Source organism: Rathayibacter sp. VKM Ac-2805 (genome assembly GCF_009834265.1).
In the GTDB taxonomy this organism is placed as follows: Bacteria; Actinomycetota; Actinomycetes; order Actinomycetales; family Microbacteriaceae; genus Rathayibacter.
The window spans coordinates 1,131,746-1,187,676 of record NZ_CP047185.1; the positions used below are offsets into that span (position 1 = coordinate 1,131,746).

Below are 55,931 nucleotides of genomic sequence, written 5' to 3' on the forward strand. Positions count from 1 at the left end.
TGGAGCGGAACAGGAGGCGGCCGATCACGATCACCAGCGCGACGGCGAGGATCCCCACGACGGCGGTCGCGACGCGCCAGCCGACGCTGTCGTCCGCGCCGAACACGCCCATCCCGAGCCCGATGATCCACTTGCCCAGCGGCGGATGCACCACGAAGGACGGCGCCCCCGTGAAGGTGTCCACGTCGCCGGCCGCGAAGCCGGGGTCCGGGTTCTCGGGCCAGGCGCCCTCGAACCCGAGGTTCCAGAGGGTCCAGGCGTCCTTCACGTAGAAGGTCTCGTCGAACACGAGCGAGCGCGGGTGGCCGAGGTTCCACAGCCGCAGCACCGCGGCCAGGGCGACCACCAGCAGCGGCAGTCCGAGCTCGTACAGCCGGCGGCGCGCGGGGGAGGCGGCGAGCCGGGCGTGCAGGTCGTCGAACCAGGAGCCGCGCGGCACGTCCGGGAGCGGGGGGCGCTCGCGCGGTGCGGACGCCTCGGCGGGCTCCACCGGGACCGAGCGCGCCGATCCCGCCGCGTCCAGGAGCAGGTCGTCGAAGTCGCGCTGCGGTCGGTCCGTCACCCGGCCATGCTAACGGGGCGCCTCCTCCCGGGACGGCGGCGATCCGCGGCGGGAGGCCCCGGACCCGGCCTGGGAGACTGGCGGCATGATCATCCTCGCCGGCACTCCCATCGGAAACCTCGGCGACGCCTCCCGCCGGCTCGTGGAGGCGCTGGGCTCCGCCCGCCACGTCGCCGCCGAGGACACGCGCGTGACCATCCAGCTGATGCGCGCCCTGGGCGTCGAGAACCGGCCCGCCCTCTACGCCCTGCACGACCACAACGAGCGCGAGCGCGCCGCCGAGCTGGTGGAGCTGGCCCGCGAGGAGGACCTGCTCGTGCTGAGCGACGCGGGCATGCCCACGGTCTCGGACCCGGGCTACCACCTGGTCGAGGCGGCGGTGGCGGCGGGAGTCGCGGTCACCGCGCTGCCCGGTCCCTCGGCGGTGCTCATGGCGCTCGCCGTGTCCGGGCTCCCGACAAACCGCTTCAGCTTCGAGGGGTTCCTGCCCCGCCGGCACGGCGAGCGGGTCTCGACCTTCCGGGCGCTCGTCGACGACCGGCGCACCATGGTCTTCTTCGAGTCCCCGCACCGGATCGGCGACGCGCTCGCCGACCTGGTCGAGGCGATGGGCCCGGAGCGGCGCGTCGTCGTCTGCCGCGAGCTCACCAAGATGTTCGAGGAGGTCCGTCGCGGCACGGCGGCCGAGCTGGCCGAGTGGGCGGCCGACGGCCTGCGCGGCGAGATCTGCCTGGTCGTCGAGGGAGCCCCCGCGAGGGAGGCGTCGCTCGAGGACGCGCTGGCCGACGTGCTGGCCCGCGTCGAGGCCGGATCGCGGCTCAAGGAGGCGTCGGCCGAGGTCGCCGAGATCACCGGGCTCTCCCGCCGCGCGCTCTACGAGGCGGCGCTGGCCTCCCGCCGCGGCTGAGGGCTCCCTCCCCGGCGGCGACCGCGGCCGGTCGTCCACAGCGTCCGTCACACGCCGGGAGCGGTGCCGCACGGTGAATAGGATGGTCGCCATGTCCGACGGCGCCTCCTTCTACCTCACGACCCCGATCTTCTACGTGAACGACGTCCCGCACATCGGGCACGCGTACACCGAGGTCGCCGCCGACGTGCTCACCCGCTGGCACCGCCAGGCGGGCGACGACACCTGGCTGCTGACCGGCACCGACGAGCACGGCCAGAAGATCCTCCGCACCGCCACCGCCAACGGCACGACCCCCCAGGAGTGGGCCGACCGCCTCGTGAGGACCGCCTGGCAGCCGCTGCTCGAGACCATCGACATCGCCAACGACGACTTCATCCGCACCACGGACGCGCGGCACGAGGTCAACGTCCAGAAGTTCCTGCAGAAGCTGTACGACGAGGACGCGATCTACACCGGCGAGTACGAGGGCTACTACTGCGTGGGCTGCGAGGAGTACAAGCAGCTGTCCGACCTCGAGGAGGGCACCGGCGACTACGCCGGCCAGTACGTCTGCAAGATCCACTCGAAGCCGGTCGAGCTGCTGAAGGAGAAGAACTACTTCTTCAAGATGAGCGAGTACACCGAGCGGCTGCTCGCGCTCTACGAGGAGCGTCCCGACTTCGTCCAGCCCGAGTCGGCGCGCAACGAGGTCGTCAGCTTCGTCCGCCAGGGCCTGGCCGACCTGTCGATCTCCCGCTCCAGCTTCGACTGGGGCGTGAAGGTCCCGTGGGACGACTCGCACGTGGTCTACGTCTGGTTCGACGCGCTGCTCAACTACATCACCGCGGTCGGCTACGGCCAGGACGAGGCGGAGTTCGAGCGCCGCTGGCCCGCGACCCACATCGTCGGCAAGGACATCCTGCGCTTCCACGCCGTGATCTGGCCCGCCATGCTCATGGCCGCGGGCCTCGAGGTCCCCCGGCAGGTGTTCGGCCACGGCTGGCTGCTGGTCGGCGGCGAGAAGATGTCGAAGTCGAAGCTCACCGGCATCGCGCCCGAGCAGATCACCGACACCTTCGGCTCCGACGCCTTCCGCTACTACTTCCTCCGGGCCATCACCTTCGGCCAGGACGGCTCGTTCTCATGGGAGGACCTGTCGGCGCGCTACCAGTCCGAGCTCGCGAACGGCTTCGGCAACCTCGCCTCGCGGGTCGTCGCGATGCTGCACCGCTACTACGACGGCGTCGTGCCTGCGCCGGGCGAGCCGACCGAGGCGGAGGAGCGCGTGCAGCGCATCGTCGCCGAGGCCGCCGCGTCGGCCGACCGGTCGATCGACGCGCTCGCGATCCACGATGCGATCACCGCCGTGTGGAGCATCGTCGAGGAGCTCAACGGCTACATCACCGAGCAGGAGCCGTGGGCACTCGCCAAGCGCGAGGAGCGCGAGCGCCTCGGCACGGTGCTCTACACCGCGACGGAGGGGCTCCGCGCCCTGGCCGTGCTGCTCTCGCCGGTCGTGCCGCGCGCGACGGCGTCCCTCTGGGAGGCGCTCGGCGTGACGGAGTCGCTGGGCGCCCTCACCGCGCAGCCGATCCGCGAGGCGGGCCGGTGGGGAGTCCTCCCCGTCGGCACCACCGTCGGCACGCTCGTCGCGCTCTTCCCGCGCATCGAGGCTCCCGCGTCCTGACGGCCGCGCCTCGAATTGTGGACCGAGCAGCCGAGCGGTGCGGAGTCGCCGGCGGAGGATCCGCAGGGGAGTGCACGATGACCGCGATCCGAACGCGAGGGGCCGGGTGCGAACGGCCCGCCGCTCCGTGGGGGCGCAGATGACGCGCGAGGTCCTCGACGCTCTCGAGCAGGCGGCCGAGCTCACCCGGCGCCACGTCGGGCACCCCGAGCGCGCCGCCGCGCTCGCCCTGCGCCTGCACCGGGTGACCGCTCCGACCGAGCTCGTCTACACCCGGTTCCCGCCGACCCTCAGCCTGGTGCTGGCCGGCCGGAAGCGCTCGGTGGTCGGCGACTCCGACGAGCGGTGGGGCGCCGGCCGCTTCCTGATCACCCCCGTCGATCTGCCGGTGGTCGCGGCCGTCGTGGAGACCGGCGACCGCGGCGACTTCCTGTCGGCCAACTGGCGTCTCGACCCGCTCGTGGTGGCCGAGATCGCGGCGCTCGCCCCCCGGACGGCCCCGCGGGCTCCCGCCCCGCGGATCGGCACGGTCACGGAGGAGATGGCCGACTCGCTGCGCCGACTCTTCCGTCTGCTCGACGCCCCCGCCGACATCCCGGTGCTGGCCCCCGCGATCACGCGCGAGCTCGTGCTGCGGCTGCTGCAGACGGACCAGGCGCCCCGGCTGCTGGCCGCGTCCAGCACCGTCCGCTCGGAGGCCGTCTCCCGTGCGGTCGAGGCGATGAGCGCGTCGCTCTCGCGCGGCTGGACCCTCGGCGCGCTCGCCGCGGAGGCGGGCACCAGCGTGCCCACGCTCACCCGCCGCTTCCGCGAGCTGACCGGGATGTCGCCGTTGGGCTACCTGCGGCGGCTCCGCCTGGGGGAGGCCAGGAGACTGCTCCTGGTCCGGGGCGACACCGCCGCGCAGGCCGCGGCCGCGGTCGGCTACGCGAGCGCGTCGCACTTCGGGCGCGACTACCGCCGCGCCTACGAGACGACCCCCGCGGCCGACGCTGCGCTCCACCCCGGGCCGCTCGTCCAGATCCACTGAGCGGCGGGCGCTGTCGCGGGGACTCCGAGCGGCGCGTGACGCGGCGTCAGACGCGGGCGCCGACGATGCCTCCGTCGACGTCGAGCGTCGTGCCGTGGACGTACGAGGCCTCGTCCGAGACGAGCCAGCGCACGGCCAGGGCGATCTCGTCCGGACGTCCGGGCCGGCCGGCGGGGGCGGACGCGGTCATCTGCTCCAGGATCGCCGCGGCGTGCTCGTTGCCGGGCGTGAGGGTCGCGCCGGGCGCGACGGCGACCACGCGCACGCCGCTCGGGCCGTACTCGGCCGCCCACGCCCGCGTGAGGTGCTCCAGCGCCGCCTTGGTCGCGGGGTAGAGCGCGGTCCCCGGCGTTCCCACCCGTCCCATCCACGAGGTGATGTTGACGACCACTCCGCTCCTGCGCTCGGCCATGCCCGGGGCGATCGCCGCGACGAGCTGGTGCGGCACGCGGATGTTCGTGGTGAGGAGGGATTCGACATCGGCGTCGCTGAGGTCGGCGGTCGGCCCCACCGGGAACACTCCGGCGTTGTTGACGAGGACGTCGATCCGCCCGTCGAGGAGGGTCAGCGCCCGGGCGGCGACGGCGCGGGTCTCCTCCGGCGTGCCCGCGAGGTCGGCGACGAGCGCGGAGGCGGTGCCCCCGTCGGCGCGGATGCCGCCGACGACGGACCCGGTCCGCTCGGGGTCGCGTCCGTGCACGAGGACGTGAGCGCCGGCCCCGGCGAGCCGGCGGGCGATGGCTGCGCCGATCCCGCTCGAGGATCCGGTGACGAGGGCGTGGCGCCCGGCGAGGGAGCCGGGTGCGGAGTGGGCGAGGAGCTCGGTGTCTGTCATGGCTCCAGCCTCCCGGCGGCGCGGGAGGCGGGCTGTCCCGATCCGATCGGGTGCTGACCCGATCCGCTCAGGGCGCCTCAGCGGCCGCCTCTCGGCTCTCGTCCACCCGGGACTCCGGCCCACGCGAGCCCTCCCGGTAGCCTGGAGCGCATGACCGACAGCCAGCACGTCCGCTCCCGCGAGGCCTCGTCCGGCCGCGACCTGACGTACCCGCCGCTGCCCGAGGCGCTCGTCGTCCCCGTCTACGACAACCACACGCACCTCGAGATCGCCGACGGCCTCGAGCCGCTCGACCACCGCGAGCAGCTCGACCGGGCCTCCACCGTCGGGGTCCGCGGCGTCGTCCAGGTCGGCACGGACGTCGAGACGAGCCGCTGGTCGGCCGAGCAGGCGGCGAGCGAGCCGCGCATGCTGGCCGCCGTCGCGATCCACCCCAACGAGGCGCCCGAGCTGGAGCAGCGCGGCGAGCTCGACGCCGCCCTCGCCGTGATCGCCGAGCTGGCGGAGCAGCCGCGGGTGCGCGCCATCGGCGAGACCGGGCTCGACTTCTTCCGCACCGGCGAGAGCGGCCGCGCCGCGCAGTTCCGCTCCTTCGAGGAGCACATCCGCATCGCGAAGGAGCACGACCTCGCGCTGCAGATCCACGACCGCGACGCGCACCGCGAGGTCATCGACACCCTGCGCCGCGTCGGCGCCCCCGAGCGCACCGTCTTCCACTGCTTCTCCGGGGACGCGGAGATGGCGCGGATGTGCACGGACGAGGGCTGGTACCTCTCCTTCGCCGGCACCGTGACGTTCAAGAACGCCGAGCCGCTGCGGGAGGCGCTCGTCGCGACTCCGCGGCACCTCATCCTGGTCGAGACCGACGCGCCTTACCTCACTCCGTCGCCCTTCCGGGGCCGCCCGAACGCGCCCTACCTCCTCCCGCACACCCTGCGCTCGATGGCCGCGACCCTCGAGACCGACGTCGGCCACCTGGCCGCGACGATCGCCTCGAACACGGAGGCCGTGTACGGCGAGTGGGGCGGCGAGGTCGGCTCCGAGCCGACGGAGCCGGTCGGACCCCTCGCATGAGCGGCCGCCACGCCGCCGAGCCGACGGCCGCCGCGATCCCGCGCCTGCTGGGCCCGGCCGAGATCCGCGACCTCGCCGGCCTCCTCGACGTCACGCCGACCAAGAAGCTCGGCCAGAACTTCGTGCACGACGCCAACACGGTCCGCCGCATCGTCAAGCTCGCTCGGGTGCGCCCGGGGGAGACCGTCGTCGAGATCGGCCCCGGCCTCGGATCGCTGACCCTCGGCCTGCTCGAGGCGGGCGCGCAGGTCGTGGCCGTCGAGATCGACGGGCGCCTCGCCGAGCAGCTGCCGCGCACCGTCGAGCTGATGGCGCCGGGCGCCGATCTCGCGGTCGTGCACGCCGACGCGATGAAGGTGCTCGACCTGCCGGGGGAGCCGGTCCGGCTCGTCGCCAACCTCCCGTACAACATCTCGGTGCCGGTGCTCCTGCACTTCCTCGAGCACTTCGCCAGCATCCGGTCCGGAGTGGTGATGGTGCAGTCCGAGGTCGGGCACCGGCTCGCCGCCGGTCCCGGCTCCAAGGTCTACGGCGGCCCGAGCGTCAAGGCGGCGTGGTTCGGCTCCTGGACGACGGGCGGCGCGGTCTCGCGTCAGATCTTCTGGCCGGTGCCGAACGTCGACAGCGTGCTCGTCGCGTTCGACCGCGGCGAGGAGCCGGGCGACGAGACCCTGCGCCGCGCCGTCTTCGCGGTCGTCGACGCGGCGTTCGCGCAGCGGAGGAAGATGCTCCGCCAGTCGCTCGCGACCCTCTTCGGCGACAGCGCCGCGGCGATCGTCGCGCTCGAGCGGGCCGGCGTCCCGCAGACCGCGCGCGGCGAGGAACTGGACGTCGCCGCCTTCGTCCGCCTGGGCCGCGAGCTCGATCCGGCGCGGGTCCCCGTGCGCGGCGCGGCGGTGCCCGACGGGTCGCTGGCGGAGACCGACGGGGACGACGCGGACGGCGACGGGGAGCCCGCCCCGGGTGCGGACGAGGGCGCCTCCGCCACCCTGTAGCGTGGATGCATGGCCCACCGCGCGACGTCGAACCGGGTCCACGCGCGGGCGCCCGGCAAGATCAACGTGTTCCTCAAGGTCGGCGCCGTGCGCGACGACGGGTACCACGAGCTGGCCACCGCGTTCCAGTCGCTCTCCCTCTACGAGGACGTGTTCGCGGAGGAGGCGGCCGACTTCTCGGTCTCCTTCTCGGGCTCGATCGACACCTCCCGCTTGGCCGTCGACGGCTCCAACCTCGCGATCAAGGCGGCTCGGGCGCTCGCCCGGGCGACCGGCTACCGCGGCGGCGTGCACCTCGAGATCGAGAAGAACGTCCCCATCGCCGGCGGCATGGGCGGCGGCTCGGCCGACGCTGCCGCGACCCTCCTCGCCTGCGACGCGCTCTGGGGCACGGCGTGCACGAGGGAGCAGCTGCTCGGCATCGCCGCGAGCCTCGGCGCCGACGTCCCCTTCTCCTTCACCGGCGGCACCGCGATCGGAGTCGGCCGAGGCGACGAGCTGAGCCCGGCGCTCGCCAAGGGCCGCTTCGAGTGGGTGCTGGTCCTCTCGGAGGAGGGCCTGTCGACCCCCGAGGTCTACAGCGAGCTCGACCGGCACCGCGAGCGCCACCTGCACGACTTCCGCCCGATCTCGGCGACCCCCGCCATCGATCCCAACGTGCTGCAGGCCCTCCGCGCCGGCGACGCCGCCATGCTCGCCGACGCGATGCACAACGACCTCCAGGCGCCGGCGCTGCACCTGCAGCCCGGGCTCGCCCGCATCCTCGAGCTCGGCGAGGGCCGCGGGGCGCTCGGCGGCCTCGTCTCGGGGTCCGGCCCGACCGTCGCGTTCCTCGCTCCGGACGCCGATGCGGCGGCCGACCTGCAGCGCGAGCTGAGCTCCGCGCGGCTGAGCGCCGTGCGGGTGTCCGGCCCGGTCCACGGGGCTCGCCTGCTGTCGACCTAGTCGCGGAGGCGGTGCCTCCGGAGCGGGGCCCGCGAGCGTCGCGCCCGGCGCCCTCCACAGACGGTCCGCAGAGAAGTTCCGACCTCGTGGCTTAGAGTGCCGCTCATGTCCCGCCGAGCCACCCTCTTCGCGATCCTCTCCGGGATCGTGGCCGCCGTCGTCGCCCTCGCGGCCGCCGAGGTCGTCGCGGTCTTCACCGGAGCGGGCGGCAGTCCGCTGGTCGCGGTCGGCGGCTTCGTCATCGACATCGTGCCCCCGGGCGTGAAGGACACGGTCATCGCGCTCTTCGGCACCGGCGACAAGCTCGTGCTGCTGGTCTCGATCGGCCTCGCGATCGCGCTGCTGGCCGTCGGCGCCGGGGTCCTCGAGTACCGCCGCCCGCCGTTCGGCGTGCTGCTGCTGGCCGTCGTCGCGGGCGCCGGTGCGCTCGCCGCCGTCAGCCGCGAGGGCGCGTCCGGGATCGACGCGGCGCCGAGCGTCGTGGGCATGGTGGCCGGTGCCGCGGTGCTCCGCTCGGCCTCCGTCCGCCTCCGCGGCTGGCAGGAGGAGCGCGAGAGCGACTCCCCGGACCGCCGGTCGTTCCTCCGCCTGGTCGGGATCGCCGGAGTCGCCGCGGTCGCCGCCGGCATCGGCGCCCGCTTCCTCACGTCCGCCTCCGCCGCCGTCACCGCCGTGCGCGAGGCCGTGTCCCTGCCGGCTCCCGCCTCGGCCGCCGCGCCCGTCCCGGCCGGCGCCGTGCTCGACGACATCGACGGCATCAGCTCCTACGTCACTCCCAACTCCTCGTTCTACCGGATCGACACCGCGCTCTCGGTGCCGTCGGTCGAGCCCGCCGACTGGTCGCTGAAGATCACCGGCATGGTGGAGGAGGAGATCGAGATCACCTGGGACGAGCTGCTCGCGCTGCCGCTCGAGGAGCACCTGGTCACCCTGTCCTGCGTGTCCAACGAGGTCGGCGGCGACCTGATCGGCACCGCCCTCTGGCTGGGCTACCCGATCCGCGAGCTGCTGGCCCGGGCCCGGCCGACCGCCGGCGCCGACATGGTGCTCTCGCGGAGCATCGACGGCTTCACCGCCTCCAGCCCGCTCGACGTGCTGCAGGACGAGGACCGCGCGAGCCTGCTCGCCGTCGGGATGAACGGCGAGCCGCTCCCGGTCGAGCACGGCTTCCCCGTCCGGATGGTCGTCCCCGGCCTCTACGGCTACGTCTCGGCGACGAAGTGGGTCGTCGAGCTGAAGGTCACGACCTTCGCGGAGGACCTGGCCTACTGGTCGACGCGCGGCTGGACCGAGCGCGGTCCGATCAAGATCGAGTCGCGGATCGATGTGCCGCGCCAGGGCCAGCCCGTCGAGGCGGGGACGGTCGCCGTGGCGGGAGTCGCCTGGGCGCCGCACACCGGCATCGCGAAGGTGGAGGTGCAGATCGACGGCGGCGCCTGGCAGGAGGCGCGCCTCGCCGAGCAGGTCACCGCGGACACGTGGATCCAGTGGGTCCTCGAGTGGGACGCGACGGTCGGCGACCACGTCGTGACCGTGCGCGCCACCGACGCGGACGGCACGGTGCAGACCACGGTCGAGCGGCCGCCCGCCCCCGACGGCGCCACGGGACTGCACCGCCGCTCGGTGTCCGTCTCGCAGCCGGCACCCGCGGGTTGAGGTCCGGGGGCCGCGACCCGGCCGCACTGTGATCGACCCGCGGCGGACCGCTCGGGCGGCACCGCCTAGGCTGGATCCCTATGGCACATCTGCTGGGCGCCGAGGCGCTGCGACTCGAGTACCCCACACGCGTGATCTTCGACGACGTCTCCCTGGGGATCGAGGAGGGCGACCGCATCGGGATCGTCGGACGCAACGGCGACGGCAAGTCGACCCTCCTGCGCCTGCTCGCGCAGCGCATCGAGCCGGACAGCGGCCGCGTCACGCACCGCCGCGGCGTCACGCTCGGGATGCTCGACCAGGCCGACACGGTCGACGAGGACCTCACCGTCGCCCAGGCCGTCGTCGGCGGGCTCCAGGAGCACGAGTGGGCGGGCGATGCGCGCACCCGAGACGTGATCGCGGGCCTGCTGCGCGACGTCCCCTGGGACGGAGTGGTCGGCTCCCTCTCGGGCGGCCAGCGGCGCCGGGTCGCCCTCGCGAAGCTGCTCGTCGGCGACTGGGACGTCGTCTTCCTCGACGAGCCCACCAACCACCTCGACGTCGAGGGCATCGCCTGGCTCGCCGAGCACCTCAAGCGCCGCTGGGCGGCGTCGTCGGGCGGGCTCGCGGTCGTCACCCACGACCGGTGGTTCCTCGACGAGATCTGCACCGCCACCTGGGAGGTGCACGACCGCCTCGTCGAGCCGTTCGAGGGCGGGTACGCGGCGTACATCCTGCAGCGCGTCGAGCGCGACCGGATGGCCTCGACCATGGAGGCCAAGCGCCAGAATTTGATGAAGAAGGAGCTCGCCTGGCTCCGCCGCGGCGCCCCCGCCCGCACGGCCAAGCCCAAGTTCCGGATCGACGCCGCGAACCAGCTGATCGAGGACGAGCCCCCGGTGCGCGACTCGGTCTCGCTCTCGCAGCTCGCCGTCTCCCGCCTGGGCAAGGACGTCGTCGACCTGCTGGACGTCACCGTCCGCTACGGCGAGCGGACCGTCCTCAACCGCATCGAGTGGCGGATCGCGCCCGGCGAGCGCACCGGCATCCTCGGCGTGAACGGCGCCGGCAAGTCGACCCTCCTCGGCCTGGTCGCGGGCAGCGTGGAGCCGACGAGCGGCCGGGTGAAGCGCGGCACCACCGTGCGCGTCGCGATCCTCGACCAGCAGCTGCGCGAGCTGACCGGGGTCCAGCACCGGCCCGTCCGCGAGATCATCGCGGAGCAGCGCACCAGCTACTCCATCGGCGGCAAGGAGATGACCCCGGGCCAGCTGCTCGAGCGGCTCGGCTTCTCGAGCGCGCAGCTCTCGACGCCGGTGAAGGACCTCTCGGGCGGTCAGCGCCGGAGGCTCCAGCTCCTGCTCATCCTGCTCAGCGAGCCCAACGTGCTGATCCTCGACGAGCCGACCAACGACCTCGACACCGACATGCTCGCCGCGATCGAGGACCTGCTCGACTCCTGGCCGGGCACCCTCCTCGTCGTCTCGCACGACCGGTACCTGCTCGAGCGCGTCACCGACCAGCAGTACGCCGTGATGGACGGCGCGTTCCGCCACCTGCCCGGCGGCGTCGAGCAGTACCTCGACCTGCGCCGCGCGCTCGAGAAGGGCGCGCCCGCGGCGGCGTCGTCGGGCTCCTCCGCCGCGTCGGCGTCGAGCGGACTCGCGGGGGCCGAGCGCCGCACCGCCGAGAAGGAGGTGTCGGCGATCGACCGGCGCCTGCACAAGCTCACGCAGCTGACGAAGACCGTGCACGAGAAGATGGCGACGCACGATCAGGACGACTACGACGGCATCCTGGCGCTCAACGCCTCGCTCCGCGCCTACGAGGACGAGGCGGCCGAGCTCGAGCTGCGCTGGCTGGAGCTCTCGGAGCAGCTCGAGGGCTGACGCCGGTCTCCTCCGCGGCACCGGCAGCTGTCCCGTACCGCGTGGGCGGGCCGCCGTCGCGGGCCCGGGGCGACCGGCTCAGCCGAAGTCGAGGGAGAGCTTGCGGAGGAGCTGCGCCAGCCGCTCCTGCTGCGCGTGGGTGAGCGCGCCGAGCAGCTCCTGCTCCGCGTCGACCAGGCGGGTGATCGCCGCGTCGACCCGGGCGAGTCCCGACGGCGTCATCTGCACCAGCACGCCGCGCCCGTCGTTCGGGTCGTCGAGGCGCTCGACCAGGTCGCGCTCGACCAGCCGGTCGATGCGGTTGGTCATGGTGCCGCTGGTGACCATGGTCGCCTGGAGGAGCTGCTTGGGGCTCATCCGGTAGGGCGCGCCCGCGCGCCGCAGGGCCGAGAGCACGTCGAACTCCCACGTCTCGAGCTCCGACCGGCCGAAGGCGCTGCCGCGCGCGCGCTCGAGCTGCTTGGCCAGCCGGCGCATCCGCGAGAAGACCTGGAGCGGCGTGAAGTCGAGATCGGGCCGCTCCCGGACCCAGGCGTCGACGATCCCGTCGACCTCGTCATTCGCACTCACCCGTCCATTGTGGCGGCTGGGCGGCTCGGGGGACGCCGGGAGGCGGACGGGCCGGGAGGCGGAGGGGCCGGGAGGCGGGGACCTCCCGGGCCGCCGTCGTCCGCCCGAGCGACGGCCGCCCGCGCCCGAGGCGGGGCCGGGGGCGCGGGGGTGGCAGGATGGACGGCGCGCGATCGCGCGGTCCGCCATGGTGTAACGGCAGCACGGCAGCCTTTGGAGCTGTCCGGTCCAGGTTCGAATCCTGGTGGCGGAGCGGCACCAGGACGGTGCGCTCACGGAGGAGAACGCGAAGAACATGGCAGACAGCACGCTCGCCGTCGTGATCCTGGCGGCAGGCCAGGGCACCCGCATGAAGTCCCGCACCCCGAAGGTCCTGCACCGCCTCGCCGGGAGGCCGCTGCTCGGGCACGTGCTCGACACGGCCGCCTCGCTCGACGCGGCGCACGTCGTCACCGTGGTGCGCCACGAGCGCGACCGGGTCGCCGAGGCCGTCCTCGAGCACACCCCCTCCGCGCTGGTGGTGGACCAGGACGAGACGCCCGGCACCGGCCGCGCGGTCGAGCAGGGCCTCGCGGCGCTCCCGGCGTCCTTCGCCGGCACGGTCGTCGTGCTGAGCGCCGACGTCCCGCTGCTGGACGCGCCGACCCTCCGCCGCCTGCTCGACGAGCACCTCGCCGCGGCGAACGCGCTCACCATGCTCTCCTGCGTGCTCGAGGACCCGACCGGCTTCGGCCGGATCGTCCGCGGCGGCGACGGCGCCTTCGCCTCCATCGTGGAGCAGAAGGACGCCAGCCCCGACGAGCTCGACCTCACCGAGATCAACGCCGGCGTCTACGCCTTCGACGCCGCCGCGCTCCGCTCGGTCATCGGCGCGATCGGCACCGAGAACGCCCAGCGGGAGAAGTACCTCACCGACGCCGCCGCCGCGCTCAAGGCCGCCGGCCGCGCGATCGAGGCCGTCCCCGTGCAGGACCGCTGGCTCGTGGCCGGGATCAACGACCGCGCCCAGCTCGCCGACGCGGCGCTCGAGCTCAACGCGCGCATCGTGCGCCGCTGGCAGCTCGAGGGCGTCACGATCCAGGACCCGGCGACCACCTGGATCGACGTGGACGCGGTCCTCGCCCCGGACGTCGAGATCCTCCCGGGCACGCAGATCAAGGGCCCGACCGTCATCGCCACCGGTGCGGTCATCGGCCCGGACACCACGCTCGACTCCTGCGAGGTCGGCGAGGACGCGGTCGTGAAGCGCTCCGACGCGACGCTCGCCGTGATCGGCGCGAAGGCCCAGGTCGGCCCGTTCTCGTTCCTCCGCCCCGGCACCGTGCTCGGCACCCGCGGCAAGATCGGCACCTACGTCGAGACCAAGAACGCCGTGATCGGCGAGGGATCGAAGGTCCCGCACCTCTCCTACGTCGGCGACGCGGTCATCGGCGAGGAGTCGAACATCGGCGCCGGCTCGATCTTCGCCAACTACGACGGGGTGAGCAAGGCGTCCTCCGTGGTGGGCTCGCACGTGCGTGCGGGGTCGCACAACGTCTTCGTCGCCCCCGTTAGAATCGGTGACGGAGCGTACACGGGCGCCGGCACGGTCATCCGCAAGGACATCCCCGCCGGAGCCCTCGGGATCACCGTCGCTCCGCAGCGCAACATGGCCGGGTGGGTGCAGACCCACCGTCCGGGCACCGCAGCGGCCGACGCCGCCGAGGCGGCCCTGGCGTCGGATCCCACCGGATCCGACCAGGCGCCCACCGGAGGAAGCGGAGCACAGTGACCGGCATCACCGCCAGCAACAAGAAGAGCCTGGTCCTCGTCTCGGGGAGGGCGCATCCGGCACTGGCCGAGGCGGTCGCCGCCGAGCTCGGGACCGAGCTCGTCACGACCGAGGGGCGCACCTTCGCCAACGGCGAGCTCTACGTCCGCTACGGCGAGTCGGTCCGCGGAGGCGACGTGTTCGTCCTCCAGTCGCACACGTCCCCGATCAACGAGTGGCTGATGGAGCAGCTGATCATGGTCGACGCGCTCAAGCGCGCCTCCGCCAAGCGGATCACCGTGGTCGCCCCGTTCTACCCCTACGCGCGCCAGGACAAGAAGGGCCGCGGCCGCGAGCCGATCTCGGCCCGCCTCGTCGCCGACCTCTTCAAGGCGGCGGGAGCCGACCGGATCATGTCGGTCGACCTCCACGCGGCGCAGATCCAGGGCTTCTTCGACGGCCCCGTCGACCACCTCTTCGCGATGCCGGTGCTGCTCGAGCACTTCCGCGAGAAGCTCGACCCCTCGACCCTCACCATCGTCTCGCCCGACATGGGCCGCGTCCGCGTCGCCGACATCTGGAGCGACAAGCTCGGCGTCCCGCTGGCGATCATCCACAAGCGCCGCGACCCGAAGGTCGCCAACCAGGTCTCCGTCCACGAGATCGTCGGCGAGGTGAAGGGCCGCGTCTGCCTCCTCGTCGACGACCTCATCGACACCGGGCGCACCATCGCGAAGGCGGCCGAGGCGCTGAAGAAGGCGGGCGCGATCGGCGTGGTCGTCGCGGCCACCCACGCCGTCTTCTCGGACCCGGCGGTCGAGCTCCTGAGCTCCGGGTTCATCGACTCGGTCGTCGTCACCGACACCCTGCCGCTGCCGGCGGAGAAGACGTGGGACCGCCTGACGATCCTGCCCATCGCTCCGCTGCTGGCCCGCGCCATCCACGAGGTCTTCGACGACGGCTCCGTGACGTCGATGTTCGACGGCGACGCGTAGGACCCCGCGCCCCGGGTGCGTCCTGCACCGCGCACCCGGGTCCCGCCCCGGCTCCACCGCCTAGGGTGAGGCCGTGCCCCAGCGTTCGGATGCGACCCTCGCCCTGGCGGCGGTCTTCCTGGTCTGGTCGCCGGCCGCCGCCGCGGCGGGCTGGTGGCTGCTCCTCGGGCTCGCTGTCGCTGCGGCCGCCGCGGCCCTGAGCGCCGTCGCCGATGCCGGGCGCACCGTCCACGACGGCCCCTCCTCCGAGTGGCTCGGGATCGTCGGGCGCGCCTTCGCCTCGGCCGCGCTGGCCCTGACCGCGGCCCAGTCGGTCCTCGGGGGAGCGGCCCGGCCCCTGGCCGTCCTGCTGCTCGTGGCCGTCGCGCTCTTCGGTCTGAGCGGCGGGCGCCTCCCCGCCCGCCCGGTCCTGCTCCTCGTCGGTGCGGTCGTCGTTCTGCTGGCCGCCGCCGCCGTGCTCGTGCTGGTATCCCCTCCCGACCCCGCGCCGCTCGACCCGCTGCGCGACGGAGGGCCGCTGGGAGCCGGCACCGCCGCGGCGCTGCTCCTGATCCTCCTGCCGACGTCCCGCTCCGGCGCGGTGACGGCTCTCCGCCCCGCCCTGCTGCGCATCGGGATCGCCACGGCGGCCGCCGCCGCGCTCGGCACCGGTCTGCTCCTGGCGGCCGGTCCCGAGGTCCTCGCGTCCTCGGAGGCCCCCCTGAGCGCTGTCACCTTAGGCTCGCCAGCGTCCGGGCTCGTCGGGGCCGCCGCGGTGATCGCGGTCCTGCTCGCGCTCCTCGACCTCGGGAGGAGGGATGCGCGCGCCCTCGTGCGTCTCGCCGACGCGGGGGAGATCCCGGCGGTGCTCGCCGCCAGGAACCGCAGGACCGGCGTGCCCGCGGCGGCCCAGCTCGTCCTCTGCCTGGTCGCCGTGCTCGCGGTCGTGATTCTCGACGCCGACGCGCTGCTCGCCTTCGCCGTGGCCGCCCTGCTGGTGGCGACCATCGTGCGGCGCCTCGACCACGGAGCGGCCGGGGCGAGCGGGCCCGCCCTCGCGTCGGCCGCGGTCTCGCTGCTGCTCCTGCTCGCCCTCCCGGCGGCCACGGCGGCCGCCGCAGCGGTGCTCCTGGCGGCGCTCCTGATCGCGCGGGCGTTCCGGACCTGAGGGGTCAGCCGGCCCGGGCGTCGAGCGCCCGCTCGGGGAGCCGGACGCCACCGCCCGACTCCGCTGACGACGGGGGAGCTCCCTCCGCGACGAGGAAGGCGCCCCCGCCCGAGGATCCGTGGATCCTGCGGGCGGGGGCGCCTTCCCGTGCGACGCGGGTCAGTGCGTGGAGGGGTCCTGCTCGACCTCGGTGCGGTCACCCGACCACAGCGTGTGGAAGGTGCCCTCCCTGTCGACGCGCTTGTAGGTGTGCGCTCCGAAGAAGTCGCGCTGGCCCTGCACGAGAGCGGCCGGGAGGCGCTTGGAGGCGAGCGAGTCGTAGTACGACAGCGCGGCGCCGAAGCCGGGGATCGGCACGCCCGAGAGCGCAGCGGTCGAGACGATGCGGCGCCAGGCGGCCTCGCCATTGGCGACGGCCTCGGCGAAGTACGGGTCCTCGAGGAGGGTCGTGATGCCGGCGTTCTCGTCGTAGGCGTCGACGATGCGGTTGAGGAACTGGGCGCGGATGATGCAGCCCGCGCGCCAGATCTTGGCGACCGCACCCTTGTCGATCTCCCAGCCGTACTTCTCGGCTCCGGCGATGATCGCGTCGAAGCCCTGCGAGTAGGCGACGACCTTGGAGGCGTAGAGCGCGGCGCGCACGTCGTCCTCGAAGCCCTCGTACTTCTCGACCGGGGTCGGGCGCGAGGTGACGCGGGCCTGCACGGCCTCGCGCTGCTCGGGGTGGGAGGACACGGCACGGGCGAAGACGGCCTCGGCGATGCCGCCGACGGGGACGCCGAGGTCGAGCGCGTTCTGCACGGTCCAGACGCCGGTGCCCTTCGAGCCGGCCTGGTCGAGGACGACGTCGATGAAGGGGTTGCCGGTGTCGGCGTCGACCTGGCGGAGCACCTCGGCGGTGATCTCGATGAGGTACGACTCGAGGTCGCCCTTGTTCCAGGCGTCGAAGACCTCGGCGATGGCGGCGGGCTCGTGTCCGCCGACGGTGCGGAGCAGGTCGTACGCCTCGGCGATGAGCTGCATGTCGGCGTACTCGATGCCGTTGTGGATCATCTTGACGAAGTGGCCGGCGCCGTCGGTGCCGATGTGGGTGACGCAGGGCTCGCCCTCGGCGACCGCGGCGATCGACGAGAGGATCGGGCCGAGGGTCCTGTAGGACTCGACCGAGCCGCCGGGCATGATCGACGGGCCCTTGAGCGCGCCCTCCTCGCCGCCGGAGATGCCGGTGCCGACGAAGTGGATGCCGGTCTCGCGGACGGCCTTCTCGCGGCGGATGGTGTCGGTGAAGAGCGCGTTGCCGCCGTCGACGATGATGTCGCCGGGCTCGAAGACCTTCGTCAGCTGCTCGATCACGGCGTCGGTGCCGCGGCCGGCCTGGACCATGATGATCGCGGTGCGCGGGGTGGCGAGCGAGGCGGCGAAGTCCTCGATGGTCTCGGAGGCGACGAAGCCCGCCTCCGGGTGCTCCGTGATGAGGGTCTCGGTGCGGCCGTAGGAGCGGTTGAACACCGCGACCGTGTTGCCCTCGCGGCTGGCGAGGTTGCGGGCGAGGTTCGAGCCCATCACCGCCAGACCGACGACTCCGATGTTGGCTGTGGCGGTGGGCTTGTCAGACACGGTTCTCCTCGACGTTCGCGTTCAGGGGCGAGCCCAGGCTAGCCCCGGGTCGCTCCGGGGAGCCCGGGTCCGAGCCGTCTCCCGGCTGCACATCGGTCGTGCGGCGCGCGCACGGTCTTGCGCGCGCCGCGACGACCGCGACCGGAACCGGTCAGGCGCCGTGGCCGAGGGGGACGCGCTCCGACGGGATCGGCGGCGGCGGGGGAGTGCCGTCGCCGAACGGGCGGCCGCCGAGCTCCTCGCGGCGCGAGGGGACGAGCCAGCCGGAGAGGTCCGGGCCCTTGGGGACGACGCCGGTCGGATTGATGTCCCGCTGCACCTCGTAGTAGTGCGACTTGATGTGGGTGAAGTCGATCGTGTCGCCGAACCCGGGAGTGGCGAACAGGTCGCGCGCGTAGCCCCAGAGCGCGGGCATCGCCGACAGCAGGTTCCGGTTGGCCTTGAAGTGGCTGTAGTAGACGGCGTCGAAGCGGGCGAGCGTCGTGAAGAGCCGCACGTCCGCCTCGGTGATGGTGTCGCCGACCAGGTAGCGGCGGGTGCTCAGCCGCTCCTCCAGCCAGTCCAGCCGCGCCCAGAGGCGGTCGTAGGCCCGGTCGTAGGAGCGCTGCGACCCGGCGAAGCCGCACTTGTAGACGCCGTTGTTCACGTCGTGGAAGACCAGCTCGGCGATCTCGTCGATCTCCTCGCGGTGCTCCTCGGGGTAGAGGTCGGGGGCGCCGTCGCGGTGGAACGCGGTCCACTCGGTGGAGAAGTCGAGCGTCATCACCGGGTAGTCGTTGGTGACGACCTGGCCGCTCGGGATGTCCACGAGGGCCGGGACGGTGATCCCGCGCGGGTAGTCGGGGAAGCGGGCGAAGAACGCGTCCTGGAGGCGGGGGATGCCCAGCACCGGGTCGAGCCCGCCCGGGTCGAGGTCGAAGGTCCAGCTGCGCTTGTCGTGCGTCGGCCCGCAGATGCCCATCGAGAGGGCGTCCTCGAGCCCGAGCAGGCGCCGCACGATCACGGCGCGGTTCGCCCACGGGCAGGCACGGGAGACGACGAGGCGGTAGCGCCCCGCCTCCACCGGGTACCCGTCGCGGCCGTCGGCGGTGATCCGCGTCGGGATGTAGTTCGTGTCGCGGTGGAAGCCGTTCTTCTCGACGTAGGAGCCGAAGTCGTCGCTCGTCATACCCGCACGGTAGGCGGTCCGCCTGGACGTCCGGCTCCGAGTCCGGCGGCGCGACCGCTCTGCTGGCGGGCGGCCGCGATGCCGGGTAGGATCGGCAGCTGAACTTCGGCGAGGGATGCACGTGCATCCGTGATCGACGCGGTGGAAGCAGGCGAGGCCCCCACGGGGCGCCACGGACTTCTCCTCACGCTGACATGCGTTCGAGTCGACAAACCGTCCGTGGCCGCAGGCCACGACCCGATCCGGTGGCGTGCGCGCCGCCCAAGGAGAACATCATGGCTGAACTGACCAACAAGGTCGTCGTCGAGGTCCGCACCTCGTTCGGCAAGGGCGCCGCCCGCAAGATCCGCGCGCAGGACAAGATCCCCGCGGTCCTCTACGGCCACGGCACCGAGCCCCAGCACCTCACCCTCCCGGGCCACCAGGTGCTCCTGCTCACCCGCAAGGCGAACGCGATCCTCGAGCTCGACATCGAGGGCGCCGCGCAGACCACGCTGGTGAAGGACATCCAGCGCGACCCGGTGCGCCAGATCATCGAGCACATCGACCTCGTCGTCATCAACAAGGGCGAGAAGGTCGAGGTGGACATCCCCGTGCACGTCGAGGGCGACGCCGCTCCCGGCACCCTCGTCTCGATCGAGTCGAACACCCTCTCGCTCGAGGTCGACGCCACGCGCATCCCGCAGAACATCGTCGTCTCCGTCGAGGGCCTCGAGGCCGGCACGCAGATCACCGCCGCCGACGTCACGCTCCCCGAGGGCGCCACGCTGGTCACCGACGCCGAGATCCTCATCGTCAACGTCACCGCCGAGGTCGAGCAGGACCTGGGCGAGGACGACGAGACCCCGGCCTCGGGCGACGTCGTCGCCGAGACCGCGGAGTAGTCCGCACCACCCCGGGAACGGGCCCGCTCGCAGCCGCGGCGGGCCCGTTCCGCGTCCGGCGGGGGAGTCCCTCCGCCGCCCCCGAGGAAGAGGAACGACATGGGTGACACCTGGCTGGTCGTCGGACTGGGCAACCCGGGCGCGCAGTACGCGCGCAACCGGCACAACGTCGGCCAGATGGTGCTCGACGAGCTCGCGACGCGGATCGGCGGCTCGTTCCGCCGGCACAACCGCGCCAACGCCGTGGTCGCCGAGGGCTTCCTCCGCCCGGGCGGGCCGAAGCTCGTGCTGGGCAAGCCCAACAGCTTCATGAACCTCTCCGGCGGGCCGACGGCGCAGCTGCTCGACTTCTACTCGGTCGACCCGGCGCACCTGATCGTCGTGCACGACGAGCTCGACATCCCCTTCGACAGCCTGCGCCTCAAGCAGGGCGGCGGTCACGGAGGGCACAACGGCATCCGCGACATCCTCGCGGCGACCGGAGGAGCCGAGTTCCTGCGCGTGCGGGTCGGCATCGGCCGCCCGCCGGGCCGCCAGCAGGCCGCCGACTTCGTGCTGAAGGACTTCGCAGGCCCGGAGCGCGAGGCGCTCCCGATCCTGGTCTCGGACGCCGCCGACGCCGTCGAGCTCATCGCCGACTCCGGCCTCTCCGCCGCCCAGCTGAAGTTCCACACCAGCGCCTGACCCGCCCTCCACCGAGGGGACCCCGGACGGCGAGGGAGACCGCAGCCCCGGGCTTCCTCGACGGTTCGGGTTTCCCTCGGCGGTCGGCCCGCGGGGCGGCCGTAAACTGGATCCGTGCCCCTCAACGAGATCATCTCGGCGCTGTCGCGCGCCTCCACGTTCGACGATGCTCTCGCGTACGCGGTGCGGGACGCCGACTTCTCGGTGGCCGACGGCCTCCGGGTCCCCCTGCTCGCGGGGCTGATCGAGAGGCGCGCGGAGGCGGGACGTCCGCAGGCGGCGCTGGTGGTCACGGCCACGGGCCGCGACTCCGAGAACGTGCGCGCCTCCCTCGGCTGCATGCTGCCGGACGCGGACGTCGTCGAGTTCCCGGCCTGGGAGACGCTGCCGCACGAGCGCCTCAGCCCGAGCGCCGAGATCGTGGGGCGGCGCCTGGACGCGCTGCGGCGGATGAAGCAGTGGTCGGGCGAGCGGCCCCTCGTGGTGGTCGCCTCCGTGCGCGCGGCGCTGCAGCCGGTCGCCGACAACCTCGCCGACATCGAGCCGATCCGACTCGTGAAGGGCGCCCGCGGCTACGACCTCGGCCGCATCTCCTCCGAGCTGGTCGACCTGGCCTACGCCCGGGTCGACATGGTCACGCGCCGCGGCGAGTTCGCCGTGCGCGGCGGCATCCTCGACGTCTTCCCGGCGGTGGCCGAGCATCCGAGCCGAGTGGACTTCTTCGGCGACGAGGTCGACTCCATCCGCGGCTTCTCCGTGGCCGATCAGCGCTCGCTCCCGGGCGAGGCCGACTCGGTGGTCCTCCCGCCGAGCCGCGAGCTGCTGCTGGTGCCCGCGGTGAGGCAGCGGGCCCGCGAGATGCTGCACGAGTTCCCGAGCCTGTCGGCGATGCTCGCGAAGATCGCCGAGGGCATCCCGGTCGAGGGGATGGAGTCGCTCGCCCCCGCGTTGCTGGAGCGGCTGGTCCCGATCTCGCACTACCTCCCCGAGGGGGCGGCCGTCGCTGTCCTCGCCCCCGAGCGCGTGGCGACGCGGGCGATCAGCCTCGCCGAGACGAACCGCGAGTTCCTGCAGGCGGCCTGGAGCGCGGCGACCGCCGGCGCCGAGGCCCCCATCGACCTCGCCTCGGGCGAGTTCATCTCGCTCGGCGCGCTCCGCGACTCCGTGAAGCTCAGCGCCCCGGGCGCCGACGCTCCCGACCACCCCTGGTGGACGATGAGCACGTTCCGCCAGGGCCCCGCCGCGGGCGAGGCCGAGGTGCTGCCGGAGGAGCTCGGGATCGACGAGATCCTCGCCGTCCGCGTCGAGGGCGAGCCGGTCCCCGGATTCGGAGCGAGCGTCGAGGGCGCCCTCGCCCACGTCCGCGCGCGCCTGGCCGACGGCTGGACCGTGGTCCTGACCGCGCCCGGCACCGGCACGGTCGAGCGCACCGACCAGGTCCTCGCCGAGCACGAGGTCGCCGCCCGCATCGTCGCCGACCTCCCCGCCGGGCTCGAGACGGGTCTGGCCTACGTGGTCCAGGCCTCCGTCGATCACGGCTTCGAGGTGGAGGAGGCGAAGCTCGCCCTGCTCACCGACACGGAGTTCTACGGCCGCACCGTCGGCTACGACTCCCGAGCGGTGAAGAAGCTCGCCTCGCGCCGCAAGAACGTCGTCGACCCGCTGCAGCTCACGCCCGGCGACTTCGTGGTGCACGCCACCCACGGCATCGGCCGGTTCGTGGAGCTCTCTCAGCGCGAGGTCTCCAGCGGGGGCCGCAACGCGATCAAGACCCGCCGCGAGTACCTGGTGCTCGAGTACGCCCCCAGCAAGCGCGGCTTCCCGGGCGACAAGCTGCTCGTCCCCACGGACCAGCTCGACCTGCTCTCCCGCTACGTCGGCGGCGAGGCTCCGGCGCTGAGCAAGATGGGCGGGAGCGACTGGGCGCAGGCCAAGAGCAAGGCCCGCCGCGCGGTCCGCGACATCGCGGTCGAGCTCGTGAAGCTCTACTCCGCCCGGATGGCCTCCCGCGGGCACGCGTTCCCGCCGGACACCCCCTGGCAGCGCGAGCTGGAGGAGGCGTTCCCGTTCGCCGAGACCCCCGACCAGCTCACCGTCATCGACGAGGTCAAGGCCGACATGGAGCGGCCGATCCCGATGGACCGTCTGCTCTCGGGCGACGTCGGCTTCGGCAAGACCGAGGTCGCCGTGCGCGCCGCGTTCAAGGCGATCCAGGACGGCAAGCAGGTCGCGATGCTCGTGCCGACCACGCTGCTCGTCCGCCAGCACCTCGAGACGTTCCAGGAGCGCTTCGCCGGCTTCCCCGTCCACCTGCGGGCGCTCAGCCGGTTCCAGAGCGCGAAGGAGTCGAAGGAGACGATCGAGGGCCTGGCCGACGGCACCGTCGACATGGTCATCGCGACCCACCGGCTCCTCAGCGACAACATCGTCTTCAAGGACCTCGGCCTGCTCGTGATCGACGAGGAGCAGCGCTTCGGCGTCGAGCACAAGGACAAGCTCAAGGCGCTGAAGAAGAACGTCGACATCCTCTCGATGAGCGCCACGCCCATCCCGCGGACGCTCGAGATGGCGGTGACCGGCATCCGCGAGATGTCGACCCTCGCGACCCCGCCGGAGGAGCGCCACCCGATCCTCACCTTCGTCGGCCCCTACTCCGAGAAGCAGGTGTCGGCCGCGATCCGCCGGGAGCTCCTGCGCGAGGGCCAGGTGTTCTTCGTGCACAACCGCGTCTCGACGATCAACCGCGTCGCCTCGCAGCTCGCCGAGCTGGTGCCCGAGGCGCGGATCGCGGTCGCGCACGGCAAGCTCAGCGAGTCGCAGCTCGAGCGGATCATCGTCGACTTCTGGGAGCGCAAGTTCGACGTCCTGGTGTCGACGACGATCGTCGAGACCGGCCTCGACATCCCGAACGCCAACACGCTGATCGTCGACCGCGCCGACAAGTACGGTCTCTCGCAGCTGCACCAGCTGCGCGGGCGGGTCGGCCGCGGCCGCGAGCGCGCCTACGCCTACCTCCTCTACGACGAGACGAAGCCGCTGAGCGAGACCGCGCACGACCGGCTGCAGACGCTGGCCGCCAACTCGGACCTCGGCGGCGGCATGCAGATCGCGCTGAAGGACCTCGAGATCCGCGGTGCGGGCAACCTCCTCGGCGGCGAGCAGTCCGGGCACATCCAGGGCGTGGGCTTCGACCTCTACCTGCGGATGATCGGCGAGGCCGTCGACACCTTCCGCGGCGAGGTCGCCGAGGGGCAGACCGAGCTGCGGCTCGAGCTGCCCGTCGACGCGCGCATCCCGGAGGAGTACGTCGACAGCGAGCGGCTGCGCCTGGAGGCGTACCAGAAGCTGTCGGCCGCGTCGTCGCCGACGGCGAAGGAGGGGAGCATCGACCTCGTGGTCGAGGAGCTGACCGACCGCTACGGCGAGCTGCCCGAGGCGGTCGAGAACCTCATCCTGGTGTCGAGGCTGCGGATGCGCGCACAGAAGGCGGGCCTGAGCGACGTGGTCGCGATGGGCTCGAACGTCCGCGTGGCTCCCGCTCATCTGCCCGACTCGATCCAGGTGCGCCTGCGCCGGATGTACCCGACCGCGAAGTACCTGCAGCAGGCCGACGCGGTCGTCGTGCCGATGCCCGTGCTCGACGGCGTCCCGCTCGGCGACCGGGCGCTCATCCAGTGGGTGGCGTCGCTCCTGGACTCGCTGTTCCCGGAGCCGGTCACCGTCTGAGGTCCTCGGGGCGGCGCTCCCCGGTGGCGCGCCGCCCCGCTCCGGCGGCCGTCGCCGCTGCGGCAGGGCGCGCTGGCAGGATGGAGGGCATGCCGCTCCTCGCCGCCCGACGCCCCCGCGAGCCGGAGCCGCTCGCCGGCCCGCTGGTCGCCGTCCGCGGGGTCGCGGTGCGCGCCTCGGGCGTCGAGCTGCTCGCGCCGTGCTCGCTCGAGGTGGAGGCGGGGGAGCGCGTCGCGGTGACGGGCCGCAACGGCACCGGCAAGACCACGCTCCTGCGGGTGATCGCCGGCCTCACCGCTCCGAGCGAGGGAGTCGTGGCGGTGGCCGGGCGCGCCCCGGAGGAGCGCTCCGCCGCCCACCGCCGCGCCGTCGCCGCCCTGATCGGCACCCCTCCCTTCGAGCGGGACCTGACCCTCGAGGAGCACCTCGCGATGGTGGCCGTCTCGTGGGGCGCGCCGGTCTCCGTCGCCCGCCGCGAGGCCGCGGCTGGTCTCGACGCGCTCGCGCTCGCTCCGCTCGCCCGCCGCTTCCCGCACGAGCTCTCCTCCGGGCAGACGCAGCTGTTCTCCCTCGCGCTCGTGCTGGCCCGGCCCTCGGCGGTGCTGCTGCTCGACGAGCCGGAGCAGCGGCTCGACGTCGAGCGGGTGCCGCTGGTCGCGGAGGTGCTGCGGCGCGCAGCCGCGTCCCGGGCGCTCGTCGTCGCGACCCACAGCCCCGTGCTGATCGAGGGCCTGGGCGCGCGGGTCGTCGAGCTGGAGCGGGCGTGACGCGCGCGGAGGGGGCCCGCGTCGCCGAGGTGCGGGCTCTGCACCGGCACCGCGCCGCGGCTCCGCCGAGTCCGCGCGCCTACGCGGGCTACCTCGCCGCGATGACCGTCCTCGTCGTCGTCCTCCCCGTCGCCCGGGCCCTCGCGCTCCTCGCCGCCGAGGCGGGAGCCGCGCCGGAGCCGCTGATCGCCCTCGCCGCGGGTCTCGCCCTGCCCGCCGCCGTGCTCCTGGGCCGGGTGCGCGGACCCGCGGTGGGCGAGCCGCACACCACGGCCGTGCTGCTCGCGACCGATCTGCGCCGCTGGTCGGTGCTCCGCCGACCCGTGGTCCGGGCGTCGGCCGGTCTCGTGGCGTGCTGCTCCGCCGTCGCGTCGCTCCTCGCCCTCGCCGCCGCCGCGCCGCTCCTCGCGGCCGTCGCCGGCGGCGCCGCGTTCGCCGGCCTCCTCGCCGTCGCCTGGCTCGCCGGTCAGTGCCTGCCCTCGCGCCTCCCCGCGCTCGCGGCGGGCCTCCTCGCCTCCCTCGCGGTCCTCGGGGCCCTCCTGCCCGGTGCGCCCACCCCGGGCGGCCTCCTCGCCTCGGCCGTGAGCGGAGCGGAGGGAGTGCGCGCCGCGACCGTGCTGCTCGCGTCGGCCGCGGTCCTCCTGGCCGCGGCGCCCCGGCTGCTCGACGCCGCGCGCGGACCTCGGCTCCTCGCCCAGGCCCGGCAGTGGTCGGCGACCGCTCGGCTCGGAGTGACGGGCGACCTCGCCGAGTCGCTCGACGGGTACCGCGCCCTCCCGGCGATCGGGCGGGGGCTCCGAGCGGTCCGCCTGTCCCCGTTCGCCCTCGCGGTGCCGGTGCGCGACGCGATCGGCGCGCTGCGCACTCCCGGACGCTCGGCGGTCGCGGTCGTCGCCCTGGCCGTTGCCGGCGCCGCCGCCGTGCTCGCCGCGGTCGTGCCGTCCTCCCTCCTCGCGCTCCCGGCCGCCGTGGCGGGCGTGCTCGCCTACCTCGGCGCCGGCGTCTGGAGCGACGGCTTCCGCCACGCCGCCGCGACAGCGGGGCAGCCGGCGCTCCTCGCCCCCGGTCCGTTCGAGCTGCTCCTCCTGCACGCCGTGCTCCCTCTGGTGCTCGCGGTCGGAGTCGCGGTGCTCGGCGCCCTCGCCGCCTCGCTGCTGCTCCCGGGCGCGGCGGTGCCGGTGGCCGCCGCGACCGCCGTCGCCGGAGTCGCCGCGCGGGCGATGGACGCGACCCGGGGTCCGCTGCCGCCGCAGCTGCTCAGCCCGCTGCCGCTCCCGATCGGGGACGGCGCGGGAGTCGCGGTGGTCCTCTGGAACCTGGCGGGTGCACTCGTCAGCGCCTCGACCGCGGTGTCCGTCGCGGCGTCACCCGGGCTCCTCGCCGCGGTGCCGCTCGTCGCCGGCGGCTGCCTCCTCGTCGCGCGGCGGCGTCTCGCGCGGGCCTGAGGCTCCCGGGCGCCCGCGCCGCCCGGATGTCCGCGGAGGCGGCCGGACCGGATGCGAGGATGGCGGGGTGACCGCGCATCCCCGGCTCGACGAGCTCATCCGCACCGTCCACGTCCTCCGCGCCCCGGGCGGCTGCCCGTGGGACGCCGAGCAGACCCACGAGTCGCTCGTGCGCTACCTGATCGAGGAGTCGCACGAGCTCGTCGACGCCATCGAGGCGGGGGACCGGGCCGACCTGATCGAGGAGCTCGGCGACGTCCTCTACCAGGTGCTCTTCCACGCCGACCTGGCGGCCGAGAGCGCCGAGCCCTTCACCATCGAGGACGTCGCGGCGCACATGAACGCCAAGATGATCGGCCGCCACCCGCACGTGTTCGGCGACGCCACGGCCGAGACGGCCGACGACGTCATCGCGGTGTGGGACGAGCTCAAGCGCACCGAGAAGCCGCACCGCACGAGCGTGCTCGACGGGATCCCGCAGGGCATGCCGGCTCTCGCGCTCGCCGACAAGGTGATCGGCAAGGCGACCTCGCTGGGCGTCGTGGACGCCGGCCAGGGCCCGCTTCCCATCGAGTCGGAGGAGGACCTCGGCCCGCTGCTGCTGGCCATCGTCGCCTCCGCCCGCGCCCAGGGGCTCGACGCCGAGCGTGCGCTCCGCACCGCGACGCGCGACCTGCAGGACGAGATCCGCGCGGTGGAGCAGGAGCGGCGCGCGGACTGAGGCGTCCGCCGGCCCGCCCCGGCCGATCTGGGAGAATCGCCGTCATGGCCTCCCCGATCACCCCGCCCCGCGGCATGCGCGACTTCCTCCCCGCCGACAAGGCGAAGCGCGAGCACGCGCTCGGCGTCATCCGCCGCGTGTACGCCTCCCACGGGTTCGACGAGATCGAGACGCCCGTGGTCGAGGACTTCGACCGCCTCCACTCCGGGCTCGGCGGCGACAACGAGAAGCTCGCCTTCAGCGTCCTGCGCCGCGGGCTCACCCGCGACGACCTGGCGGCGGTCGACGACGCGTCCGCCCTCGCCGACCTCGGCCTGCGCTTCGACCTCACGGTGCCTCTCGCCCGCTTCTACGCCTCGCACCGCGCCGAGCTGCCGGCCGTCTTCCGCTCGGTGCAGATCGCGCCGGTGTGGCGCGCCGAGCGCCCGCAGAAGGGGCGGTACCGCCAGTTCGTGCAGTGCGACATCGACATCATCGGCGAGCCCGGGCAGCTGGCCGAGGTCGAGCTCATCACGGCGACCGCGGCGGCGCTCGACGCCCTGGGCCTCGAGGACTGCACCATCCGGATCAACGACCGCCGCATCCTCACCGGAATCCTCGAGCACTGCGGCTTCGCCCCCGAGCGCTTCGGCCCGGCGCTGATCTCGATCGACAAGCTCGACAAGATCGGTGCCGCCGGGGTCGTCGCCGAGCTCGAGGCCGACGGGCCCGACGCGGCCGCGGTCCTCGGGGGCTACCTCGCGCGGATCGAGGAGGCGGTCGCCGCCGGGGGAGTGGCGCTCGAGCAGTCCGCGATCCTCGACGTGCTGCCCGAGGGCATCGACCCGGAGGCGGTGCTCGCGCTCGAGACCCTGGCCCGGTCGCTGCGCTCGCTGCCCGCCGGCGTCTCGCTCCGCTTCGACCCGACGCTCGTGCGGGGCATGGGCTACTACACAGGCACGATCTTCGAGATCGCGCACCCGTCCTCGGGCTCCTCGGTCGGCGGAGGCGGGCGGTACGACGGGATGATCGGCCGCTTCCTCGGTCAGGACGTGCCGGCCTGCGGCTTCTCGATCGGCTTCGAGCGGATCGTCGAGCTGATCGGCGGTGCCGTCGTCGAGCGTCCCGACGCCGTCGTCCTCGTCCACGAGCGCGACGCGGCGCCCGAGCTGCTGCTCGCGCTCAAGCAGGAGCTGATCGTCCGGGGCTCGCGCGTGCGCCTCGAGCGCCGGGCGAAGAACCTCGCCCCGCTGCTGAACCGCGCGGTCGCCGCGGGCTTCACGCGCTTCGCGCTCGTTCCGCGGGACGCCGCCTCCGCCGCCGACCTCTCCTTCAAGGACCTCGGCTGATCCGCGCCGGCGGCGCCGGGTGAGCGACGCCGGCCGCCTGCGCTGAGCCGCGCCCGTGGGAGGGGCCGGGGCCGTCCTGTGAGGCCTGAACAGGGTCTCAGATGATCCGTCAGGGGATCATGCCGATCTGGTCGGATCCTTGTCGGATCCGTGAGAGCCTTAATACCCGCGAAATCTGCGGACACACCCGAGAAATCTCCCCCGGATAGCGTCGAGGCACCCGATCGGCGCGGCTTGGCGCGCCTGCACGGGCACCCCGTCGCGACCCCGCGCACCGCACCGCAGCAGCCCTGACGATCCCCACCCGAGGAGTCCCCTTGACCCTGTCGCCCCTCCGCTCCCTCCCGGCCTTCGACCGCCGCAGCCTCCTCCGCCTGGCGGGTGTCGCCGGCCTCGCGATCGGCGGCGCCTCCGTCCTCGCCTCCTGCGCCTCCGACTCCTCCGGTGCGTCCGCCGCGGACGGCGGCGACCTCGGCACCCTCAAGGTCCAGCTCTCCTGGATCAAGAACGAGGAGTTCGCGGGCGAGTTCTTCGCCGACTCGAAGGGCTACTTCACCGAGGCCGGCCTCGCGGGAGTGACGCTCACCCCCGGCCCCTCGACGGGCGTGGCCGAGCTCCTCTCGGGCAGCGCGGACGTCGCGCTCAGCGACGCCGTCTCGATCGGCACCGCGATCGCCCAGCAGGAGGCCCCGCTCAAGATCATCGGCGCGACCTACCAGAAGAACCCCTTCACGGTCCTCTCGATCAAGACCGCCGGCAACATCGCCACTCCGGCCGACCTCGCCGGGAAGAAGATCGGCGTCCAGGCCTCGAACACCTCCCTGTTCCAGGCGCTGCTCGCCGCGAACGGCCTCTCCGAGTCCGACCTCACGGTCGTCCCCGTCGAGTACGACCCCTCCGTGCTCGTCAACGGCACCGTCGACGGCTTCATCGCCTACCTGACGAACGAGGCCATCACGGTCGCGGCCGAGGGCTACGAGGTCGTCAACCTGCCCTTCGCCGACAACGGCCTCCCCTTCGTCGCCGAGACCTTCTCGGTGTCGGAGCAGGCGATCGCTGAGAAGCGCGACGCTCTGAAGGCGTTCCTCGTCGCCGAGATCAAGGGCTGGACCGACGCCGTCAACGACCCGGAGGGGGGCGCGATGCTCGCCGTCGAGAACTACGGCAAGGACCTCGGCCTCAACGAGGAGTCCTCCAAGAAGGGCGCCACCATCCAGGCCGAGGAGCTGGTCGTCTCGGACGAGACGGTCTCGAACGGCCTCTTCACCATCTCCGAGACGCTGCAGTCCGAGACCATCGCGTCCCTCGCGGGCGCCGGGATCGACGTCACGGCCGAGGACCTCTTCGATCTGACCCTCCTGGACGAGGTCTACGAGGAGAACCCCGAGCTGATGAAGTACGCGGCCTGATCCTGATCCACGAAGGGCACCACTCGTGACCGACACGACCGACGCCGGCACCCTGCGCGACCAGGGTGCCGGCGGCACCGGCATCCAGATCCACGGCCTGTCGAAGACGTTCCGGATGGGCTCGCGCAGCGTCGCGGCGCTGCAGGACACCGACCTCCACACCGACCAGGGCAGCTTCCTCGCCCTGCTCGGCCCGTCGGGGTGCGGCAAGTCGACCATCCTGCGCATCCTCGCGGGGCTGGAGGAGCCGACGTCCGGCTCCATCCGGGTCGACGGCCGCACTCCCCAGGAGCTGCGCCGCGACAACAAGCTCGGCATCGCCTTCCAGGACCACGCGCTCCTGCCGTGGCGCAGCGTCATGGCGAACATCCGCCTGCCGTTCGAGATCGCGGGCAAGAGCGTCGACCAGTCCTACATCGACGAGCTGATCGACCTCGTCGGCCTCCGCGGCTTCGAGAAGGCCAAGCCGGCCCAGCTCTCGGGCGGCATGCGCCAGCGCGTGTCGATCGCGCGGTGCCTGATCCTCAAGCCCGAGGTCCTGCTGCTCGACGAGCCGTTCGGCGCCCTCGACGACATGACGCGGCAGAAGCTCAACCTCGAGCTGCTGCGGATCTGGACCGAGAAGCCCGCCACGACGCTCCTCGTCACGCACGGCATCTCGGAGGCGATCTTCCTCTCGGACCGCGTCGCGGTGATGAGCCCGCGCCCGGGACGGGTGAAGGAGATCATCGACATCGACCTCCCCCGCCCGCGCACCCCCGAGATGCAGCGCACCCCCGAGTTCCACGCCTACGTCGACCAGGCCTCCGAGCTGCTGTTCGGCGACGGCGGCGCGGCCGCGGACGACCGCGTCTAGGAGGCACCGTGGCCACCACGCTCCCCGCGGCCCCGCGCCGCGCCCTGTCCCTGCCTCCGTGGCTCACCGGGCTGATCGGCGTCGCCGCGATCGTCGCCGTCTGGTGGATCGTGGCGCTCGTCACCGCGCCCACCGGCGCCGCGACCTACGCGCCCGTCCCCACTCCCGTGCAGGTCGTGCAGACCGCGATGGAGGACGGCGCCGGCTTCTACTGGCGCAACTTCTCCGTCACGATCGGCGAGGCGGCCGTCGGCTACTTCTGGGGCAACCTCCTCGCGCTGGTGCTCTCGGCGCTCGTGCTGGTCCTGCCCTGGCTGGAGGGGGTCGTCTCGCAGCTCGCGGTCATCACCTACTGCGTGCCGATCGTCGCCATCGGAGCGATCGTGCTGCTGATCCTCGGTGGTGCGGACGCTCCCGGGAAGGCGAGCGCGACGGCGATCTTCCTGGCCGGCCTCTCGGTGTTCTTCACCACGGTCGTCGGCAGCCTCCTCGGGCTGAAGGCGGCCGACAAGGCGGCGCTCGACGTCGTCACGGTCTACGGGGGCTCGCGCTTCACCCAGCTGCGCAAGGTGCGTCTGATCGCGGCGCTGCCCAACATCCTGTCGGCGCTGCAGATCGCGGTGCCCGCGGCCTTCCTCGGCGCGATCCTCGGCGAGTACTTCGGCAAGATCGAGACGGGCGTGGGCCCGATCCTGGTCGCGGCGCAGGTCTCGCTGAACTCGCCCCGCGTCTGGGCGCTCTTCCTCCTCTGCGCGGGCGTCGCGCTCCTCGGCTACGGCATCGTCGGACTGATCGGGCGCCTCATCGCGCCCTGGTCCTCCGGAAAGCGGGCATGACCATGACGACCACCGTCCCCGACCGCACGGAGCAGTCCACGGCCACGTCGATCCTCGCGGTCGACGAGCTGCGGCGCCAGCTGCGCACGGCCGCCCTCGGCGCGACTCTCAAGAGCCTGCGCAAGAGCCTGCTCGTCGCCCTGTCGACGATCGTGATCGTGCTGGCGATCTGGATCGGCGTGGTCCTCTTCAGCGGAGTCTCGCCCTACGTGGTCAAGGGCCCGTGGGACGTCTGGCAGCACCTGGTGACCGATGCGAAGGCCGCGGAGCACCGCGCCGAGCTGGGCGGCCTCTTCGCCGTGACCATGGGCGACGCACTGATCGGCTTCGCGGCCGGCCTGGTCGTGGCGATCCTCGGCGCGATCCTGTTCCGCTTGTCGAAGGGCATCGAGCACGCGCTGATGCCGTTCGCGATGCTGCTGCGCTCGGTGCCGCTGATCGCGATGGCGCCGCTGATCATCCTGGTCTTCGGGACCGGCTCGATCGCCTCGGTCGCGGTCATCGGCGGGATCGTCGTCCTGTTCCCCGCGCTGGTGACGATCGCCTTCGGCCTCAACAACGCCTCCCCGCAGATGCTCGACGTGGTCGCGGTCTACGGCGGCAGCACTCTCACCGCGATCCGCAAGGTGGCCATCCCCGGCTCGCTGCCCTCGCTCTTCGCCGCGATCCGCATCTCGGTGCCCGGAGCGATCACGGGCGCGCTGCTCGCCGAGTGGCTCTCCACCGGTGCGGGCATCGGCGGGGCGATCAACGCCTGGTCCGCCCAGGCCCGATTCGCGGACGTCTGGTCGGCGGTCGTGCTCGTGACCGGCGTCTCGCTCGTGCTCTACATGCTCGTGCAGGTGCTCGAGACCTTCGTCCTCTCCCGGATGTCCCTCTCCCTCACCTGACCCCGTCCCTTCCCCCTTCCGCGGGACGCCACTCGAGTGCGGCTCGCCCGGTGGGTCGCATACCCCGGTGGTGTCTCGCGAGAAGGGGGAGGGAAGGGGGAGCGGAGCGACGGGGCCGGGTCAGACGGTGACGATCGCGTCGACGCGGTGGCCGGCCAGCACCTCGCGGCCGCCGAGCCCGTCGAGCTCCATGACCACCGCGATCCCCTCGAGGCTCCACCCTGCGCGCTCGATCAGGCGGCGGCTCGCGTCGAGCGTGCCCCCGGTCGCCAGCACGTCGTCGACCAGCAGCAGCCGCGAGCCGCGGGGCGCCGCGTCCTCGTGCACCTCCAGCATCGTCTCGCCGTACTCGAGGGTCGCCTGCTCGCGCAGCACGGCCCGCGGGAGCTTGCCGGGCTTGCGGACGGTGACGACGCCGAGACCGGCCGAGTAGGCGGCTGCTGCGGCGAGCAGGAAGCCGCGCGCCTCCACGCCCGCGATCGCGTCGATCCGGCCGCGGTAGGGCTCGATCAGCGCGTCGGCCACCGCCCGCAGGGCCTCGCCGTCGCCGAAGACCGGCGTGAGATCGCGGAACAGGATGCCCGGGCTCGGGAAGTCCGGGACGACGGCGGTGAGACGGTCGACGTGGTCGGCGGCGGTCGTGGTCACGGGGAACCTCCGGGTCGGCGGGTGCGCCCGGGCCGTCCGGCGATCGGGCCCTGGGAGTCTACGACCGGCCGCGGTCTCCTGCGCTTCGGAGGCGGTCAGTAGACTCCTTCCCGACCGCTCCCGTCTCCGGGAGCCCACCCGTCAAGAGGAGATAGTTGTGGCCCTTATCGAGGCAGTCGTCGCCCGAGAAATTCTGGACTCCCGTGGCAACCCCACGGTCGAGGTCGAGGTCCTGCTCGAGGACGGCGCGTCCTCGCGAGCGGCCGTCCCGTCCGGCGCCTCCACCGGCGCGTTCGAGGCGTACGAGCTCCGCGACGGCGACTCCGACCGCTACCTCGGCAAGGGCGTGCAGAAGGCCGTCGACGCCGTCATCGACGAGATCGGGCCGGCCATCGAGGGCTTCGACGCCACCGACCAGCGCCTCGTCGACGCCGAGCTGATCGAGCTCGACGGCACCGAGAACAAGTCCCGCCTGGGCGCGAACGCGATCCTCGGCGTCAGCCTCGCCGTGGCCAAGGCCGCCGCGCAGTCGTCGGACCTCGACCTGTTCCGCTACGTCGGCGGCCCGAACGCGCACACCCTGCCCGTGCCGCTGATGAACATCATCAACGGAGGCGCGCACGCCGACACCGGCGTCGACATCCAGGAGTTCATGGCCGTCCCGCTGGGCGCCGAGTCCTTCTCCGAGGGCCTGCGCTGGGGCGTCGAGATCTACCACGCGCTCAAGGCGCAGCTGAAGAAGGCCGGCTTCGCCACCGGCCTCGGCGACGAGGGCGGCTTCGCCCCCGACCTGCCCACCAACCGCGAGGCGCTCGACTTCATCCTCAAGGCCGTCGAGGCCGCCGGCTTCACCCCCGGCAAGGACATCGGGCTCGCGCTCGACGTCGCCTCCTCGGAGTTCTACGAGGACGGCGCCTACACGTTCGAGGGCAAGAAGCTCTCGGCCGAGGAGCTCTCCTCCTACTACGCCGACCTCGTCGCCAACTACCCGCTGGTCTCGATCGAGGACCCGCTGGACGAGGACGACTGGGCCGGCTGGACCCACCTCACCGCGGCCATCGGCGACAAGGTGCAGCTCGTCGGAGACGACCTGTACGTCACCAACCCGGTGCGCCTCGCCCGCGGCATCGCCGAGAAGGCCGGCAACTCGATCCTGGTCAAGGTGAACCAGATCGGCACGCTCACCGAGACGCTCGACGCCGTGGCCCTGGCCCAGCGCAACGGCATGACCGCGATCCTCTCGCACCGCTCCGGCGAGACCGAGGACACCACCATCGCCGACCTCGCGGTCGCGGTGGACGGCGGCCAGATCAAGACCGGCGCCCCGGCCCGCTCGGACCGCGTCGCGAAGTACAACCAGCTGCTGCGCATCGAGGAGATCCTGGGAGGTGCGGCGACCTACGCGGGTCGCTCCGCCTTCCCGCGCTTCTCCGCGTAGTCTCGGCACGCCGGACCGGCCCCGGAGCCCAGCACCTCGGTGCGGGCGCCGGGGCCGCTCCACTTCCCCCGCCGCGATCGAGGAGGCACCCGCCCATGGCCCGTCCGCCCCGCCGCCCCTCCGCTCCCGGGAGCGCACCCCGCCGGCCCGCGCCCGCCCCGGTGCCCGAGAGGCCCGCGCGACCGGCCGCCGGCACGACGTCCGCCGGGAAGAAGCGAGGAGCCTCCGGCTCCCGCACGCCCTCCGCGCCCCGTGCCGCGTCCGCCCCGCGCACCCCCCGCCCGAAGCAGCCGCCCGCTCCGCCCTCGTCCGCGTGGATCGCCGGCGTCCGCGGCTCGGGCTTCACGCTGCTGGTGATGGGGATCATGATCCTCGCGGTGGTCGTGCTCGCCCCGAGCATCAAGAACTTCGTCGAGCAGCGCGCCGAGATCGCCGAGCTGCAGCGCTCGGTCGACGCGGCCAAGACCCAGGCGCAGAACCTCGACGAGCAGCGCACCCGCTGGTCCGACCCGGCGTTCATCCGCGCGCAGGCCCGCGAGCGGCTGTACTTCGTGATGCCCGGCGAGGTGAGCTACCTCGTGCTCGACGACGTGACGCTCGCCCAGCAGGCGCAGCAGCCCGCGAGCGACACGGTGCAGGAGACCCCGAGCGACTGGGCCGGATCCCTGCTGTCCTCGATCGCGGTCTCGGGCCTCGGCGAGCCGACCGCCGATGAGCTGACACCGACTCCGTAGCTCCCGCCCGACCCCGTCGCTCCCGCCCGGCCCCGCGTACACTGGAGCGTCCTCCCGGCCGTCCGTCCTCTGGAGCCCCCGTGACCACGCCCCCCTTCGATCCGCCGTCCGAGCGCGACATCGCGGTCGTCTCCGCCCAGCTGGGCCGTCCCGCCCGGGACGTCGTCGGGATCAGCGCCCGCTGCGTCTGCGGCGACCCGACGGTGGTCTCCACGAGCCCCCGCCTGTCCGACGGCACGCCGTTCCCCACCTTCTACTACCTGACCCACCCCGCCGCGACGGCCGCGATCTCGCAGCTCGAGGCCACCCAGGTCATGGTCGAGTACAACGCGATGCTCGCCGAGGACGAGGAGCTGCGCGAGGCGTACGCCGCTGCGCACCGGGCGTTCCTGGCCGACCGCGAGAGCGTCGGCTCCGTCCCCGAGATCGCGGGCATCTCCTCCGGGGGCATGCCCTCGCGGGTGAAGTGCCTCCACGCCCTCGCCGCGCACGCCCTCGCGGCGGGCCCCGGCGTCAATCCGATCGGCGATCTGGCCCTGGCCCGCGCCGACTGGTCTCCCGAGCGCTGCGCCTGCAGGCCGCTCGACGCGTAGCCGCTCCTACCGGAGCCACGGAGGCGCCACCACCGGCGCGCTCTTCGCTAAGCTGATTCCCAGTCGGGGTCAGTGCTGCCCACCGCATCGAGAGCGGGCACTTCGCATTGCGTGAGGGTGTTCGCATTGTCCATCCCTCTTGGAGAGTCAACCGTGCCCAGAATCCTGATCGTCGGAGGCGGCTACGCCGGCTTCTACACCGCGTGGAAGCTCGAGAAGCAGCTCCGCCCGCACGAGGCAGAGGTCACGATCGTCGACCCGCTGCCCTACATGGCGTACCTGCCCTTCCTCCCCGAGGTCGCCGCGGGGTCGATCGAGCCGCGCCACGCGATCGTCTCGCTCCGCCGCCACCTCAAGAAGACCGCGATCCTCGCCGCCAAGGTGACGAAGATCGACCACGCGAACCGCACCGCGACGATCACCCCGACCGTGGGCGAGCCCTACGAGTTCGAGTACGACCAGATCGTCGTCACCGCCGGCTCCGTCTCGCGCACCTTCCCGATCCCGGGCGTCGCCGACAACGCGATCGGCCTGAAGACGATCGAGGAGGCGACCGCGATCCGCGACCGCATGCTCACGAACTTCGACAAGGCCGCGTCGCTCCCCGCCGGCCCCGAGCGCTCGCGCCTGCTGACCGTCACGGTCGTCGGCGGCGGGTTCGCGGGCATCGAGGTCTTCGCCGAGCTGCGTTCCTTCGCGAGCGCGCTGCTCAAGCGCTACCCCGAGATCGACTTCGAGGAGACGCAGTTCCACCTCATCGAGGCGATGGGCCGGATCATGCCCGAGGTCGCCCTCGAGACGAGCCACTGGGTGCTGAAGAACCTCGACCAGCGCGGCGCCACCGTGCACCTCGACACGCAGCTCAAGTCGGCCGAGAACGGCGTCATCCAGCTGTCGACGGGCGAGAGCTTCGAGTCGGACCTGATCATCTGGACCGCGGGCGTCATGGCGAACCCGTCGATCAAGAACTCCGACCTGCCCATCGAGGAGCGCGGCCGCTTGCGCGTGCGCGCCGACCTCCGCGTCGGCCACGACGACGTGCTCGTCGAGGGCGCCTGGGGCGCCGGCGACGCGACGGCCGTCCCCGACCTCACCGGCGGCGGCGTCGGCGGCTTCTGCGTGCCGAACGCCCAGCACGCCGTCCGCCAGGGCAAGCTCATGGCCAAGAACATCACCGCGGTGCTCCGCGGCGAGGAGCCGGTCGACTACGTGCACAAGAACCTCGGCGCGGTCGCGGGCCTGGGCATCGGCATCGGCGTGTTCCAGTCCGGCAAGATCGCCGTGAAGGGCTTCCCCGCCTGGGTGATGCACCGCGGCTACCACGGTCTCGCCATGCCCTCGTGGGAGCGCAAGTTCCGCGTGGTCTGGGGCTGGTGGAACAACCTCTGGCTCGGCCGCGACATCGCCTCGATCGAGGCCCGCGAGTACCCCCGCGGCTCCTTCGAGACCTACGCGTCGCGTCCGCGTCCGGCGGCCCCGGCCGCCGAGGCTCCGGCCGCGCAGGCCCCGGCGCAGATCCCCGGCCAGGCCGGTGCTCCGGTCCCGGTCGGCGGCGAGCCCGCCAAGTCCTGACACCGCCGCCGGGAGGGTCGTTCCTCCCGGTGGTCGCCCCCATAGCCCAATCGGCAGAGGCAGACGACTTAAAATCGTCTCAGTCTGGGTTCGAGTCCCAGTGGGGGCACTCCGTCCGACGCGCCGCTCTCTAGGCGGCGCGGGCGTGCGCGCTGCGTCGAGCGGGCTCGAGCAGCCCGGCCTCGAGGGCCTGGGTGATCTCGCCCGGGGTGCAGTCGGCGCAGAGCACGACGAGCTCCTCCTCGGTGTCGCGGCCGCCGGAGCGGTCGAGGACGACGGCGTCGGTTCCGCAGAGTGCGCATTCGATCATGCGGGTACCGTACGTCCGACCTCCGACATGCGCGCGGCAGTGCCCCGGCGCGTCTCGCCCGGATCCCACAGGGCGCCGGGTGCGCTTCCGGACCGGTCGTCCTTCCGGCCGGAGGAGCCCGGTGTTCGGGAATCGGACGAGGATCCCGCGCGCCCGCGCCGCCTCGCCTAGAGTCGTCACCGGGCGGTTCCGAGCCCGGGCGCCCGCGTCCGGATGCGAGCCGCCCGGTCCACGGCGGGCGCCGGAACGGTCCCGCTTCTCGTGCCCGCGGGCACCGTCATGCACCGCCCGGCGACGGGCGGCCGGGAGGCCCCCATGGGGAAGCTGCTCTACGGAGCCTCGGGAGTCGAGATCGAGTTCGACGACCGCACGCTCACGCACGTCCAGATCGTCATCGCCAACAAGCTGCGCCGCCGAGAGAGCTTCTTCTTCTCCTGGCGGGACGACCCGGCGGTCGGCGACGGCCGGTCGAGCATCTGGCTCGACCCCTCCGTGCCCCTCTACTTCAAGTACTTCGGCGGTCGGGTCCCCTCGATCAACCGCACCTGGATCGACCTGCTGACCGTCTCGGCGAACTCGTCCGGCGGGCTGCAGCTCGTGCAGGAGCCGGACGCCGCCCCCACCCCGCCGCCGAAGGGCGAGCAGGGCGCCTGACCCCCACCCGCCACGCCCCGGAGAAGAGCCCCATGCAGCGCGACGTCTCGGCCCACCTGACCCTCGACGTCGCGGCTCCGGCCGCCCTCGTCCTCTCGATCGCGGTGGCCGACGCGTATGGGGCGGAGGAGTCGCTGACGCTCACCGTCGACGGCCGCCCGCTCGCCGCTCGCGAGGTGATCGACCAGCACGGCACCCGGCTGCACGTGCTCGACGCGCCGGTCGGGCACCTCGTCGTGGACTACTCCGCGCGCGTCCTGGGACGCCTCGATCCGCTCGAGGGCGACGAGGTGGACCGGCTGCGGTACCTGCGGCCGAGCCGCTACGCCGAGTCGGACGTGCTGTGGGCGACGGCCCGGGCCGAGTTCGCCGGCCTCGCCGGGGCGGACCTCCTGCACGCGGTGAGCTCCTGGGTCGGCACGCGGCTGGCGTACGTCCCCGGCTCGAGCTTTCCGACGGACGGGGCCGAGCGGACGCTGCTCGCCCGCCGCGGCGTCTGCCGCGACTTCGCGCACCTCGTCGTCGCCCTCCTCCGTGCGCTGGACGTGCCCGCTCGACTGGCGGCCGTGTACGCCCCGGGACTGCAGCCGATGGACTTCCACGCGGTCGCGGAGGCCTGGATCGAGGGGGAGTGGCGGGCGGTCGACGCGACGACGCTCGCGCCGCGGTCGAGCCTCGTGCGGATCGCGACGGGACGCGACGCGGCCGACACCGCGTTCCTCGGCGTCTACGGCGGCATCGCGACGCTGCGCGAGCTGACCGTCGGCGCCGTGGCCGACGTGCTGCCGGGCGACGACCTCGACCGGCCCGTCTCGATCGGCTGAGCGGGCTCCGAGCCCGGCTACTCCGACTCGACGAAGCGCCGCCAGGCCCAGATCGACGTGCACACCGCGCTGAAGGCGACGACGGCGAAGAGCACCGGACCCGCTCCGCCGTCGGTCGACCAGGACGCGATGGTCGGGGTGAGCAGCACGAACAGCACGGTCGTCGCGAGGAGCGTGAGCCCGAGCCAGAGCAGCGGGGACCAGCGCAGGATGCTGCGGCCGGCGGGGCGCCCGACCGGGAACAGCAGCACCACGCTCGAGCCGACCGAGATCAGCGTGGTCGCGCTGAGCACCTCCGCGGCGAGCACGGAGCCGAACGAGCCGTCGGGCGGGACCACGGCGGAGGCGCCCCAGGCGAGTCCGGCGAGACCCAGCAGCGAGACGACGCGGACGGTGGAGAGCTTCGCGCGGTCGACGGCGGATGCGCCCTCGGGGAGGACGAGGCCGATCACCACGCCGAAGAGGAGCGCCGGGTCCAGTCCCGCGAAGCGCGAGACGAGAGCGGCCGCCGCGACCAGGAGCAGCGCGCGCGGAGCGGCGACGACGCCGATCCCGCTGACGCCGATCCGTCGGCCGACCAGCGCGGGGACGGCGGCGGCGACCGCGTTGACCACGGCGACGGCCACGATGACGGCGATCAGCAGGCGCAGGTAGGCGGGCTGGCCGTCGACGCGTCCCGAGAGCAGGACGAGGCCGGCTGCGCAGCCGATCATCCCGACGACCATCAGGCGCGGCGAGGCGGGACCGGTGTCCGGCTTGTCGTCGTACTCGACGGCGGCGCGGTTGCGGCCCGTGAGGTGCCAGCTGCGCTCGGCGCGGGGCGCCCGCCCGGCCGCGGCGAGGCGGGCCGGCACGACGACCAGGGCGAGCGAGAGCAGAGCGAGGGCGAGGGAGCGCATCCAGTCGGCCATCGAGACGACCGGCGATCCGGCGGACAGCGCGGTGGTCATCCCGGTCGCCGAGCTCCAGCCGCCCGGCTCGGATCCGGCGTCGGGGGCGGGCTGCGGCGGCGCGTCACCGAGGTCCTGGTCGGGAGCCGGGACCGGTGCTGCCGTGGGCTCGGCGGTCGGCTCGTCCTCGGGCGTGGGCGCGGCCTCCCCGGGGCGGACGGGTGACGGGGACGCGGTCGGCGCCGCGCTGCTCGGAGCGGGAGACGCGGCGGCCCCGGGCGCGCTGGGCGCGGCTCCGGGGGCGGCCGGCGTCGTCGCGCTGGGCGTGCCGGTGGGAGCGGTCGTCGCCGCCGCGAAGGTCACGTCGATCCAGGGGCTCGGCGGGCTGTAGTTGCCGGCGCTGTCGCCGGCGATGGCGGAGACCCGGTGCGCGCCCGCCGTGATCGTGCCGCCGGTGCAGCTCCAGGCGCCTCCGCTGACCGCCGCGTCGCAGGTGTTGACCCGGTCCACGTACACGTATGCGCGAGTGCCGTCCACGCCCGTCCCGGAGTAGGACGCGCCGCTGAGCGGCAGGGCGGCGCCGTTCGACGGCGAGGTGAGGGCGGGGGCGGCAGGAGCAGCGGTGTCGACCACGAGGGTCACCGGCGCGCTGGCCGGCGAGGCGGCGCTGCCGGCGAAGGAGGCGGTCTGCGTCGCGGTGACGCGGTAGCTGCCCGGCGCCGGAGTGGGGGCGAGCTGGCAGAACCATGCGCCGCCGGAGTCGGCGGTGGCCAGGCACGCGGCGCCGCCGTTCGAAACCGCGGCGACGCTCGCGCCGGGGTAGGCCGTGCCGCGGACCGAGCCCGCGGAGGTCGCCGAGCCGTCGACCGACTCGATGACGGGGGCGCTGAGGACGGCGATCGGGACGGCGGCCGAGGTGGTCCCGCCGCCGGCGAGGAGCTCCACCGCGACCAGGGTCGCCGGCCCGTCGTCGAGGGAGACGGCGCAGCTCCAGCCGCCGTCGGGGCCCGCGGTGGTGATGCAGAGGGGGTCGCCGCCGCCGCGGAGCCCGATCTGCACCTGGTCCCCGGCCGTCGCCGTGCCGGTGACCGTCGTCGCTCCCGTGCTGAGGACCGCGCCGGAGGAGGGAGCGATGATCGCGAGAGCGGCGGCCTGCGCGGCCGGCGCGGCCAGCCCGGAGACGGAGGCGACGGCCGCGAGGAGCACCAGCAGCAGGGCGGCCGTGCGCCGCGGGGATCGGCGGAGTCGGGGCACCGGCACGACCGGTGAACCCCCCGGTACTGCCACGTCGACGCCCGATTTCACGATGCGTCCATTGCACGGGGGCAGGGGGGAGCTGTCAAGCGCGCCGCACCACTGTTCCCGGATGTACACCATCCGGAGGAGGTGTCTCAGCCGGTCGGGGGAGTCGGGGAGATCCGGGAGAGCGCTTCCGCGAGAATATACCCGTCGATCAGATCCGGAGGACAGTGGAATGCGCGAAGACGAGGCCCGCGGGCGCGATCGGCGGGAGGTGCGCGTCGAGGCCGCGCGCTTCGACGATCCGCGCGAGCTGGGCGCACTCCTGCCGCCGGGGCTGCGCATCGGACTGGCGCAGAGCGCCTTCCAGACGGAGGGCTCCCTCGAGACGGGCGGCCGGGGCCGGTCGGTGTGGGACGACTTCGCGCTGCGACGGGGGACGATCGCCGAGGAGGCCACTCCCGAGATCGCGACGGACTTCCTCCTGCGCTGGCGCGAGGACCTCGCGCTGCTGGTCGATCTCGGCGTCGACGAGCTCCGGCTCTCGGTCTCGTGGCCCCGGCTGCAGCCCGACGGCCGCGGGCCGATCGACCGCGGAGGGCTCGGCTTCTACGACCGCCTGCTCGACGGGCTCGCCGAGACGGGGATCCGGGTCGCGCTGACCCTGCACCACCGCGACACCCCGTCGGCGCTCAGCGGCGGCTGGATGAACCGCGACACCGCGTTCCGCTTCGGCGATCTCGCCTTCGAGCTCGGCGGGCGGTTCGGCGACCGGGTCGCCGACTGGATCACCCTCGACCAGCCGTCGACGGTGATGCTCGAGGGCTACGCGCTCGCGCGGCAGGCGCCGGGCGCCGGCCGGCTGTTCAGCGCCCTGCCGGCGCTGCACCACCAGCTCCTCGGGCACGGCGTGGCGCTGGAGGCGCTGCGGGCGGCGGAGGTGACCGGGAGGATCGGCCTCGTCGACGCGCTCGCGCCGGTCGAGCCCGCCTCCGACGACGACCGGGACCGCGCCTTCGCCTCCCTGGCGGACGTCCTGCGGAACCGCCTGGTGGCCGACGCCGTGCTGACCGGGTCCTACCCGGTCGGACCGGAGGAGCTGCCGCCGTTCCTCGGCGCCCTCGCGCAGGCGGATCCGGTCGACCTCGCGCGCATCTCGGCTCCGCTCGACTTCTACGCGGTCGCGCCGCTGCCGCCGCTGCGGATCGTGGCGGGCCGCGACCCGGCGCTGCCGACCGGGGTGGGCGCTCCTCCCGCGCTCCCCTTCCACACGGCGCCCTGGCCGGAGCTGGACCGCACGGGCGACGGCTCGCCGGTCGCACCCTGGGCGGTGGTCTCGGTGCTGCGGTCCCTCGTGGAGCGCTACGGCGACGCCCTGCCGCCGCTGGTGGTGACCGCGCTCGGCGCGAGCTACCCCGACGAGCCCGATCGCGAGGGTGCGATCGTCGACACGGAGCGGATCCGCTGGCTCGGGGCGCACCTGGCCGCTCTCGCCGAGGCCGTCCACGACGGACTGCCGGTGGAGGCCGTGCAGCTCTGGACCCTGGTCGACGCGTTCGAGTGGCAGCACGGCTACAGCCGCCCGCACGGGCTCGTGGCCGTCGACACGCGCAGCCGGGACCGCGTGCCCAAGGCGTCGTTCGACTGGCTCCGGCGCGTCCTCGACGCCCGCTCCTGACGCGGGAGCGTGCGAGACTGCCGCCGTGCGCAGCCTCCTCGCCCTCGCCTCCGTCCTCCACGCCGACCCCGCCCCGGTGCTCGCCGCCCTCGCGGACGTCCTCGCCGCCGACGGCGCCTACGAGCGGCGGGGGAGCGGGCTCGAGCGCCGACTCCCCGTGCTCGGCGTCGAGCAGTGGCGGGTCCTGGCGGACGAGGAGGGGGCCCGGGTCGAGTGCGAGCTGATCGCCGCACCCGCCTCGTCGGCGCTCGCCGGGGTCGTCCTCCGGCGGCGGATCCGCGAGGCGCCGGACCGGTTCCGCGCGGTCGTGACCGCGGTCGCCGACGCGGTGGAGTGACGCTCCGGGGACGCCCGCGCGGGTCCGCTCCGCCGCCCGCTCTCCGCTCCGCCCGCCGCCCCGCCTCCACCCCGCGCCAGCGCCCCCCGAACGGGGAATGCGCGGGCGCTCGCCGCTGTTGTCTACCGATGACGGGACGGGGCTCGGCGCCCCGCCCACCGGACAGCTCGGAGGAGCCAGAGGCAGATGGCAGGAACAGGGATGAACAAGGGTCGAGGGGCGCGCGGAAGTGACGACGAGATCGTCTACCGCCGCCACGCGAACGGACGCGGCATGGTCGCTCCCGGATCGCGCGTCTCGGCGACCGCGTACGTGGAGACCGGCGCCTACGTGGAGCCCGGCGCGACCGTGGGCGAGCGCGCCTGGATCGGCGCGGGCAGCTGGGTCGACCGCGACGCCATGATCGGGCACAGCGCCTTCATCGGCGCGAACGTGCACGTCGGGCCCGAGGCGATCATCGGACCGGGGGCGCGGATCGGGAGCTACTCCCGCATCGGACGCTCGGCCGTGATCGCGACCGGCGCCCGCATCGACCGCGACACCGTGGTGCCCGACGGCGCCCGGAAGGGCATCGACGAGGCGAGCGAGAGCGGCCGCCGGGCGGCCTGACCCCCACGACCCTGTTCCGCCGGCTCCCCGGAGCGGCGGAATAGGGTCGTTCCATGTTCGAACTCCACCACCTCAGCGCCCAGGAGCAGTGGGACTGGCTGCAGCGCGGAGAGGTCACGCCTCTCGAGCTCGCCGATCACTACCTCGCCCGGATCGAGCGCTGGAACCGGGAGCTGGGCGCCTTCGCCACGGTGACCGCCGATCGGGCGCGGGAGCGGGCATCAGCGCTCGGCACCGGGCCCGGAACCGCTCCGCTCTGGGGCCTGCCGAGCGGCGACAAGGACCTCTGGCGGCGCGCGGGCGTGCGGACCGCATTCGGATCGCGGCTGCGCGAGCACCACGTGCCCACCGCCTCCGACGAGATCGTCGAGGTGCTCGATGCGGCGGGAGCGGTCAGCCTCGGCAAGACCGCGGCGCCCGAGTTCGGGATGCCCTCCTACACCGAGACGCTGATCGGCCCGCCCGCCGTCACGCCCTGGGACACCCGCCTCGGGGCCGGCGGATCCAGCGGAGGAGCGGCGGTCGCCGTCGCCGCGGGACTGCTGCCGTTCGCCCCCGCCTCGGACGGCGGCGGGTCCATCCGCATCCCCGCCGCAGCCTGCGGCCTGGTAGGACTGAAGCCCTCCCGCGGACGCGTCGCCGCGCTCTCCGGCATCGGCGGGGTCGGCGGCCTGACGGTCGCCGGGCCGATCACCCGCTCGGTCGCCGACGCGGGCCTCCTGCTCGAGGGCATGCTGGAGCGGACGAACGGCCGCCTCCCGCAGCGCTGGTCGCTCGGCGCGCCCGGCGACGGCGACGGCTCGTTCCTCGGCGCCGCGGTGCGCGGAGAGGGGCGCTTCCAGATCGGCGTGCTCACGGACTCGCCCTGGGACGAGGAGTACGAGATCGCTCTCGCTCCGGAGGCGCGCGCCGCGCTGGACGAGGGGATCGCCGCGCTGGCCGCCCTCGGCCACGGGCTCGAGGAGGCGTCGCTGCCCCCGAGCGCCCCGTACCCCGCCGCGTTCCGGACGCTGTGGCAGAGCGGCGCGGCGACCCTGCCCGTCGAGGGCGCGGACCTCGATCTGCTGGAGCCGCTGACCCGCTGGCTGGTGGAGGAGGGACGCCGGCGCTCCGCCCGCGAGATCGTCGAGGCGGCGTCCTGGCTCTCGGGCTACGAGCGCGCGGTGATCGCGGCGTTCTCCGGCGTCGACGCGGTCCTGACGCCGTCGCTGGCGATGACGCCGCGTCCCGTCGGCTGGTACGACCTCGAGGATCCCGAGCGCAATTTCGAGCAGCAGTGCCTCTACACGCCGTACACGTCCTTCGTGAACGTGAGCGGCCTCCCCGCGATCACTCTTCCGCTGAGTACCACGGAGGAGGGCCTGCCGATGGGAGTCCAGCTGATCGGGCGACCCGGCGGCGAGGCGACGCTGCTGGCGATCGGCGCACAGCTCGAGCGGCGGGCGCGCTGGCAGAGGCGGCACCCGCCGCAGTGGTGACGGGGGAGGCCGCAGTCGTGACGGGTCCGGGCGCGGCCGCACGGCGGATGGTCAGGGTACGGCTCTGGTCACTGAGGTAAGCCTTGCCTATACTCGAACACGATGTGCATGTTCGAGGACCGCGACGGCTCCGCGCCGGTCGACGTGAAGCAGTTCCTGATCGCGGGCGACGAGACCGTCGTGCCGTGGATCCAGAGCATCCTCGACGCCCTCCCCGCGAACGCCCGCGGCCAGGTCTTCGTCGAGGTCGACGACGCGCGCGGACTGCCGCCGCTCGCCGCCCCCGGACGGGTCTGCGTCACCTGGCTCGGCCGCTCCGAGCGCTCGGGCGCCCCCGGCACCGGTGAGCGCTGCTCCCGCGGAGTCGCGCTCGACCGCGCGGTCCGGGCCTGGGTCGGCGAGATGTCGGTCGTCGACGGCGACTACCCGTGGGCCGACGGGCGCCACGACTTCTGCGCCTGGATCGGCGGGGCCGGCCCCGTCGTCGCCGAGCTCGCCGCCGACGTGGAGGCGCGCCTGCGCACCTCCGCCGAGCACGCCGCGCGCTGACCGTCCGCCGGGCGTCCCGGCTGAGTGTTAGGCAAGGCTTACCTTCTGTGCGAGACTGAGGCGATGCCTCCGACGACCGCCGCCCCCGCCCGACCGGCCTACCGGCCGTACCTCGCGACCGTCGCCGCAGCGACCCGGATCGCCCCGCACTTCATCCGCGTGACCCTCACCGGCACCGGCCTCGACCACGTCGGCTGCACCGGCCCCGACCAGCGCATCAAGCTCGTCGTCCCCACCGCCGCCTCCGACGCCCCCGCCTTCCTCGCCTCCGTCTCGGACCCCGACGGACCCGACGGACTCGACCCCGACTGGTACGGCCGCTGGCGACAGCTCCCCGACGAGCTCCGGAACCCGCTCCGCACCTACACCATCCGCGCCGTCCGCCCCGAGGACGCCGAGGTCGACATCGACTTCGCCGCCCACGGCGACACCGGACCGGCCTCCGCCTGGGTCGAGAGCGCCCGCGCCGGCGACCAGATCGTCATCATCGCGCCCGACACGCGCTCCGACCTCCCCGGCGGCGGAGTCGAGTTCCACCCCGGCGCCGCCACCTCCCTCCTCCTCGCCGGCGACGAGACGGCCGTCCCCGCCATCGCCGCGATCCTCGAGAGCCTCGACGACGACGCCACCGGAGCCGCGTTCCTCGAGGTCCCCACCGCCCACGACCGCCTCCTGCTCCGCCACCCCGCCGGCGTCCACGTCACCTGGATCGTCCGCGCCGACGCGGCAGCCCCCGGAGCGGCCCTCGGCGACGCGGTCCGCGCCTGGGCCACCCGCTTCCTCACCGCCCACCACCGCGGCGTCGACGTCAGCGATATCGACGTCGACCACGAGATGCTCTGGGAGGTCCCCGACGAGAGCACCGACCCCGGCCTCTACGCCTGGATCGCCGGAGAAGCCGGCGCCGTGAAGCTGATCCGCCGCTGCCTCGTCACCGAGCTCGGACTCGACCGGAAGCGGGTGGCGTTCATGGGGTACTGGCGCCTCGGCCGCCAAGAGTCCAACTGACCCGGAGCGCCGCAGGGCGACGTTCTGCGGCGTTGTCGTCGGGCGCGATACCGCCGGTATCGCTTCCTCCTCCGCCTTGCAGAACGACGCCCTGCGACGCTCCGGGCGCTGCTCGTAGAGGATCGGCGCGCCGGAGGCGCGGCCGCGGGGGACGGCGCGCCGGGGGCGCGGCCGCGGGGACGGCGCGCCAGGGGCGCGACCGCGGGGGACGATGCTGATCGAGTGGACCTCGCAGAGGGCGTCTCGAGATCCACTCCCGGCGGACTTCGCGCGCGATCGAGCGGTCCTCGGGTGCCTGGCGAGTCGGGCGACCGCGCCCGGACCTGCTGATCGGATAGCCCTCGGAGAGGGAGTATCGAGATCCACGCACGTCCGATCCCGCGGCTGATCGAGAAGCTCGCGGGCACACACCGAGTCGGGCGACCGCGCACAGACCTGCTGATCGGGCAGCCCTCGGAGAGGGTGTGTCGAGATCCTCCCGGCGAGCGGGTCGGGTACTCCGCGCCGCCCCGCGCCGAGTCGGCGGCGGCGGGGAGCGGCAGCGGGCTACAGGGTGGGGGAGACGCCCACGAGGCGGCTGGAGAGAGTCCAGAGGTCGTGGGCGAGAGCGCGGTCTCGGGCCTGGGGGTTCAGGGAGCCGTGCGGTGTCAGCTGGTCGAAGTAGGTGCCGCTGGCGGCACCGACGTCGGGCTCGGAGGCGAGGGTGATCAGCGGCACCGCACCCGCCTCGGCGGAGATGCCGAAGGAGCCGACCGAGAGGCTCGTCATCAGCTTCATCATCGTGCTGTCGGCACCGAAGCTCGTCGAGACGACGCCCGGGTGGAACGAGTACGCGTCGACCGACGTCGTCAGCAGGCGCTCCGCCAGCTCGCGGATGAAGAGGATCGTCACCAGCTTCGACGTGCCGTACGCCCGCCAGCCGCCGTGCCACGGACCGCGGCGGTTGTCGAGGTCGTCGAGCCTCAGGCGACCGAAGCGGTTCGCGAGGCTCGCCGTGGAGACGACGCGGACGCCGGCCCGCTCCCTCGAGGTCTCGATCATCCGCGGGAGCAGGAGCCGCGTGAGCAGGAACGGCGCGAGGTGGTTGCTCTGGATCGTCCGCTCGTGGCCGTCGACCGTCTCGGCGCGGTGGGAGACGAGCCCGCCCGCGTTGTTCGCCAGCACGTCGATCCGCTCGTAGCGCTCGAGGAGGCCGTCGGCCAGGGCGCGGACGTCGTCGAGCCGGTCGAAGTCGGCCAGGAACGCGTCGCCTCCCACGTCGGCGGCGACCGCGCGGGTGCGCTCGGGGTTCCGCCCGACCACGGCCACGCGGGCACCGGCGGACGCCAGCGCTCCCGCCGCGACCCGGCCGATGCCGGAGCTCGCTCCGGTGAGGACGACGACGCGCCCCGTCATGTCAGTGACCACGGAGATATCCGCCCTTCTCGAGACCGGCTTCGATCTCGAATCGATTGCGCAGCGGGTCGCGACCCGCCACCGTGTACGCGAACGGGAACCACATCCCGTAGAGCCGCCACTGCTCCTTGTGCACGGCCTCGTGCTCGAGGACGCTGTCGGAGACGTTGGTGCCCGTGAGGTAGCTCGTGCCGACGCAGGACCCCCCGCGGCCGAACGCCCAGGAGGGCAGACCGGTGAAGACGACGAGGCCGTGGCTGCGCCGGATCGGGCCCGTGCTCCACAGCGCGCCCCAGGCGAGGCCGACCGCGCACGCGAAGAGGTAGCCCGGCCGGGTGATCGCCGGATCCAGGGCCACCGTCGCGACGGCTCGACGGAGCGCGCTCACGCGCTGTCGCGTCCGTAGGTCTCGAGCAGCCGCAGCCAGACCTCGCTGATCGTCGGATAGGAGGGGACCGCATGCCAGAGGCGCGAGAGCGGCACCTCGCCGACGACGGCGATCGTCGCGGAGTGGATCAGCTCGCCGACCTCCTTGCCGACGAAGGTGACGCCGAGGACGACCTTCCGGTCCTCGTCCACGACCATCCGCGCGGTGCCCGTGTAGCCGTCGGCGGCGAGGGCGGCGCCGGCGACCGAGCCGATCTCGTAGTCGACGACGCGGGTGCGGTAGCCGGCCTTCTCGGCGGCCGCGGCGGTCAGGCCGACCGACGCGACCTCGGGGTCGGTGAAGACGACCTGCGGCACGGCCTCGTGGTCCGCGGTCGCGACGTGCGCTCCCCAGGGGGCGTCGTGGACCTCGGCACCGGTGGCGCGCGCGACGATCACGTCGCCGGCCGCACGGGCCTGGTACTTGCCCTGGTGCGTGAGCAGTGCGCGGTGGTTCACGTCGCCGACCCCGTAGAGCCACGGACGCCCGCCGCCGAGGGGAGCACCGTCGCCGCCCAGCACGAGCATCGTGTCGTCGACCGTCAGCGAGGAGCCGGGCTCGAGGCCCACCGTCTCGAGGCCGACGTCGCGGGTGTGCGGGGCGCGGCCGGTCGCGGCGAGCACCTGGTCGGCCTCGATGACGTCGCCGCCCTCGAGCGTCACCGCCACGGTGCCGTCGGACCGGCGCTCGACCGAGACGGGCGAGTCGCCGAGGCGCAGGTCGACGCCGAGCTCCTGGAGCGCCGAGCCGACGAGCTCGCCGGCGAAGGGCTCGAACGGCGCGAGGAGTCCGCTGCGGGCGACGAGCGTGACGGAGGAGCCCATGCCGGCGTAGGCGGTCGCCATCTCGGTCGCGACGACTCCGCCGCCGATGACGACGAGGCGCGGCGGCACCTCCTCGGCCGAGGTGGCCTCGCGGCTCGTCCAGGGGGATGCCGCGCGCAGGCCAGGGATGTCGGGGACGACGGCGGTGGTGCCGGTCGCGACGGCGACGGCGGAGCGGGCGCGGAGCACGCGCACCTCGCCGTCGGGTCCGGTCACGGTCACCTCGCGCTCGCCGCTCAGGCGGCCGTGCCCGCGGACGAGCTCGATGCCGGCGCCCTCGAGCCACTGCACCTGGCCGTGGTCGTCGAAGTGGCTGGTGAAGGAGTCGCGGCGGGCCAGGAGCGCGGGCACGTCGACTCCTCCGCTCACCGCCTGCGCCGCGCCGGGGAGATCACGGGCGGCGCGGAGCGCCATCGGCGGCCGCAGCAGCGCCTTCGAGGGCATGCACGCCCAGTAGGAGCACTCGCCCCCGACGAGCTCGCTCTCGACGACGGCGGCGGTGAGGCCGCCCTGGACCGCGCGGTCGGCGAGATTCTCGCCCACCGGCCCTGCTCCGATGACGATGACGTCGAACTCGTCCGTCGTGCTGCTCATGCTGTCTCCCTGGGGTTCTCGGAGGCGTCGAGCCCCGTCGTCGGTGGGTGCCCGGCGCTCAATGCGCCGGCACGATCTCGGCCCGCCAGCCGTCGTAGCGGCCGCCGTGGCTCTCGACCGCCTCGATCACCTGGCGGAGGAACGCGGTGGTCGACTCCTCGTCGACCGCGGCGTGGTGGCTCGCGACGAGGACCTGCCTCAGCCTCAGCCGCGAGATCGCGATCTGGAAGCCGGAGGCCACGAGGACGCGCCCGGCCCGTCGTGCGGTGCTGCGGCGGGAGAAGACGGCGAAGTGGTCGACCTCGCGCAGCTCCCACACCTGGTCGCCGTAGCGGAGCCGGATCTCGAGCTGCTGCGCGGCGCGCTCCTGCTGCGCCTCGAGGGAGGAGCCGCCGGGCGCCGTGACGGTGGTGCTCTCGTCGCTCATCGTCCGGTGAACTCCGCCGTCGTGCGCTGGAGGAAGGCCTCGGTGCCGATGCGCGCGTCCTCGGACGCCGCGAGACGCGCGAGCGCCCCGGGGAGCGCGGCCGCGGCCTCGGCGTCGGACGCGGCGACCGCGAGCCGGGCACTGGCCAGGGCGGCCTGCACGGCGAGCGGCGCCTGCGCGGCGATACGAGCGGCCAGCGCCCAGGCCGCCTCGGCGACCGTTCCGTCGGGGACGACCTGCTGCACGAGGCCGATGCGGTGGGCCTCCTCGGCATCGAAGAGGTCGCCGGTGAGGATCCAGCGCATCGCGTCGCCCCAGCCGACGGCGCGGGGGAAGCGCAGCGTCGCTCCGCCGAAGGGCAGGATGCCGCGGGCGACCTCGATCTGGCCGAAGCGGGTGGACCGCTCGGCGAGGACGACGTCGCTCGCGAGCGCGAGCTCGATGCCGAGCGTGAGGCAGGTGCCCTGGAGGCCGATGACCACCGGCTTGCTCACGGGGCGGGTGCGCAGGCCCCAGGGGTCGAGCCCGCCCTCGGGCACGAAGTCGAGGCCGCCGGAGCCCAGGCGGGGCCCGATGTCGGCGAGGTCGAGCCCGGCCGTGAAGTGCCCGCCCTCGGCGAGGACGACGCCGGCGCGCAGCTCCGGGTCGCGGTCGAGCTCGCCGTACGCGGACGCCAGCTCCGCGAGCAGCCGCAGATCGGCGGCGTTGCGCTTCTCGGGCCGGTCCAGCACGATCGCGAGCACGGTCCCGCGCCGCTCGGTGCGCACGCGCGGTCTCTCGTCGCTCATCGTTCCTCCGCTCGGTCGCGTCCGACCATCTTGCCGGGTGCCGCCGACACGCGCTCGGGCTTGCGCGCCGATGGCAGGGCTCTCTCAGGCCCCGCGGGACAGAGCGCCGAGGAGGCGGAGGATCGTGGGCAGGTCGTCCTCGGCCGCCGTCGGCGACGACGGGGCGAACGAGGTGACGCCGGCGCCCGCGAGCGGGAAGCGGGACCGGAGGGCGTCGAGGCTCGCGACGAGGCGCGAGGCGGGCACGCCGAAGGGCACAGGGTCGAACAGCCCGGCGAGGTCGGCGGGGTCGAGCACGTCCAGGTCGAGGTGCACGTAGACGGAGGCGGCACCGGTCGCCTCGACCGCCGCGACGAGCGACTCCGGGTCGAGGGCGTCTGCGGGCAGCACCGCGGCCCCCCGCTCGACCAGCGGCTCGAGCTCGCCGTCGTCGGCGGAGCGGACACCGGCGAGGACGACGCGCTCGTCGGCCACCCGCTCCTCGGCGCCCGCGCTCAGGAGGCCGACGCCGCGTCCGAGCGCGGCCGAGAGGACCATGCCGCAGAAGGCGCCGCTGGGGGAGGACTCGGGAGTGTGCGCGTCCGGGTGGGCGTCGAGCCAGACCAGCGCGACCGGGCCCGGTGCCGAGCGCACGGCGTGCCCGATCGCCGCGAACTCGACGCCGCAGTCGCCGCCGATCGTGATCACGGGACCGGTGCGGCCCGAGAGGGCCTCGCGCACCCGCTCGGCGACGGTGGCGACCGAGGCGTAGCGGCGGATGCCGGTGTCCTGGGCGTCGCCCGCCTCGGCGGGGATGTCGAGGGTCGTGGTGGCGGAGGAGGGCAGATCGCCCCGGATCGCCTCGGCTCCGTCGACGAGGCGCATCGCGCGCGTCGACGCCGAGCCCTGCCACTGGGGGACGACGAGGAAGGAGGCCATGTCCCTCACTATGGCACGCGCGCCGGTGCCGGGTGCCTGCGTGCTCAGGCCGCGGGCAGGCCTCCGGGAACGGCTGCTGGGCGGAGCGACGAGGGTGCGCCGTCGAGGTCGACCAGGGCCTCGTCGAGCGCGGAGCGGGCGCGGTCGGCGGCGGCGCGGGCCTCGTCCAGAGCGCCGGCCGGATCGCCTGCCGCACGGCGCACCGCGGTGTCCAGCTGCCCGAGCGTCTCCTCGGCGAGGATCCGGGGTGCCGCGGTGATGCGCTCGCCGTGCACGGCGGCCAGGAGCAGCACCGACTCGGCGCCGAGCCGGGCCGCGGTGCGCGCCGCCTCGAACAGCAGGAGCTGGCGCTCGGCCTGGGCGCGCGGCTCGCGGTATCCGGAGACGACGGCGTCCAGAGCGGAGTCGGCGTCGAGCAGCAGGACCAGCAGCGCGGCAGGATCGTGGCGGGCGCCGGCCGACCGGGCGTCGTCGGCGTCGAGGAGGAGCGACCGTGCCGCGGCGCACGCGACGGCCACGTCGGCGGCGGAGGCGAGCTGCGCCGAGGTGCGCAGGTCCGAGAGGGTGGCGGCCCGCTCCAGGTCGTCCCGCACGGAGCGCTCGACGCCGCTCAGCTGCACCTCGGCGCGGGTCACGAGCCCGACCAGCGAGTCGACCGCGTCGAGCAGGGCGCCGGGATCGGGGGAGCCGCCGGCGGCGACGTGCTCGACGGCCTCGCGCAGCGGTCGGACCCGGCGCTCGGGAGTGGTCCCGGCGAGGACGGAGACCTCGGAGCGCGCCTGCTGCACGCGCTCCGGGAGGGACGGGCTCGGCGAGGTCACTCCGTGATCGTACGGCCGGAGTGTGACACCGCGTGACACGGCGGTTCGACCGGCGGCGGCGGCGTGCCCAGGATGGAGTCATGACCCGCTCGCTCGCCATCGTCGAGGTCGCCCGCGTGCGACCGGGCCGCGAGGAGTACCACGCCTACGTGCAGATCCTGAACGGCCGCATCCTCGCCCTCGCGCACGAGCGCGGCTGGCGGGCGGAGCGCTTCGCCGCCGAGGAGCTGGGCACGGAGGAGCTGCTGGCGCGCACGGCGGGGGCGGACGCCCTCGTCCTCGCGGGCGGCGAGGACATCGCTCCCGAGCAGTACGGCGCCGACCGCGGCTACCCGGCCGAGGGCCCCCACGCGGAGCGCGCGGATGCCGCCCAGATCGCGCTGGTGCACCGGGCACTGGCCCGCCGGACCCCGCTGCTGGGCATCTGCCGCGGCCTGCAGATCGTCAACGTCGCGCTCGGCGGCACGCTGGTGCAGGACCTGGGTCCGGAGGCGGAGCACGTCAACGCGGCGGCCCCCGCTCACCAGCGCATGCACCGGCACGAGGTCGGGCTCGCGGCGGGCTCCGTGCTCGGCGGGCTCTTCGGGTCCGAGGCGCTCGCGGTGCAGAGCGCGCACCACCAGGCGGTCGACCTGCTCGCTCCGGGGCTGCGGGTCGTCGCCCGGGCGGAGGACGGCGTGATCGAGGCCGTCGAGCACGTCGCGGCCCCCCTCGTGGGCGTGCAGTGGCACCCCGAGGACCCGGACGCTCCCGCCGGTCAGCTGGCGACGCTGCTCGACGGGCTGGCGCTCGCCGCCGCCCGCGGGGAGTTCGCGCTGCCCCTCGCCGCCTGAGCGGCCGGGGCTCCCCGCGGGCGACCGGGCTCAGCGGGCCAGTCGGGCCATCCACGACTCGATGTCGTCGGCCGAGCGCGGGATGCCGGCCGAGAGGTTCTCGGCGCCGTCGGCGGTGACGAGCACGTCGTCCTCGATCCGGACGCCGATGCCGCGCAGCTCCTCCGGGACCGTGAGGTCGTCGGGCTGGAAGTAGAGGCCGGGCTCGATCGTGAAGACCATGCCCTCCTCGACCAGTCCGTCGAGGTACATCTCGCGCCGTGCCCGGGCGCAGTCGTGCACGTCGAGCCCGAGGTGGTGGCTGGTGCCGTGGACCATGTAGCGGCGGTGCTGCTGGTTGTCGGCCTCGAGCGCCTCCTCGGCGCTGACCGGCAGCAGGCCCCACTCGGCGGTGCGCCGCGCGATGACGGCCATCGCCGCGGCGTGAACCTCGCGGAAGCGGATGCCGGGTCGGACGATCGCGAACGCGGCGTCGGCCGCCTCCCGCACCGTCTCGTGAACCTGGCGCTGGGCGTCCGTGTAGCGGCCGTCCACCGGGAAGGTGCGCGTGATGTCGGCGGTGTAGTAGCTGTCCTGCTCGACGCCGGCGTCCAGCAGCACCAGCTGGCCGGGGCGCACCGGCCCGTCGTTGCGCGTCCAGTGCAGGATGCAGGCGTGGGGGCCCGCCGCGGCGATGGTGTCGTAGCCGACCGCGTTGCCGTCGGCGCGCGCGCGTCCGTTGAAGACGCCCTCGATCAGGCGCTCGCCCTTCTCGTGGGCGATGATGCGCGGCAGGTCGGAGAGGACGTCCTCGAAGCCGCGGCCCGTCGCGTCGACGGCGGCGCGCAGCTCGGCGATCTCGTAGGCGTCCTTGACCAGGCGGAGCTCGGCGATGTCGCGCTCGAGCGCCGCGTCGCGGTCCGCCCGCTCGTCGGCCTCGACCGCGTCGAGACGGCCGGTCACCGCCGGGTCGGCCTCGCGCAGCACGGCGAGGGGGACGCCGTCGTGCGCGTCGAGGACCGCGTCGAGCTCGGCGATCCCGCGGGTGGCGAGGCCGAGATCGCTCGCGACCTGCGCGAGCGACGGACGCGGCCCGATCCAGAACTCGCCGATCTCGGGGTTGGCGTAGAACTCGTCGGAGTCGCGGCCCGCGCGCTCGCGGAAGTAGAGCGTCGCGCTGTGGCCGGACCCGGCGGGCTCGAGGACGAGCACCGCGCCGGGCTCGGAGTCGGAGCCCCAGCCGGTGAGCCAGGTGAAGGCCGAGTGCGCACGGAACGGGTAGTCGGTGTCGTTCGCGCGCTGCTTGAGGCGGCCCGCCGGGACGACGATGCGCACGCCGGTGTGCAGCGCGGAGAGGCGCTCGCGGCGGGAGGCGGCGAAGGACGCCTGCTCGCGCGGAGCAGGCAGCGGCTCCTCCCGCTCGGCCCAGCCGGACGCGATGAAGTCGCGGAAGCGGTCGGAGGCGGGGGTCGTCGAGCGGTTCGCGGTGGCGCGGGGGCGCGGGGCGGCGGCGGGGTCGGGCGTCTGAGCGGCGGTCCGCTCCTCCGTGTTCGTCATGACTCCCATTGTCCTCCTCCGCACGGCCGCGGGGGCCGCCACGGGCCGGGCGGGGGAGGAGGACGGGGAGTCGGCGTCGGGGAGGAACGTCAGGACGCGTCCTTCACCATCCCGCGGACCGAGAGCTGGACGACCAGCGGCCGGTGGTCGCTCCCGGCGTCGTCGCGGTCGTCGACGACCTGGTAGCCCGAGACCTCCCAGCGTCCGGAGAAGAGGACGTGGTCGATCGGGGCGCCGAGCGCGGGCGGGACCGAGGACGGCCAGGTGCCCAGGGCGGCGCCGCCCGCGACGGTCCCCGCGTCGCGGCAGCCGCCCAGCGTGGCCGAGCCCGGCAGCCCGGTCCAGTGGTCGACCGTGGAGTTCAGATCGCCGAGGACCACGACGTCCTCCTCCGCGGAGCAGAGCGCGGAGACCGAGAGCAGATCGCTCCGCCACTCCGCGAGGCGCGAGGGGATCGGCGCCATGGTGTG

General features: G+C 73.8%; 52 protein-coding genes and 2 tRNA genes (2 of these 54 running past the window's edge). 37 read left to right on the plus strand and 17 right to left on the minus strand.

Features of this window, described 5'->3' with window-relative positions; all coding sequences use genetic code 11:
- Window positions 1-562, minus strand: partial view of a phospholipid carrier-dependent glycosyltransferase gene (locus GSU40_RS05225; RefSeq protein WP_244229604.1) — the 5' end (the start) only. Its footprint begins 1,118 nt before the window's first position; only the first 562 of its 1,680 coding nucleotides appear in the window; its start codon is at window positions 560-562; the stop codon falls past the left edge of the window.
- Window positions 563-647: 85 nt separating this feature from the next.
- On the opposite strand from GSU40_RS05225, the gene rsmI reads away from it, so the two are divergent.
- The 3 genes from rsmI (at window position 648) to GSU40_RS05240 (ending at window position 4,168) form a co-directional block, all read left to right on the plus strand.
- Window positions 648-1,469, plus strand: coding sequence for a 16S rRNA (cytidine(1402)-2'-O)-methyltransferase (rsmI, locus tag GSU40_RS05230; protein WP_160033972.1), 822 nt, complete (start codon window positions 648-650; stop codon window positions 1,467-1,469).
- Window positions 1,470-1,560: 91 nt separating this feature from the next.
- Window positions 1,561-3,138 carry a methionine--tRNA ligase gene (metG, locus tag GSU40_RS05235; RefSeq protein WP_160033974.1) on the plus strand — a complete coding sequence of 526 codons (1,578 nt, stop codon included), beginning with the start codon at window positions 1,561-1,563 and terminating at the stop codon, window positions 3,136-3,138.
- A gap of 139 nt (window positions 3,139-3,277) precedes the next feature.
- Window positions 3,278-4,168 carry an AraC family transcriptional regulator gene (locus GSU40_RS05240; RefSeq protein ID WP_104226935.1) on the plus strand — a complete coding sequence of 297 codons (891 nt, stop codon included), beginning with the start codon at window positions 3,278-3,280 and terminating at the stop codon, window positions 4,166-4,168.
- 46 nt (window positions 4,169-4,214) lie between these two features.
- Here GSU40_RS05240 and GSU40_RS05245 read toward each other — a convergent pair whose 3' ends face one another.
- A complete protein-coding gene (locus GSU40_RS05245; protein WP_160033976.1) occupies window positions 4,215-5,003 on the minus strand; it encodes an SDR family oxidoreductase in 789 nt (262 codons plus the stop codon).
- A 150-nt stretch (window positions 5,004-5,153) separates the two neighbouring features.
- Here GSU40_RS05245 and GSU40_RS05250 point away from each other — a divergent pair, with 150 nt between their 5' ends.
- From GSU40_RS05250 to GSU40_RS05270, 5 genes are all read left to right on the plus strand, one after another.
- Entirely contained in the window at window positions 5,154-6,077 is a 924-nt protein-coding gene (locus tag GSU40_RS05250) for a TatD family hydrolase (protein WP_104276383.1), read from the plus strand.
- Window positions 6,074-7,072, plus strand: coding sequence for a 16S rRNA (adenine(1518)-N(6)/adenine(1519)-N(6))-dimethyltransferase RsmA (gene rsmA, locus GSU40_RS05255; RefSeq protein ID WP_181073461.1), 999 nt, complete (start codon window positions 6,074-6,076; stop codon window positions 7,070-7,072). The genes GSU40_RS05250 and rsmA overlap by 4 nt, the downstream gene beginning before the upstream one ends.
- 9 nt (window positions 7,073-7,081) lie before the next feature.
- Entirely contained in the window at window positions 7,082-8,017 is a 936-nt protein-coding gene (locus GSU40_RS05260) for a 4-(cytidine 5'-diphospho)-2-C-methyl-D-erythritol kinase (RefSeq protein WP_104222334.1), read from the plus strand.
- A gap of 105 nt (window positions 8,018-8,122) precedes the next feature.
- Entirely contained in the window at window positions 8,123-9,673 is a 1,551-nt protein-coding gene (locus GSU40_RS05265; protein ID WP_104274332.1) for a molybdopterin-dependent oxidoreductase, read from the plus strand.
- A gap of 80 nt (window positions 9,674-9,753) precedes the next feature.
- Entirely contained in the window at window positions 9,754-11,544 is a 1,791-nt protein-coding gene (locus GSU40_RS05270) for an ABC-F family ATP-binding cassette domain-containing protein (protein WP_160033978.1), read from the plus strand.
- Window positions 11,545-11,622: 78 nt separating this feature from the next.
- On the opposite strand, the gene GSU40_RS05275 is transcribed toward GSU40_RS05270, so the two are convergent.
- Complete coding sequence (locus GSU40_RS05275) at window positions 11,623-12,114, minus strand: MarR family transcriptional regulator (RefSeq protein ID WP_104222340.1); 492 nt, start codon at window positions 12,112-12,114, stop codon at window positions 11,623-11,625.
- A gap of 181 nt (window positions 12,115-12,295) precedes the next feature.
- Between GSU40_RS05275 and GSU40_RS05280 the strand changes: the two genes are divergently transcribed.
- From GSU40_RS05280 to GSU40_RS05295, 4 genes are all read left to right on the plus strand, one after another.
- Window positions 12,296-12,367, plus strand: a tRNA-Gln gene (locus GSU40_RS05280).
- 42 nt (window positions 12,368-12,409) lie between these two features.
- Complete coding sequence (gene glmU / locus GSU40_RS05285; RefSeq protein ID WP_160033980.1) at window positions 12,410-13,885, plus strand: bifunctional UDP-N-acetylglucosamine diphosphorylase/glucosamine-1-phosphate N-acetyltransferase GlmU; 1,476 nt, start codon at window positions 12,410-12,412, stop codon at window positions 13,883-13,885.
- Window positions 13,882-14,859, plus strand: a complete 978-nt coding sequence (locus tag GSU40_RS05290) for a ribose-phosphate diphosphokinase (RefSeq protein ID WP_160033982.1) — start codon at window positions 13,882-13,884, stop codon at window positions 14,857-14,859. The genes glmU and GSU40_RS05290 overlap by 4 nt, the downstream gene beginning before the upstream one ends.
- Before the next feature lie 73 nt (window positions 14,860-14,932).
- Complete coding sequence (locus GSU40_RS05295; RefSeq protein ID WP_160033984.1) at window positions 14,933-16,006, plus strand: hypothetical protein; 1,074 nt, start codon at window positions 14,933-14,935, stop codon at window positions 16,004-16,006.
- Window positions 16,007-16,165: 159 nt separating this feature from the next.
- On the opposite strand, the gene gndA is transcribed toward GSU40_RS05295, so the two are convergent.
- Complete coding sequence (gene gndA, locus GSU40_RS05300; protein ID WP_104226928.1) at window positions 16,166-17,623, minus strand: NADP-dependent phosphogluconate dehydrogenase; 1,458 nt, start codon at window positions 17,621-17,623, stop codon at window positions 16,166-16,168.
- Between the two features lie 151 nt (window positions 17,624-17,774).
- Entirely contained in the window at window positions 17,775-18,791 is a 1,017-nt protein-coding gene (locus GSU40_RS05305; RefSeq protein ID WP_160033986.1) for a glutathione S-transferase C-terminal domain-containing protein, read from the minus strand.
- 275 nt (window positions 18,792-19,066) lie between these two features.
- Here GSU40_RS05305 and GSU40_RS05310 point away from each other — a divergent pair, with 275 nt between their 5' ends.
- The 11 genes from GSU40_RS05310 (at window position 19,067) to GSU40_RS05360 (ending at window position 32,337) form a co-directional block, all read left to right on the plus strand.
- Entirely contained in the window at window positions 19,067-19,675 is a 609-nt protein-coding gene (locus GSU40_RS05310; protein ID WP_104233682.1) for a 50S ribosomal protein L25/general stress protein Ctc, read from the plus strand.
- A gap of 99 nt (window positions 19,676-19,774) precedes the next feature.
- The gene (gene pth, locus GSU40_RS05315; protein WP_104238998.1) at window positions 19,775-20,359 is read left to right on the plus strand and encodes an aminoacyl-tRNA hydrolase; all 585 of its coding nucleotides are present in this window, start codon (window positions 19,775-19,777) and stop codon (window positions 20,357-20,359) included.
- A gap of 114 nt (window positions 20,360-20,473) precedes the next feature.
- On the plus strand, window positions 20,474-24,085 hold the full coding sequence (gene mfd / locus GSU40_RS05320) for a transcription-repair coupling factor (RefSeq protein WP_104248107.1): 3,612 nt from the start codon (window positions 20,474-20,476) through the stop codon (window positions 24,083-24,085).
- 89 nt (window positions 24,086-24,174) lie between these two features.
- Window positions 24,175-24,852 carry an ATP-binding cassette domain-containing protein gene (locus tag GSU40_RS05325; protein ID WP_160033988.1) on the plus strand — a complete coding sequence of 226 codons (678 nt, stop codon included), beginning with the start codon at window positions 24,175-24,177 and terminating at the stop codon, window positions 24,850-24,852.
- Entirely contained in the window at window positions 24,849-26,297 is a 1,449-nt protein-coding gene (locus GSU40_RS05330; RefSeq protein ID WP_160033990.1) for a hypothetical protein, read from the plus strand. The genes GSU40_RS05325 and GSU40_RS05330 overlap by 4 nt, the downstream gene beginning before the upstream one ends.
- Before the next feature lie 67 nt (window positions 26,298-26,364).
- Complete coding sequence (locus GSU40_RS05335; protein ID WP_104222356.1) at window positions 26,365-27,018, plus strand: MazG family protein; 654 nt, start codon at window positions 26,365-26,367, stop codon at window positions 27,016-27,018.
- Window positions 27,019-27,062: 44 nt separating this feature from the next.
- Window positions 27,063-28,346 carry a histidine--tRNA ligase gene (gene hisS, locus GSU40_RS05340; protein ID WP_160033992.1) on the plus strand — a complete coding sequence of 428 codons (1,284 nt, stop codon included), beginning with the start codon at window positions 27,063-27,065 and terminating at the stop codon, window positions 28,344-28,346.
- A 317-nt stretch (window positions 28,347-28,663) separates the two neighbouring features.
- Window positions 28,664-29,755 (plus strand): ABC transporter substrate-binding protein, encoded by a 1,092-nt coding sequence (locus GSU40_RS05345; protein ID WP_244229605.1) that lies wholly within the window; start codon window positions 28,664-28,666, stop codon window positions 29,753-29,755.
- 115 nt (window positions 29,756-29,870) lie between these two features.
- Window positions 29,871-30,611: an ABC transporter ATP-binding protein gene (locus GSU40_RS05350; RefSeq protein WP_104222373.1), complete on the plus strand. Its 741-nt coding sequence runs from the start codon at window positions 29,871-29,873 to the stop codon at window positions 30,609-30,611.
- Between the two features lie 8 nt (window positions 30,612-30,619).
- Window positions 30,620-31,447 carry an ABC transporter permease subunit gene (locus tag GSU40_RS05355; protein ID WP_244229606.1) on the plus strand — a complete coding sequence of 276 codons (828 nt, stop codon included), beginning with the start codon at window positions 30,620-30,622 and terminating at the stop codon, window positions 31,445-31,447.
- On the plus strand, window positions 31,444-32,337 hold the full coding sequence (locus tag GSU40_RS05360; protein WP_104222359.1) for an ABC transporter permease subunit: 894 nt from the start codon (window positions 31,444-31,446) through the stop codon (window positions 32,335-32,337). The genes GSU40_RS05355 and GSU40_RS05360 overlap by 4 nt, the downstream gene beginning before the upstream one ends.
- Window positions 32,338-32,457: 120 nt before the next feature.
- Here the strand turns inward: GSU40_RS05360 and GSU40_RS05365 are convergent, their stop codons facing one another.
- Window positions 32,458-32,985: an adenine phosphoribosyltransferase gene (locus GSU40_RS05365; protein ID WP_104274327.1), complete on the minus strand. Its 528-nt coding sequence runs from the start codon at window positions 32,983-32,985 to the stop codon at window positions 32,458-32,460.
- Between the two features lie 157 nt (window positions 32,986-33,142).
- Between GSU40_RS05365 and eno the strand changes: the two genes are divergently transcribed.
- From eno to GSU40_RS05390, 5 genes are all read left to right on the plus strand, one after another.
- Window positions 33,143-34,423 (plus strand): phosphopyruvate hydratase, encoded by a 1,281-nt coding sequence (gene eno / locus GSU40_RS05370; protein WP_104222361.1) that lies wholly within the window; start codon window positions 33,143-33,145, stop codon window positions 34,421-34,423.
- A gap of 95 nt (window positions 34,424-34,518) precedes the next feature.
- Window positions 34,519-35,157 carry a septum formation initiator family protein gene (locus tag GSU40_RS17055; protein WP_244229607.1) on the plus strand — a complete coding sequence of 213 codons (639 nt, stop codon included), beginning with the start codon at window positions 34,519-34,521 and terminating at the stop codon, window positions 35,155-35,157.
- An 80-nt stretch (window positions 35,158-35,237) separates the two neighbouring features.
- Complete coding sequence (locus GSU40_RS05380) at window positions 35,238-35,750, plus strand: DUF501 domain-containing protein (protein ID WP_104227430.1); 513 nt, start codon at window positions 35,238-35,240, stop codon at window positions 35,748-35,750.
- Window positions 35,751-35,903: 153 nt separating this feature from the next.
- Window positions 35,904-37,322 carry an NAD(P)/FAD-dependent oxidoreductase gene (locus GSU40_RS05385; RefSeq protein ID WP_104225019.1) on the plus strand — a complete coding sequence of 473 codons (1,419 nt, stop codon included), beginning with the start codon at window positions 35,904-35,906 and terminating at the stop codon, window positions 37,320-37,322.
- 35 nt (window positions 37,323-37,357) lie between these two features.
- Window positions 37,358-37,431, plus strand: a tRNA-Leu gene (locus GSU40_RS05390).
- 21 nt (window positions 37,432-37,452) lie between these two features.
- Here the strand turns inward: GSU40_RS05390 and GSU40_RS05395 are convergent.
- Window positions 37,453-37,632 (minus strand): hypothetical protein, encoded by a 180-nt coding sequence (locus tag GSU40_RS05395; RefSeq protein WP_104225020.1) that lies wholly within the window; start codon window positions 37,630-37,632, stop codon window positions 37,453-37,455.
- Between the two features lie 315 nt (window positions 37,633-37,947).
- Between GSU40_RS05395 and GSU40_RS05400 the strand changes: the two genes are divergently transcribed.
- Together GSU40_RS05400 and GSU40_RS05405 are read left to right on the plus strand one after the other, a co-directional pair.
- Window positions 37,948-38,286 carry an ATP-dependent DNA ligase gene (locus GSU40_RS05400; RefSeq protein ID WP_068211888.1) on the plus strand — a complete coding sequence of 113 codons (339 nt, stop codon included), beginning with the start codon at window positions 37,948-37,950 and terminating at the stop codon, window positions 38,284-38,286.
- Window positions 38,287-38,318: 32 nt separating this feature from the next.
- The gene (locus GSU40_RS05405; RefSeq protein WP_160033994.1) at window positions 38,319-39,110 is read left to right on the plus strand and encodes a transglutaminase family protein; all 792 of its coding nucleotides are present in this window, start codon (window positions 38,319-38,321) and stop codon (window positions 39,108-39,110) included.
- A 17-nt stretch (window positions 39,111-39,127) separates the two neighbouring features.
- On the opposite strand, the gene GSU40_RS05410 is transcribed toward GSU40_RS05405, so the two are convergent.
- A complete protein-coding gene (locus GSU40_RS05410; protein ID WP_160033996.1) occupies window positions 39,128-41,254 on the minus strand; it encodes a hypothetical protein in 2,127 nt (708 codons plus the stop codon).
- 220 nt (window positions 41,255-41,474) lie between these two features.
- Here GSU40_RS05410 and GSU40_RS05415 point away from each other — a divergent pair, with 220 nt between their 5' ends.
- The 6 genes from GSU40_RS05415 to GSU40_RS05440 all read left to right on the plus strand — a co-directional run bounded on the left by GSU40_RS05415 (window position 41,475) and on the right by GSU40_RS05440 (window position 46,898).
- On the plus strand, window positions 41,475-42,917 hold the full coding sequence (locus GSU40_RS05415; RefSeq protein ID WP_160033998.1) for a family 1 glycosylhydrolase: 1,443 nt from the start codon (window positions 41,475-41,477) through the stop codon (window positions 42,915-42,917).
- 25 nt (window positions 42,918-42,942) lie between these two features.
- The gene (locus tag GSU40_RS05420) at window positions 42,943-43,254 is read left to right on the plus strand and encodes a hypothetical protein (protein WP_160034000.1); all 312 of its coding nucleotides are present in this window, start codon (window positions 42,943-42,945) and stop codon (window positions 43,252-43,254) included.
- Window positions 43,255-43,455: 201 nt separating this feature from the next.
- On the plus strand, window positions 43,456-43,863 hold the full coding sequence (locus tag GSU40_RS05425) for a transferase (RefSeq protein WP_104334124.1): 408 nt from the start codon (window positions 43,456-43,458) through the stop codon (window positions 43,861-43,863).
- Between the two features lie 53 nt (window positions 43,864-43,916).
- Window positions 43,917-45,341 carry an amidase gene (locus GSU40_RS05430; protein ID WP_160034002.1) on the plus strand — a complete coding sequence of 475 codons (1,425 nt, stop codon included), beginning with the start codon at window positions 43,917-43,919 and terminating at the stop codon, window positions 45,339-45,341.
- A gap of 108 nt (window positions 45,342-45,449) precedes the next feature.
- The gene (locus GSU40_RS05435) at window positions 45,450-45,890 is read left to right on the plus strand and encodes an SIP domain-containing protein (protein WP_160034004.1); all 441 of its coding nucleotides are present in this window, start codon (window positions 45,450-45,452) and stop codon (window positions 45,888-45,890) included.
- Window positions 45,891-45,953: 63 nt separating this feature from the next.
- Window positions 45,954-46,898, plus strand: coding sequence for a siderophore-interacting protein (locus GSU40_RS05440; protein WP_160034006.1), 945 nt, complete (start codon window positions 45,954-45,956; stop codon window positions 46,896-46,898).
- A gap of 546 nt (window positions 46,899-47,444) precedes the next feature.
- On the opposite strand, the gene GSU40_RS05445 is transcribed toward GSU40_RS05440, so the two are convergent.
- The 7 genes from GSU40_RS05445 to GSU40_RS05475 all read right to left on the minus strand — a co-directional run bounded on the left by GSU40_RS05445 (window position 47,445) and on the right by GSU40_RS05475 (window position 53,092).
- On the minus strand, window positions 47,445-48,305 hold the full coding sequence (locus tag GSU40_RS05445) for an SDR family NAD(P)-dependent oxidoreductase (RefSeq protein WP_244229608.1): 861 nt from the start codon (window positions 48,303-48,305) through the stop codon (window positions 47,445-47,447).
- Window positions 48,295-48,681: a Fe-S oxidoreductase gene (locus GSU40_RS05450; RefSeq protein WP_104227423.1), complete on the minus strand. Its 387-nt coding sequence runs from the start codon at window positions 48,679-48,681 to the stop codon at window positions 48,295-48,297. The genes GSU40_RS05445 and GSU40_RS05450 overlap by 11 nt, the downstream gene beginning before the upstream one ends.
- The gene (locus GSU40_RS05455; RefSeq protein WP_104225031.1) at window positions 48,678-50,138 is read right to left on the minus strand and encodes an NAD(P)/FAD-dependent oxidoreductase; all 1,461 of its coding nucleotides are present in this window, start codon (window positions 50,136-50,138) and stop codon (window positions 48,678-48,680) included. The genes GSU40_RS05450 and GSU40_RS05455 overlap by 4 nt, the downstream gene beginning before the upstream one ends.
- A gap of 58 nt (window positions 50,139-50,196) precedes the next feature.
- Window positions 50,197-50,565, minus strand: a complete 369-nt coding sequence (locus tag GSU40_RS05460; protein ID WP_104225032.1) for a ribonuclease E inhibitor RraB — start codon at window positions 50,563-50,565, stop codon at window positions 50,197-50,199.
- On the minus strand, window positions 50,562-51,353 hold the full coding sequence (locus GSU40_RS05465; protein ID WP_160034008.1) for a crotonase/enoyl-CoA hydratase family protein: 792 nt from the start codon (window positions 51,351-51,353) through the stop codon (window positions 50,562-50,564). Before GSU40_RS05465 ends, GSU40_RS05460 begins: the two co-directional genes overlap by 4 nt.
- 84 nt (window positions 51,354-51,437) lie before the next feature.
- Window positions 51,438-52,271, minus strand: a complete 834-nt coding sequence (locus GSU40_RS05470) for an arginase family protein (RefSeq protein WP_104346577.1) — start codon at window positions 52,269-52,271, stop codon at window positions 51,438-51,440.
- Window positions 52,272-52,315: 44 nt separating this feature from the next.
- Entirely contained in the window at window positions 52,316-53,092 is a 777-nt protein-coding gene (locus tag GSU40_RS05475) for a hypothetical protein (protein ID WP_160034010.1), read from the minus strand.
- Window positions 53,093-53,172: 80 nt separating this feature from the next.
- On the opposite strand from GSU40_RS05475, the gene GSU40_RS05480 reads away from it, so the two are divergent.
- Window positions 53,173-53,925 carry a gamma-glutamyl-gamma-aminobutyrate hydrolase family protein gene (locus GSU40_RS05480; RefSeq protein ID WP_104225036.1) on the plus strand — a complete coding sequence of 251 codons (753 nt, stop codon included), beginning with the start codon at window positions 53,173-53,175 and terminating at the stop codon, window positions 53,923-53,925.
- A 30-nt stretch (window positions 53,926-53,955) separates the two neighbouring features.
- Here the strand turns inward: GSU40_RS05480 and GSU40_RS05485 are convergent, their stop codons facing one another.
- Entirely contained in the window at window positions 53,956-55,461 is a 1,506-nt protein-coding gene (locus tag GSU40_RS05485) for an aminopeptidase P family protein (RefSeq protein ID WP_244229609.1), read from the minus strand.
- An 89-nt stretch (window positions 55,462-55,550) separates the two neighbouring features.
- Window positions 55,551-55,931, minus strand: partial view of an endonuclease/exonuclease/phosphatase family protein gene (locus GSU40_RS05490; protein WP_160034014.1) — the 3' portion only. The gene runs 639 nt beyond the window's last position; 381 of the gene's 1,020 nt are visible here — the last part of the coding sequence; the start codon falls outside the window, past its right edge — the gene reads right to left on this strand; its stop codon occupies window positions 55,551-55,553.

Excerpts from the sequence above, each read along its gene's own strand:
- GSU40_RS05430 (WP_160034002.1), top strand. The coding sequence starts at position 43,917 with ATGTTCGAACTCCACCACCTCAGCGCCCAGGAGCAGTGGGACTGGCTG.
- GSU40_RS05470 (WP_104346577.1), bottom strand. The coding sequence starts at position 52,271 with ATGGCCTCCTTCCTCGTCGTCCCCCAGTGGCAGGGCTCGGCGTCGACG.
- GSU40_RS05465 (WP_160034008.1), bottom strand. The coding sequence starts at position 51,353 with ATGAGCGACGAGAGACCGCGCGTGCGCACCGAGCGGCGCGGGACCGTG.
- GSU40_RS05480 (WP_104225036.1), top strand. The coding sequence starts at position 53,173 with ATGACCCGCTCGCTCGCCATCGTCGAGGTCGCCCGCGTGCGACCGGGC.
- GSU40_RS05240 (WP_104226935.1), top strand. The coding sequence starts at position 3,278 with ATGACGCGCGAGGTCCTCGACGCTCTCGAGCAGGCGGCCGAGCTCACC.
- metG (WP_160033974.1), top strand. The coding sequence starts at position 1,561 with ATGTCCGACGGCGCCTCCTTCTACCTCACGACCCCGATCTTCTACGTG.
- GSU40_RS05325 (WP_160033988.1), top strand. The coding sequence starts at position 24,175 with ATGCCGCTCCTCGCCGCCCGACGCCCCCGCGAGCCGGAGCCGCTCGCC.
- pth (WP_104238998.1), top strand. The coding sequence starts at position 19,775 with ATGGGTGACACCTGGCTGGTCGTCGGACTGGGCAACCCGGGCGCGCAG.
- GSU40_RS05400 (WP_068211888.1), top strand. The coding sequence starts at position 37,948 with ATGGGGAAGCTGCTCTACGGAGCCTCGGGAGTCGAGATCGAGTTCGAC.
- GSU40_RS05265 (WP_104274332.1), top strand. The coding sequence starts at position 8,123 with ATGTCCCGCCGAGCCACCCTCTTCGCGATCCTCTCCGGGATCGTGGCC.
- GSU40_RS05440 (WP_160034006.1), top strand. The coding sequence starts at position 45,954 with ATGCCTCCGACGACCGCCGCCCCCGCCCGACCGGCCTACCGGCCGTAC.
- GSU40_RS05310 (WP_104233682.1), top strand. The coding sequence starts at position 19,067 with ATGGCTGAACTGACCAACAAGGTCGTCGTCGAGGTCCGCACCTCGTTC.
- GSU40_RS05270 (WP_160033978.1), top strand. The coding sequence starts at position 9,754 with ATGGCACATCTGCTGGGCGCCGAGGCGCTGCGACTCGAGTACCCCACA.
- GSU40_RS05425 (WP_104334124.1), top strand. The coding sequence starts at position 43,456 with ATGAACAAGGGTCGAGGGGCGCGCGGAAGTGACGACGAGATCGTCTAC.
- GSU40_RS05360 (WP_104222359.1), top strand. The coding sequence starts at position 31,444 with ATGACCATGACGACCACCGTCCCCGACCGCACGGAGCAGTCCACGGCC.
- GSU40_RS05405 (WP_160033994.1), top strand. The coding sequence starts at position 38,319 with ATGCAGCGCGACGTCTCGGCCCACCTGACCCTCGACGTCGCGGCTCCG.
- hisS (WP_160033992.1), top strand. The coding sequence starts at position 27,063 with ATGGCCTCCCCGATCACCCCGCCCCGCGGCATGCGCGACTTCCTCCCC.
- GSU40_RS17055 (WP_244229607.1), top strand. The coding sequence starts at position 34,519 with ATGGCCCGTCCGCCCCGCCGCCCCTCCGCTCCCGGGAGCGCACCCCGC.
- rsmA (WP_181073461.1), top strand. The coding sequence starts at position 6,074 with ATGAGCGGCCGCCACGCCGCCGAGCCGACGGCCGCCGCGATCCCGCGC.
- GSU40_RS05415 (WP_160033998.1), top strand. The coding sequence starts at position 41,475 with ATGCGCGAAGACGAGGCCCGCGGGCGCGATCGGCGGGAGGTGCGCGTC.
- rsmI (WP_160033972.1), top strand. The coding sequence starts at position 648 with ATGATCATCCTCGCCGGCACTCCCATCGGAAACCTCGGCGACGCCTCC.
- GSU40_RS05305 (WP_160033986.1), bottom strand. The coding sequence starts at position 18,791 with ATGACGAGCGACGACTTCGGCTCCTACGTCGAGAAGAACGGCTTCCAC.
- GSU40_RS05435 (WP_160034004.1), top strand. The coding sequence starts at position 45,450 with ATGTTCGAGGACCGCGACGGCTCCGCGCCGGTCGACGTGAAGCAGTTC.
- GSU40_RS05350 (WP_104222373.1), top strand. The coding sequence starts at position 29,871 with ATGGGCTCGCGCAGCGTCGCGGCGCTGCAGGACACCGACCTCCACACC.
- GSU40_RS05455 (WP_104225031.1), bottom strand. The coding sequence starts at position 50,138 with ATGAGCAGCACGACGGACGAGTTCGACGTCATCGTCATCGGAGCAGGG.
- GSU40_RS05460 (WP_104225032.1), bottom strand. The coding sequence starts at position 50,565 with ATGAGCGACGAGAGCACCACCGTCACGGCGCCCGGCGGCTCCTCCCTC.
- GSU40_RS05250 (WP_104276383.1), top strand. The coding sequence starts at position 5,154 with ATGACCGACAGCCAGCACGTCCGCTCCCGCGAGGCCTCGTCCGGCCGC.
- GSU40_RS05485 (WP_244229609.1), bottom strand. The coding sequence starts at position 55,461 with ATGACGAACACGGAGGAGCGGACCGCCGCTCAGACGCCCGACCCCGCC.
- GSU40_RS05245 (WP_160033976.1), bottom strand. The coding sequence starts at position 5,003 with ATGACAGACACCGAGCTCCTCGCCCACTCCGCACCCGGCTCCCTCGCC.
- GSU40_RS05395 (WP_104225020.1), bottom strand. The coding sequence starts at position 37,632 with ATGATCGAATGCGCACTCTGCGGAACCGACGCCGTCGTCCTCGACCGC.
- glmU (WP_160033980.1), top strand. The coding sequence starts at position 12,410 with ATGGCAGACAGCACGCTCGCCGTCGTGATCCTGGCGGCAGGCCAGGGC.
- GSU40_RS05260 (WP_104222334.1), top strand. The coding sequence starts at position 7,082 with ATGGCCCACCGCGCGACGTCGAACCGGGTCCACGCGCGGGCGCCCGGC.